The sequence below is a fragment of the Enterobacter cloacae complex sp. P1B genome (assembly GCF_014982345.1).
GTDB classification, from domain to species: Bacteria; Pseudomonadota; Gammaproteobacteria; order Enterobacterales; family Enterobacteriaceae; genus Enterobacter; species Enterobacter bugandensis.
This window is the reverse complement of record NZ_JADCLF010000010.1, coordinates 1-53,263: the sequence shown is the minus strand read 5'-3', so window position 1 is coordinate 53,263 and position 53,263 is coordinate 1. Positions and strand designations below refer to the sequence as shown.

The following is a 53,263-nucleotide window of genomic DNA, read 5'->3' as shown; positions in this document are numbered from 1 at the left end:
CTGTAGGATTCCAGCGCCAGCTTCAGCATGCGGTTAATGACGCGCTGCTCGGTGTGGGTAAATTCACGACCTTCCACTTTGGTCGGAAAACGCCCGTCGCCGCCGAACAGGTTATCCACCGCGATGAACACCAGGCTTGGGGAAAACACCACCAGACCGGTGCCGCGCAGCGGCTTCAGATGAATCAGGTTAAGATTGGTTGGCACCGGCAGGTTGCGGGCAAACTCATGATACGGCTGGATGCGGATCGCACCGACCGTGATATCCGGGCTACGACGCAGCAGGTTAAACAGTCCCATACGGAACTGACGTGCAAAACGTTCGTTAATGATCTCCAGTGCCTGCAGACGTTCACGTACCACGCGACGCTGGGTATTGGGATCGTAAGGACGAATATTATCGTCGCCGGTGAGACCCGGTTGCGGGTCGTCACTCTTATCGCTGTCGCCGTTAAGCAGCGCGTCGATTTCTGCCTGAGAAAGAATACTGTCGCCCATGTCGTTACCGCAGAATAAAGGCTGTGTACAGAACGTCAGTGACTTCCTGCTTAGGTTGACCGTTTACCAGCGGGGTGGCCAGCGTCTGCTTGATGGCGTCGACCAGCTTTTGCTTACCCACGTCGGTAGCCAGCGCGGAGGCGTCCTGACGAGAAAACAGCAGGAGAAGGCGGCTACGCACTTCCGGCAGATAATCGTTCAGGCGCGCGCGGGTTGCTTCGTCCTTCAGGCGCAGCGTAATACCGACATACAGCACGCGATCCGCATCACCGAGGTTAACGGTGAAGGTGTCCAGAGGGAAAAAGACCGGCGCCGGCGGTGGGGCAGGTTCGGCTTTGGCCGCAGCGGTTGAAGGTTCCTGCTGCATACGCCAGTAACTATAGCCCGCGGTAGCGCAGGCGGCGAGCGTGATCAACACCAGCAGCGGGATCCAGATGGAACGCTTGTTTTTTTTGGTGATAGCGGAGTCTGTCATCTGATACGAGCTTCCTGTTTCGGTACAGCTTAATAAGGTGATTATCCCGTGTCCTGCCGTCGTCAAAGCGTGGAAAAGACGGGGATAATCACGCTACCTCTGGCGTTTAGGCGAAGATGTCTACGGCACCGTTACCGCGCGCCGCGGATTGCAGGGCGGCAGGGGTCGGCAGGAGCTCATCGCTCTCTTCATTAAAACCGCCGTGCTGGCCCGGGCGTGAAGCATGGTGCTGCTGGGATGAAGACTGTTGTTGCCCGGCAAAGCTCTCGCTGCTGACGCTGCTTTGAGAAAGCTGAATGCCGTTTTCCGCCAGCGAGGTCCGCAGGACCGGCAGCGCGGCTTCCAGCGCGGCGCGCACGTGGCTGTGCGCAGAGACCATCTGCAGCTGTGCCTGGTTATCGTCCAGCTTGAGCGAGATTTGCACCTGGCCCAGATCTTCCGGGTGCAGGCGCAGCTCCGCCGTCTGCTGGCCCTGCTTAGTGAACAGGGTGATGTGCTGGCTCAGGGACTGCTGCCATTCATGTGTGCCCAGAGGCTGGCTTAGCACCGGTGCGGTGGCAACGGTAGCGGCAGGCTGGCTGGCCGCATGGCTGGAGATAATCGGCGCCAGGGTAGCGGTCGGCGAAGATGACGAAGAGGCGCTGGCGAAGTCCTGCTTCTCAGCGGCTGCGGCCACGACCGGTGTGGCTGGCGCGTTGGCGGCGAGATCCGGACCGTTGTTCTTCGCTTGGCTCTGATAGGACGCAGAAAGCTGCGCTTTATCATGGCTTCCCGCAGGCGCGTTCAGGGACGGCGGCTGTCCCGCACCGTTTTGCGAAAGCGTTGTTGAACTCAGCGCCGAGGTGGCGTGAACGCCGTCGATGCCTGCCGCACGAGAGGCGGTCGTCTGCTGGTGCGGCAGCATCGCCATCAGCGCGCTTAGCCCCGCCAGCTCTTCTTCGCTCAGCTCGGTTTTAGCGTCATCTTTACCGTTGGCCGCAGTGAGCGTCTTAAGCGCGTCGCCCTTTGACAGCGGCACCAGGCCGGAGACCAACGTTTCAAGCGGCGCGGACTCCGACGTTTCAACGCCATTCAACGCAGGCTGACGCGAGAGCAGGTCGGCAATTTTGGCCTGCAGAGCGGTATCGCCTTTGGCATCCTGCGCGACCTTCGACAGCTTGCTGCCGGCGGCTTTGAGGTCCGCCAGGGTGAGCGGCGCATCGTTGCCCTTGCCCGTTGCGTCCGTCAGGGCGCCCGCCAGCAGGGAGAGAAAGTCCTGTGCCCCCTCGGTGCCTTTCCCTGTTTGCATCCCGCCTGACGGGTCGCTGTCGCTCATCAGCAGTTGTTGCAGTGTGATCATTCCGGTTTCCTCATTGATGCGCGCTGGGCAAACTCATCCATTTTCTTCTGATCCAGGCGGTTTTCCGCCAGGGTCGAGGCTGCTATCTGCCGGTCCTGTAAGGTCTGCCAGGCCTGCAGCCGCTGTTTTTTCTCGCGCCAGAAATTCAGCGCGGTATCGACTTTTTGGGTCCACTGGTTTAGCTGCTGGCGGTGCTGCTCTATCGCCTTCTCGAGCGTCTGGATAAACTGCTGATAGTTAATCCAGCGCTGGCTGCCAATGCCCTGCGTCATATCGGTATTGAGGTTGGTGCGATATTCATGCTGATAGTCGATTAACATCTTCAACTGTTCTTCAGCCTGCTGGCACCCGCGTCGCATTGCGCCAAGCTGCAATGCGGCATCATCAACTTCTTTTTCAGCCAGATCTTTCAGCGTTGATAACGCGCTGTTTTGCGCCATGACCTTCGCCCTCCACCTCTGTTACACCTGCGGGAAAATCAGCTCCAGCGCCTGGATTGAATCTTCCCAGTCGGCACGCTCAAAAATGCCCTGTTGTAAAAACGCCTCCAGCTGCGGCCACAGGCTAATCGCCTTGTCGAGCATCGGGTCGCTGCCTTTGGCATACGCCCCCACGCTGACCAGATCGCGGTTGCGCTGGAAGCTGGAAAGCAGTTGTTTGAAGTTACGCACGCGGGCGTAGTGCTTCTCGGTAATCAATGCCGTCATCGCACGGCTGATGGACGCTTCAATATCAATCGCCGGGTAGTGCCCGGCTTCGGCCAGGCGGCGCGACAGCACGATATGGCCGTCCAGGATCGCGCGCGCGGAGTCGGCAATCGGGTCCTGCTGGTCATCGCCCTCGGTCAGCACCGTATAGAACGCGGTGATGGAGCCGCCGCCGCTGATGCCGTTCCCCGCACGCTCTACCAGCGCCGGAAGTTTGGCGAAGACCGAAGGCGGATAGCCTTTGGTGGCCGGCGGCTCGCCGATGGCCAGCGCGATTTCACGCTGAGCCATCGCGTAGCGGGTGAGGGAGTCCATGATCAGCAGCACGTGCTTGCCGCGGTCACGAAAATCTTCGGCGATACGGGTGGCGTAGGCAGCACCCTGCATACGCAGCAGCGGCGACACGTCCGCCGGCGCGGCGATCACCACCGAGCGGGCGCGGCCTTCCGCACCCAGAATGTTTTCAATAAAGTCTTTTACTTCGCGACCACGCTCGCCGATCAGGCCCACGACGATCACGTCGGCCTGGGTATAGCGCGCCATCATGCCAAGCAGGACGGATTTCCCGACGCCGGAACCGGCGAACAGGCCCATGCGCTGTCCGCGCCCTACGGTGAGCAGGGCGTTAATCGGACGCACGCCGGTATCCAGCACGTGCTCAATAGGGGTACGCTGCAGGGGGTTGAACGGCTGGGTAATCAGCGCGCCGGTTTCGGTGGTGTCCGGCGCGGGCAGGCCATCCAGCGGCTTCCCGCTGCCGTCCAGCACGCGGCCGAGCAGGGCAGGGCCAAGCGGCAGCTGTTTCCCGCTTTGCAGCCCGTCGCCGCTGATGTTTTTCGCGTAAACGCGCGCGCCGGGCAGAATGCCTTCCACCTCTTCAAGCGGCATCAGGAACAGGCGCTGGCCGTTAAACCCGACCACTTCGCTTTCCACTTCACGCGTTTCCTGCCCATCCTGACGCTCAATGACGCAGGTCGCACCCAGGGGAAGCTGCAGGCCGGTGGCCTCCAGTACCAGACCGGTGGCGCGCGTCAGTCGCCCATAACGACGAACAGATGGCAGTTGCGCCATCTTCGTCTCAAAGTTGTCGAGCGTGGTGAGCCAGCGGGTAAGGCGTGCGGTCATCAGACGACTCCCGGTGCCGCCAGGCGACACAGTTCCTGCCAGCGGGTGGCGACGCTGGCATCCAGGTCGCCTTCATCGGCAGAGACTTTGCATCCGCCGTGGTGTAAGGATGGGTCGCCGCGCAGACGCCAGCCGTGCAGGCTAAGCGTTGCGCCCAGGCTCTCTTCAACGCGCTGCAGATCGTCCGGGTGGACGCGCAGCTGCGGTTTGCCGCTGAACAGCGGCTCCTGCTGAAGCAGCCCCTGAATTTGTTTAATCAGCGCGGTGTTATCCACCACGGGCGTCTGGCCGATAACCTGACGCGCCGCCTCCAGCGCCATCTGCATCAGACGCGAGGCAATCACGCTGTCCAGCGCGTCCAGCGTATGCTGGAACTCGCTGACCAGCTGCTGCATGCGGGCATGGATCGGCGCCTGCTGCTGGCGCGCCTGATCGATGCCGTGCTCTAACCCTTTCGCCAGGCCTTCCTGGTACCCCAGATCGTGCCCCTTCTGGCGGCCTTCGTTCAGACCGGCGTTATAGCCCTGCTCGTGCGCCTGCATTTGCAGCTGCGCCAGCATCTGCGCTTGCTGCTCCTCTTCGCTCAGCTCGGGCTGTTCAACGTCCGCGTCGGGCTCTGCGGGCGAGACCACCGAAGGCGTGAATTCGGCAAGGGGAGGGGCCAGATCGTCCGGCGTCCAGCGCTTCCACGACAGCTCATTAGACATAGGTGTCGTCTCCGCTGCCAATCACCATCTCGCCGGTTTCCGCCAGACGACGAACGATAAGCAGGATGGCTTTCTGTTCGTTTTCCACCTGAGACAGACGAACCGGGCCACGGTTGGCAAGGTCGTCGCGCAGGATATCGGCCGCACGCTGGGACATGTTGCGCAGGAACTTCTCGCGCAGCGGCTGTTCGGCGCCTTTGAGGGCGATAAGCAGCGACTCGGAATCCACTTCCTGGAGCAGGCGCTGGATGCTGCGGTCGTCCACTTCGACGAGGTTTTCGAACAGGAACATCTCGTCGATGATTTTCTGCGCCAGCTCGCCGTCGAATTCGCGAACCGCCGAAATGACGGCTTCTTCCTGCTGCGTTTTCATCAGGTTGATAATTTCCGCCGCCGTTCTCACGCCGCCCATTTTGCTGCGCTTGAGGTTCTGGCCGTCGAGCAGGTTGTTCAGCACTTCGGTCAGCTCCGCCAGCGCGGCCGGCTGAACGCCGCCGAAGGTCGCGATACGCAGCATCACGTCGTGACGCAGGCGCTCTTCGAACAGGGCCAGAATATCGGCCGCCTGACCACGTTTGAGGTGAACCAGGATGGTGGCGATAATCTGCGGGTGCTCGTCGCGAATCAGGTCGGCGGCACTCTGCGGCTCCATAAAGTTGAGCGTTTCGATACCGCTGGCGGTATCGCGGGTTTCCAGAATGTCTTCCAGCAGGCTGGCGGCACGCTCTTCGCCCAGCGCCTTGACCAGCACGGAGCGCAGGTAGTCGTTGGCATTGACGTTCAGCGCGGCAAACTGTTCGGCTTCCTGTTCAAACTCTGACAGCACTTCGGTCAGCTGTTTGTTGGAGATTTGACGCACGTTGGCCATCGCCGCACTGAGAATTTGCACTTCTCGCTGGGAGAGGTGTTTAAACACCTCTGCCGCGCGATCTTCGCCAATGGTCATCAGCAGGATGACGCTTTTATCGGTGCCCGTAAGCGTATTACTCATGTTCGTTACCCATCCACTGGCGGATGACCAGCGCCACGACGCGCGGATCGTTATCTGACATTTCGCGAATGCGCTGGCTCATCACCTCAGCGCCCATGCGCTGGTTAGCACGACGCTGCTGCATCTGTTCATCTTTGCTGAGGCGAACTTCAACCGCTTCTTCCGTTTCCTGACGCGTATTCATCTGCTCGCGCGCCGCTTTTTCGGCTTCAGCACGGCGCTGGAGCTGAGGACGAACGCCCTTACGCCACAGCAGCCACGCGACAATCAGCACCAGCAGCCAGCGGCCTGCGGACATCAGCTGGTCGATAAACGCCTGCTGTTGCCAGAACGGCAGTTCACCGCCGGTCTCTTCAACCGAGTTAAACGGAGAGTTCACCACGTTGAGGGTATCGCCGCGCTTCTCGGAGTAGCCCATCGCTTCGCGGGTCAGGTTCTCAATCTGCTTCATCTGCTCGGCGGTTAACGGCAACGGTTTGCCGTCCGGCAGGGTTTTGTAGTTCACCACCACCGCAACGGAAAGACGCTGAATATCGCCCACGTTCAGCTTAGTGTGGCGGATCGTTCGGTCCACTTCATAGTTCGTGGTTTCGTTACGGCTGCTGGAGCGCGGACCGGCGTTATTGGTCGTTGAGGTAGTCTGCTGATTATTTTGCTGACCGTTCTGCTGGTTGGCCGGCGGCGTGGAAATCGGCGCCGCGTTTGCCGGTGCAGGCTGGTTAGAGAGCGCGCCCGGCACGCCGCCAGGGTAGGCCCCGCCGATCTGTTCGCTGGAGTTTATCTGGCGTGAACGCATTACCGCCTGAGCCGCATCGCCGTTCGGGCTGTATTGCTCTTCGGTTTGTTCTTTATTAGAGAAGTCAATCTGCGCGGTCACCTGGGCGTGCACGTTGCTGTTGCCCACCACCGGGCCGAGGATCGCTTCGATGCGGCGCTGGAGACGGCTTTCAACGTCGGCGGCGTATTTCAGCTGCGCGTCGTTCAGGTCACGCCCGGCGGTATTGGATTGCGTCAGCAGGTGTCCGCTTTGATCCACCAGCGTCACGTTACCCGGCGGCAGGCCGGCGACGGCGCTGGAGACGAGATGCGTTACCGCGCTGATTTGCCCTTCGTCCAGCGCGCGGCCGGGCTCGAGGTTCACGGTAACGGAAGCTGAAGGGGATTTCTGTTCACGAACAAATAAAGAGGGTTTAGGCATTGCCAGGTGCACGCGGGCACTCTTCACCGGGCCTAATGTTTCAATGGTGCGGGCCAGCTCGCCTTCCAGCGCACGCTGGTAGTTCACCTGCTCGCTGAACTGGCTGATGCCGAATTTTTCCTGGTCCAGTAGCTCAAAGCCGACCGCGCCGCCCTTTGGCAGGCCCTGCTGTGCCAGACGCAGACGAAGCTCGTGTACTTTATCCGCCGGTACCTCAAGCGCACCGCCATTATCGGCAAAGCGATACGGGATGTTCATCTGGGTCAGCTGGGTGACGATGGCGCCGCCATCCTGATCGGAAAGGTTGCTGTAGAGCGTGCGGTAATCAGGGCTTTTCGCCCATAAAACCATCGCTACAAGGATCGCAATTGCGGCAGCGCCTGCCACGATCAACGGGATTTTAGGATTCGCGCGAAGGCGGTTCATCCACTCGAGTGATTTATTTTGTGGCGCTGTCGATGCTGTTGCACTCATTGCGCACCTCTTAAATCCTGGTGGTTTACGTTATTCGTGTAGAGAAACAAAACTGACTCCCGGGTCGGCAAACACGACAAAAGTTCCATATTGATGGCCCTGCCATTATTTGACGATTCCGGATTTTCTATGCGTCAAATAACCTGGTTTTTTCACGCTATTTACCGCCATTATCTTATTGACAAGCTGTTAGTCTTGACCGCGTAAAAAACCATCCAGGGGAGAGTCATGGCTATACAGGGCATTGAAGGGGTAATCAGTCAGTTGCAGGCAACGGCGATGACGGCCCGTAATCAGAATGTGGCAGAACAGCAGCCGACCATCAGCTTTGCGGGGCAACTGCATGCCGCTCTTGACCGTATCAGCGATACCCAGACCGCTGCGCGTACCCAGGCGGAGAAGTTCACCCTCGGCGAGCCGGGCGTGGCGCTGAATGATGTGATGACCGATTTGCAAAAAGCCTCGGTTTCCCTGCAGATGGGGATCCAGGTGCGTAACAAGCTGGTGTCGGCGTATCAGGAAGTGATGGGCATGCAGGTTTAAGCCCCCTCGATCTTCGCTGGCAGCCTCAGCGCTTTAATGCCACAATATTTTTTTCTTCGAATGCAGGAAAGATGATGAAAAAAATAGCAATTGCTGGCGCGCTGCTGGCACTGACCGGGTGCGTTCAGGTCGATAACTATAATGACGTGATCAAGCATCCCGTCCCGGCGAACCTGGCGGGATACTGGCAGTCGAAAGGGCCGCAGAGCAGTCTGGTCAGCCCTGAAGCGATTGCCACACTGGTGGTGACGGAAGAGGGCAATACGCTGGACTGCCGCCAGTGGCAGCGTGTGATTGCCGTACCGGGTAAGATCATGCTGCGTTCAGACAGCTATTACAACGTCACACGCAAGCTGGATATCTATCCGCTGGATCGCGACGGCGCTACGCTTGAATATGACGGGATGGAGCTGCAGAAGGTTGATCGCCCAACGGTGGAATGTGCGGATTACCTGAGCAAGAATCCACTGGAGAGTAAACTGCCCTAAGGGTAAAAGCAAAACGGCAACCTTGTTGCCGTTTTTGGTGTTTGCGCCCTCTCCCACGGGGAAAGGGACGGGCTGAGGGCATCAGGCCGCACGTTTCCCGTTCTACAACGCATCCTCAATCACCCACACGCTGACGCTTCCCCCTTTACAGGTAAAGGTGCCTTCGCCATCCGCCGCCGTGGTGACCGTTTCTTCACGATTGCCGAGAAAATCACGCCACGTTTTGTTGCCGTAGTTTTCCCCCAGGCAAATCACCTTCTCGCCGTCGTCGCCGTTCGACATCACCACCACGCAGCCGGGATCGTCTTCCGTGCCGCTGCGGCTGAAGGCGATGCAGTTAGGATGGTCAAAAAACAGCGTCTGCACGCCGTGGGCAAAGCGCTGGCGGGCGAGGATCAGCTCGTGAAGCTGCTCAATCACCGGCATATCAATATGGTATGTTTCACCGTCCCCTCCCGTATCGTCATAGCTTGCGCCGAACAGATCCGGATAGAAGACGCTCGGCACGCCGTTTTCCCGCAGCAGGATCAGCGCGTACGCCAGCGGTTTAAACCAGGCTTCGACCGGGGCTTCCAGCGCCTGCAAAGGCTGCGTGTCATGGTTCGCGACGAGGGTGACCGCATGGAACGGGTCGGCCTCCACCAGCGTGCCGGTGAAGATCTGGCTCATGTCGTAATCACGTCCCTGGCGCGACGCTTCGTGGAATTTCATCTGCAGGGGGGCATCAAACAGCATGGTTTTACCGTCGACCTGGTCAATATAGGCCTGAAGTTTATCCACCTCATGAGACCAGTATTCCGCCACGATAAACAACGGCTGTTCGGCGACTTCCTGAACGTGCTCAATCCACTCTTTGTAAAACCAGGCGGGAATATGCTTGACGGCGTCCAGACGAAAACCGTCGCAGCGCGTCTGTTCCATGACCCAGCGGGCCCAGTATTTGATCTCCTCGGTGACGGCGTGATTGCGAAAGTCGATGTTTTCGCCCATCAGGTAATCGAAGTTACCCATCTCATCATCGACCTGGTCATTCCAGCCTTCGCCGGTGTAGTCGTTGACGATTTTAAAGATCCCGTCTTCATCCGGGTTTTCAATATGGTCGACGCCGCTGAAGCATTTGTAATCCCAGATAAACTGTGAGTATTGCCCGGCGCGGGCGGGGAAGGTGTAGCGAGTCCAGGCCTCACACTCGATGATTTCATCATCAATTTGTGTACGGTCCTGTTCGTTCACGCGCTGCACGCGGACAGGCTCTTTCTCATCTGCCCCCATTTTGTGGTTGACCACCACGTCCAGCAGGACGGCAATCTCGTTGCTTTTGAGGGCGTCGATGGCTTCCAGCAGCTGCGCTTTGTCACCGTATTTGGTGGCGATACTGCCTTTCTGGTCAAATTCGCCGAGATCGAAAAGATCGTAAGAGTCATAGCCGACAGAATACCCGCCTGACGCCCCTTTATACGCGGGCGGGAGCCAGATCATGTTGATGCCGATTTCGTTAAGATTGGGCGCTAATGCCGTGACTTCTCGCCACAATTCACCGCCAGCGGGGTAATACCAGTGAAAGCATTGTAACAGGGTGGGTTTTTTCATCATCCGTGCTCCAGAAGCCATTTGGCAGACTTCTGGAGTATGGTTGATGAATCGCTAATGTGTCTTATTGATTCATCTCTCCGGGAAATAAAATGTTGCCAGAAAGCCTACCGTAGGTAACGTTAACGTTTTTTTGCTTATTGGTTTGAGCAATAAGGCCGCTTAGCTCACTCATCCTCTCCTGCAGCAACGTCTTCAGAATGATTTCATTCTGAAGCACCTGATTCAGTATTACCATCGCCTGGTCCTGAACCCCCTTACTGTTGGGTGGAAAAGGTGTCGTGCTGATCTCTTCAACCAGCGAAACGTACGCCACTTCCTGGTCAATAAGCTCATCCCATTTCCCGGATTGAGCAAGGCTTAGCATGGTATTGCTAAGGGCATTAAGGGCATGCCACTTTTTAAGGGATAAGCTGGAGTCGTTCATTACAGTTAATCCTGCTTGGGAGAATAACCCGGGCCGATTTGCTTCCAGGCGTCGGAAATATTGAGCAGCAGAGCCTCGACTTCGGTAATGGCCTCGATGTCATTGCGCAGGTTGGCATGTAACAAACGGCGTACCATATAGTCGTAAAGCGCAGAAAGGTTGCGGGGGAGTTCCCCACCCACATCCATATTTAACCCAGCCTTAAGGCCATTTTCGATAATATTAATGGCCTTAGACAGGGCCTCTCCTTTTGCCGGGATATCCCCTTGCTCAAGGAAAAGGCGCGCCCGGACAAGCGCGCTATGGATACCGTCGAACAACATGACAACCAACTGGTGCGGGCTGGCACTCAAGACAGCAGATTCAAGACCTACCTGCTGATAGGCTTGTACACCAGATTTGTTATACATATCGGTTCCTTTCTTTCTTACTTACTGCTGAACTGTTGGGTCAAATAAGTGGCCGTACCATTGAATTTAGTCACCAGCTTATCCAGGTCGTTAAATTGCTTTTTATAACGCGCCATCGTGGCTTCAATGGTCAACTCCATCGCGTCGTAACGTTTGCCGATAGATTTGAGCGTGGCGTTAATACCGTCCTTCGCATTCTGAATAACACCTTCTTTACCGACAGACGTACTCAGCATATCGGTTAGCTTGTTATTCATCTGGGTAGCGAAACCGGTCGTTTTCCCGTCACCCACAAAATAGGCCTGAACGCCAGCGGGATCGTCCGTGAGCATCTTGGTTAACTTTTTATCATCGATTTTCAGGTTGCCAACCGCGCCGTCAGCGCCTTTGACCGGGTCCTGCGTGATGCCAAGTTGAGCCATGATGGCATAGGAGCCACTCTGTACATTGGTCAATAAAGCACGAAGATCGGATTGTACTCCGCGGATAGTACTGTCACCCATTAACACGCCGTTGTTCGAAGACTGGGCGGTTGCACCCACTGCGGGTGGTTCGTATTTGGTCAGCGCAGCGATGGTAGACTGCAGAGAGTTATAGGCATTAACCCATTCCGTAATGGCTTTTTTGTTATCGTCGGATGCGCGGGCTACCGTCAGGGTTTCATTTGCCGCGCTCGGAGCTTTCAGGGTTAATGTGACGCCAGGCATAGCGTCAGTAATGGTATTGCTCTGGCGAACAATTTGAATACCGTTCACGTTAACGACGGCATTTTGTGACGGAACCTGTACCTTCAGCGCGGCGCTGCCGATGACGGCATTCAGCGTATCGTCCCCGGTTACCGCTACCGTCATATCAGAATCGGTACCCGTGGTTTTTGAGGTCAGCATCAGACGGTAGTCGCCGTTATCGGCTTTCACCACGCTTGCTGATACGTTGCCGTTGGCCGCGTTGATGGCTTTCGCGATGCCATTCAGTGAGGTATCTCCATCGGCGAGCGTGACCGTCAGCGGTTTGCTGTCGGCGCCTGCCTGGGTGATGGTAATGGTTCGGCTATTGGAACCTGTAGTTCCCCCCAACTGCTTTGTATTGCTGTCAATGGTGCCGGGAGCCGTCGTCAGTACCTGGCCTTTCGCGATCTTACTGACGTTAATAGTGACATCGCCAACGTTAGCGCTGGAGGTACTGACAGCCGAGAACGCGGTGTTGGTGCTGGAAACGGACGTCGAGTTCCAGGTATCCGCCTTTGCCAGCTTTGCTGCTGCGGTTTGCAGGGTAGTCAGGGCGCTTTGTAATTTTCCGTAACCGGTGATTTGCGCGTCGTAAGCCGTCTTTTGTTTGGCAATCGCCGTTAATTTCGTCTCTTCTGCTGCCTGCAGTTTATCGTACAGATCCGACAGGCCGGGCACGCCCACCCCGAGATTACTGATAGTCGCCATGTAATGTTCCTTCTCAATGGATGTTTCAGTCGTTTATCGGCCCAGCCTGCAAAAAGTTTACGGTGAGTTTTAAAAAATAATCGGGTAATAAGCGCTCTTTATGTGGCTTATAAAATCTGACTGGACGTGGCTAAAGGGATCTTTCAGTGAGGATAAAAATGCGGATCTGATGCTGATATTTTGTATGTTCCTGGTATTGCTGGTGTCTGGGTTTTCTAAATAATTTATTAAAAAACAATGAGTTGATTTTTTTATTAGATATTTTCTAAAGTCTGCTGCAAGGGCGTCGATAACCTTGTTGACGGTGAGAGACGCCGTGAGTGTTAGGCACCGACCCTAGAAACCATTTTTGAAGGAATTAAAAATTATGGCAGTTATCAATACTAACCTGTTGTCCCTGACCACTCAGAACAACCTGAACAAATCTCAGTCTTCTCTGGGCACTGCTATCGAGCGTCTGTCCTCTGGTCTGCGTATCAACAGCGCGAAAGATGACGCTGCTGGCCAGGCGATTGCTAACCGCATGACCTCCCAGATTAAAGGTATGACCCAGGCGGCACGTAACGCTAACGACGGTATCTCCCTGGTTCAGACTGCTGAAGGTAACCTGAACGAAATCAACACCAACTTACAGCGTATTCGTGAGCTGTCTGTTCAGGCTGCTACCGACACCAACGGTTCTTCTGACCTGACTTCCGTTAACACTGAAATCAAACAGCGTCTGGCTGAAATCGACCGTATCGCGGGCTCAGCTAACTTCAACGGTAAGAAACTGCTGGACGGTTCTGTATCTACCGCGCTGAAAATTCAGGTTGGTGCTGGTACTTCTGCTAACGACACCATCTCTGTTGACAGCAACGCGCTGATCAATGCGACCTCTGGTACTCTGAGCGCTGGCCTGAGCACTGCAATCTCCGATAACGCCTCTGCACAGGCTGTTATCTCTGCTGCTGATGCTGCAATCGCGAAAATTGATACCGCGCGTTCTAACATGGGTGCGATTCAGAACCGTTTCGAATCTACCATCAACAACCTGAACAACTCTATCAATAACCTGTCTGCTGCTCAGTCCCGTATCCAGGATGCTGACTACGCTACCGAAGTTTCCAACATGTCTCGCGCGCAGATCCTGCAGCAGGCTGGTACTTCTGTACTGTCTCAGGCAAACCAGGTTCCACAGGCTATGCTGTCTCTGCTGCGTTAATCGCCGCGTCTGTTTCACAAAAGGTTGCTGGAGACAGCAACCTTTTTTTTTGGCTCGCCAGACAATCTCCGAAATAAGCCCTTATTCCCGGGGGTGTTCCTTCCATTATCCCAAATATTCCCTTGTACGATAGGTAAGAATCGCAATCTTACTAAGAGAATCGGGATGAACAAGTTCGAGCGTACACGATCGCTGCATCAGTATTACCGTGATGAATTTTCACGGCTAATTTACTTGCCAGAAACAGATGCATTGCCTGCGCATATCGTGACCGAAATCCTGCACTATAAAAATTCTGATATCGCCACGCTCGAACCCCAGATCATGGATGCAACAACCGATCTGGATGCACAAAAAGAATTCGCCGTTAAGCGCATGCTGTGCGCGATTGCCGTTGCAAACGCCGCGTTTGATTTTAAAAATCAGGGCAAGCCAACACCCTTTTCGAAAGAGATGAGCGAAACCATTACCGGTTGGGTCGTAGAGGCGCTTCAGCACGACGACAGCATAAATCTTCTGGTGGCGGGTATTCAGGTCTTCTTTCGGATTAACGAAATTGAGGCCGCGTTATTCCTGATTTCAAATTACTACACGGTGGTGAACCTATCCCCGATAGTGATGAAAATATTGCTGCTAGTGTGTCTGATGGAAGATGATTTTAATCAGATGCAGGTGCTGATCCAGCAGTTGACCGCTAATCCTGAGTATATTGGTGAAGATGCGTTAACCATGCTGATGGTTGTCATGGGGATTCATAAGCTGGGTGGCTGCCCTGAATCGTTCATCGATTTTTCCGCGTTGAAAATGCCTGACTACGAGCCTGATTTTTCGCACTACGAGTGGCTTAAACCGGCAGAAAATAATGGAAAAACCACGGTTCTGGTCGCGTGCGATAAGCGCTATTACTTCGATCATGCCCTGACGCTGTTAGGTTCGATCTTCCATACCAACGGCGACCAGCTTAACGTTCACCTGCATCTCTATAACCCTGATGATGAGACTACGGCGCACGTTCATTCGCTGCATCAGCGTTTTCCGGGAATGGTGATATCGGCGACAGCCGAAAAGATTGCGCCGGCTTTTGGTATCAACGTCTGGTACGCCTCAAGACGTTTTGTTTTCCTCAGTTATGCACAGAGCGTGTTCACCTCTCCAGTGATTGTTCTTGATGCAGATTGTCTCGTTCGTAAGAACTGGGCCGAAATTAAGCAACATCTCCCGGAGAACGAAATTGTCCTCTCTTACAGCAACGGCGCTCCGCCATGGGAGCAGGTGCCCGCGGGCTTTGTTTATACGGCTCCGGGCTCGCTTTCGCGTAAATACCTGTCGCTTGTGGCGACATTTATTGACTGGAATCTACGCCGCGGTAATGCGGAGTGGTTCCTCGACCAGGTCGCACTTTCTGTCGCACTGGATGCACTGCCTGCGGTTGAGCAGATGGCCATTCATCGCGAGCCGCTGGAGAACCTGATCGATATTCGCTACACCGACGCCACGTTCAGCTGGACGGTGACCACGCAAAAATCAGGCGGCGAAGCGTATCAGCGCTATAAAACAGCGATGCAACAAACCTATTTTTGTTAACCACTGAATTAACGGAACCCTCCCTGAATGTTGTATCCAGATAATCGATTCACGCTATCGGGTTTACAGGCCGCCGCCGCCCTGTATCAGTTCCCTGCCGGGGCGCCTGCCAATGCACGCGTCCTTGATTTAGGCTGTGGCTACGGGGATGCGTTGTTATCCGCCGCGCTGGCCTGGCCTGGCTGTGTCGGGATTGGTATTGATATCAACGAAGATGCTATTGCAGAGGGGCAGAGACAGGCGCAGCGTCTGGGCATCACCCATATCGAACTGGTTGCGGCAGGTGTTAACGATGTGCTGAACGTGTCGCCAGGAGAATTCGATTACATCCTCATTCGCGGGAGCTTCATGCCTGAAAGTATGTTAGAGCGTGATGCGTTGTTGCAGTGGTGCCGTCGGCACCTTTCGGCACAGGGCATCATTGCCTTCCATCAGGTGTTTACCTCCCCGGAATCAGCGGCGCAGTATGTTCAGGATGCGTTGGCCTTCCATGCGCGTCTTGCGGAACGACCGGAAGATAAAGTCGCGTTTGCCCGCGGTATGCTCAGCTATCTGGCATTGACCCAGCCGGAAGGCGAGATCAAACAATATGTGCTCGAGATGGAGCGCGCTGACGACGCTGCCCTTATCGAAGCCCTGGCACGTGCCACGCATACCTTCGCTCAGTTTCATCGCTTCACCGAGAGTCTCTTATCCTGCGGGCTGCGCTACGTGGGGGATGCACTTCCTCAGTATGAAAGCGGGGAGAGCGTTAGCGAGCATATTCATCAACTGCACGCGCTGGTGTCATCGGGGCAGACGTCGACTGCCGCTCAGCAATATCTTGATTTTGCCGTCAACCGTCGCGAACGCGTCGGCCTGCTTTCCCGTGATGATGCCGTTAACGCGGCGGCGCTGGATTTTACCCGGTTAAACAAGCTGCACTGGGCCGGTGATTTCAGACGTTGCCGCAACGATCGCGGCGAGGTCGTCAATGCTCACACTAACGCTGAAGGGAAGTTTTTCTCGACGCAAAATACCACGACGCTGCACATTCTCGATCTGCTTGGCGGCGCATGGCCGCTGAGCCTGTCATTTGATCAACTGGTGAGTAACGCGCGTCTTCCCGAAAAAGAGGAGGATGTCGCCCAGAGCGTGCTTGAATCTCTAAAAGATCTCTTTCTCAACCAAATTCCAGGGCTTCACTGGGCGGGCTCACCGGGGCCTTACAATGTTCAGCCTGAAGGTGAGCTCACGTTAATTGCTCCCCTTCAGGTAGGGCAAGACGCCGACATTACGTTTAATCTCTGGGGTGAACGTGTGGCCCTCAGTGAGGACGAGCGGGAGTTCGCGGTTGCTGGTATGGATGTGAATCAGGCCAGAAGCCGCGAGCGCTTTACTGCACTGAAGGCGAAAGGGCTGTTGAAAGGCTCCCCTGAAGCATGGCGCAAAGCACTGCAGCGTTTTTTGCGCCTGGGGGATGTCGACTACCTCAAAAGCAACATTGATACGCTTTTGCTGCTTAATGTCGGGTCGCAACAGGGCGGGTTACTTGTTGACGGTCAGATAATGGCGGGGGAGAGGGATGAGCAGGATCCTGATATCGATCTCATCTACCAAAAAGTAAACGCTCTGATTGCCGCCGGTCTGGCGAAAGATGCGCGCGATTACATTACGGGACAGATTGAAAACGATCCCCATAATTTGCATATGCTTCGCTGCTTTTCCCGTGCCAGCCTGCTGATGGGCGACTGGGACGAGGCTCTGCTGGCACTCTGCCAGCTCATGAGCCGCTACTCTGCCGGACAGGATATTTGGTTCGACCTGGCCACCGTGCTGCAGAAAAAAGGCGAGCTGCATTATGCTGCCCGGATCCTGCAGACGCTACTGCGGTTGAATAAACAGAATGCGTCATTCTGGAACACGCTGGCGGTGGTGTATCACGCGCGTCGTAATATGGCCATGGCTGAACGCTGTGCAAGGGAGTCTTTGCGTTATAACGCCACGAACCCGCTGCATCTTGCGATGATGGGCATCATTCTCAGTGATAACCAGAAGCTGACGGAAGCACGTTATTTCCTCGAGAAATCGCTCGAGTTTGCGCCGGGTGATTTTGACTGTTTCACCAGCCTGCTGTTTGTTCTTACCCACGATTTTTCTGTCTCGCCGGAAGTGCTCTTCGAGCGCCATCTTGCCTATGGTGAGCTGGTGACCGCATGGGCGAAAAATTTCGACCTGACGCTGCCGTGGCAGGGTAGCAAGGATCCTGAGCGGCCGTTGCGCGTGGGCTTTGTCTCAGGTGACTTCCGTAATCATCCCGTAAGCCGCTTCCTGCGCCCGTTCTGGGACGGCATGGATCGGGAGCGTTTTTCTCTCTACGGATATAGCACGCTGGATAAAGATGATGCCGTCACGGAGCACTTCCGTAACACCTCTACGAAGTGGTTATCCGTTACCCATCTCAATAATGTTGAGCTGGCAAAACAGATCCACAGCGACGGGATTGATATTCTTTTTGACCTCTCGGGGCACACCACCGGGACGCGTTTACCTGCGTTTGCCTTTAAGCCTGCGCCGGTGCAAATCACCTGGCTCGGCTACCCTGGCACGACCGGAATGCGGCAGATTGATTACCGCATAATCAGCACCGGGTTTGTCCGGAGTGCTGAAATAGACGCTCAGTTTACGGAGAAGCTTATCGCGATCCCACTCGATAACTTTTTCGAGCCGGATGCGTCCAGCCCTGACGTTAATACACTGCCAGCGCTGAAGAACGGCTGGTTTACCTACGGTAGCTTCAATCGTCCTAAAAAATTGAACGATCGGGTCTTTGCGCTGTGGGCGCGTATTTTGCTGCATAACACTGCGTCACGCTTGCTGATTGGTTTTATGGATGACGATGCAATGATTGCTCGTTACCGCAAAAAGCTTAATGCGCTGGGCGTGTCGGATGAGCAGCTTATCTTCCGCAAGACGACGGGGCTGGAGGCTTACCTTCATATGCACCATGAGGTAGACATGCTGCTTGATTCCTTCCCGTACAACGGGGGAACCACCACCAGTCATGGCATATGGATGGGCGTCCCGACGCTTACTTTGGCAGGCGCAACGTATCCCGCACGTCAGGGGCTGGAGATCATGCATATCTACGGGCTGGATGAGTTTGTGGCGGAAAGTCAGCAGGACTATTTCGACAAGGCCGTTAGCTGGCAAACCCGGCTGCAAACCCTCAGCGCTTTGCGCCAGAACATGCGGAGCACAATCCCACCCCAGGGCCAGAGCAATGTGGCGATTCCCTTCCAGCAGGCCCTTCGTGAGGCCTGGCGAAAATGGTGTGCTGATGAAGCACCGCGCAGTTTCCAGGTATCAGGTACTGAGGATTAACTTATGAAAAATGTCTATGTTACCAGTCCACTTCTTCCGCCACTTGAGGAGTTTATCCCTTACCTGGAGACACTGTGGGAAAGTAAAATTTTGACTAACAGTGGCCAATTCCATCAGCAGCTGGAGGAGGCGCTGGCGGCGTATCTGGGTGTAAAGCATGTTTGCCTGTTCTCCAACGGCACGCTTGCACTGCTGACGGCGCTTCAGACATTACGTATTACTGGCGAAGTGATTACCACGCCGTACTCCTTTGTCGCCACGTCTCATAGCCTGCTGTGGAATGATTTGACGCCGGTCTTTGCCGATATTGATCCCGTTACCTTTAATATCGACCCGGACCGCATTGAGGAGCTGATTACCCCTAAAACGACCGCTATCATGCCGGTCCACTGCTATGGTATTCCGTGCGATATGGAGCGCATCCAGAAAATTGCCGATACCTATGGCCTGAAGGTCATTTACGATGCAGCCCACTGTTTTGGTGTTAAACAGGATAACGCCAGTATACTTAATTATGGCGATTTGTCCGTGCTCAGCTTCCACGCAACGAAGGTATTTAATACCTTTGAAGGGGGAGCCATTATTTGCCATGACGCCAAAACCAAACAGCGTATCGATTACCTTAAAAACTTTGGTTTTGCCGATGAAACCATCGTGATGGCGCCGGGTATTAACGCAAAAATGAATGAAGTGCAGGCGGCGATGGGGCTGCTGCAGTTGAAGTATATTGACAGCGCGCTGCAGGAACGCGCAATTATCTATCAACGCTACGTTGAGCTGCTCGATTCCACGCTTCCTGCGCTGGAGTACATTAAGCCTGCTGATAATATTGAATGGAATTACTCCTATTTCCCGGTGCTTATTCGGGCAGATTCCGCGGTAAGTCGGGATGCTATCTATGCAGAGCTGCGCAAGCATAATATCTATGCCCGGCGCTATTTCTATCCGCTGATCAGTGCATTCCCGATGTATCGCCACTTCCCGACGGCGAATGCGCAGCATCTCCCTGTGGCGGATGAAATTTCTCATGCGGTGCTTTGCCTGCCAATTTATCCGGGCCTGCCGGTGGCCGATCAGCGTCGCATTATTGAGATTATCCAGGCGCTGTTTATCGATGCCGAACGTGCGGCAGAGCCTGCACTGGTTGTTAATGGATAGGAAAGGAAACCGATGAAGTTGGCGATCATGCAGCCCTATTTTTTTCCGTATTGCGGCTATTTCCAGCTGATGGCGGCAGTGGATGCTTTCGTGGTGTATGACAACATCAAGTACACGAAAAAAGGGTGGATTAACCGTAACCGTATCCAGACACGCGGCGCAGAGTCGTTAATTTCACTACCGCTAAAAAAAGACTCTGACTTTCTGGATATCAGGGAGCGGAAGCTCTCGGCTGCGTTTGACCGCAATAAGCTGTGCAATCAGATTGTTGGCGCGTATCGTCACGCACCCTGTTTTTCCGCGGTAATGCCGATAGTTGAGGTCATTATTCAGAACCCGGATGATAATCTTTTTAATTATCTGTGGAGGGGGTTAGTCGAGCTGCGGGATTACTTCGGCTTCTCCTGCGAACTGATTGTCTCGTCTTCGTTACCCGCGAATCACGCCTTAAAGTCCCAGGATCGCGTCATTGATATTTGTCAGGTGATGAACGTCCGAACGTATATTAATCCTCCGGGAGGCACGGCGCTCTATTCACGACAGGACTTCATCGAACGCGGACTTGAACTGCAATTTATACAGCCGCAGCCGTGGCACTACCGGCATTCTGACGCGGAATTTATACCCTGGCTGTCCATTATTGACGTCATGATGTTTAACCCTCGCGATGAGGTGGTTCGTCGCCTGCAACATGGTTATGAGTTAATTTAATATGTTTACATGGAAAAAATTAGGGAAGGTCTTTACCCCGCAGGAGGTCACCCATCTCCCATGGCTTAGAGAGTTTGCGCAGGCTCCTGCGACGCTGATCTTTGATGATTTCGTGCGCGTCTATTTCTCCTGCCGCCCGCCTGCTGATGAGCAAGGGAAATATGTCAGCTATTCCGCCTGGGTGGATTTGGCGCGTCACGATCTCTTCCAGGTATTACGCTTTGCCCGCGAACCGATTCTCCCGCTGGGTGGATACGGAGAATTTGACGAGTTTGGTACCTATCCCGTCTCCGTGATGCGTGATAACGATGTGGTAAAAGCCTGGTATGCCGGCTGGACGCGCTGCGAATCCGTGCCGTTTAACGTGGCGATTGGCATGGCAGTAAGCCATGACCAGGGTGAAACCTTCGTTAAAGCGGGGCCGGGTCCGGCAATTGGTTACTCTCCGGATGAGCCATTTGTGATGAGTGGGCCGAAAATTCGCAGATTTAATAACCAATGGCAGCTTTTTTATATTGCTGGTCGCAAATGGAAATGGGTGGATGGCCGCGCAGAGCCGGTCTATAAGATTCGCATGGCGACATCTGAAGATGGCATCAACTGGACAAAACTGAATAAAGATCTGATCCCCAGCCGTATCGAAGAGGACGAGGCACAGGCCAGTCCGGATGTTTTTTACGCCAACGGCAAATACCATATGTTTTTTTGCTACCGCTACAGTGCCCATTATCGCGGGAAACAGAACGGTTACCGGATTGGCTACGCGTGGAGCCTGGATATGATCTCGTGGCATCGGGATGATAGCAAAGCCGGCATTGATGTCTCTGCGTCCGGATGGGATGCAGAAATGATCAGCTACCCGCACGTCTTCGAACTGGATGGCAAGTTTTATATGGCTTATCTGGGGGATCAGGTAGGGCGCTACGGCTTTGGACTGGCACAACTTGAGGGAACATTATGCTAACTCTGAACTGGCGTAAGCACGGGCTTATCTATTCGCCGTCACAGTTTCCTCCTCTGGCAAATGGGGTTGGTTTTGCCCAGTCTCCGCAAGCGCTGGTGTTTGATGACTTTGTTCGAATCTACTTTTCCACGCGTGAACGAGAGGAGAACTCAGCAAAGTTTATTAGCCGCGTCTGCTATGTGGATATGGATAAATCTCTGCGGGAGGTGCTTCGCATCAGTCCCGAGCCGGTGATAGCACCTGCCGAGCTGGGTACATTCGATGAGCACGGTATTTTCCCCTGTAACGTTCTGCGTCATGAAGGAAAAATCATGGCATGGACAACGGGCTGGAATCGTCGCGTTTCAGTCTCGGTTGATACGGCTATTGGTCTTGCGTTAAGCGCAGACAATGGCGAACATTTCACCCGTTTTGGTACCGGGCCCGTGATGGGACCCTCATTGCACGAGCCACACTTAGTGGGTGATGCCTTTGTTATCCATACCCGTGAACGTTTCCATATGTGGTACATCTTTGGCACGGGGTGGAAGAAGCGCACACCGGATTCAGCTCCGGATCGCATCTATAAAATTGCTCATGCGGTATCAAACGATGGTATCGACTGGCAGCGTGACGGCAGACAAATTATCCCTTCTGTTCTGGGCGATGATGAATGCCAGGCACTGCCGACGGTGATTGAAATTAATGGCCGGTATCATATGGTCTTTTGCTTCCGGGAGTGTTTTGACTTCCGCACAGGGCAGGGGAGGGGGTACCGTCTGGGCTACGCATGGTCTGATGATTTACATCACTGGCATCGTGACGACAGTCAGATGAGCTCGCTGGCGTCCGTGGATGACTGGGACAGTGAAATGCAGTGCTACCCGCACCTTTTCCGCTGCGACGAAAAAGTCTATTTGCTTTATAACGGTAATGCGTTTGGCAAAGCCGGATTTGGCCTGGCAGAGTGGGTAATATGACTCGCTGGGAGTTCTGCCAGAATCGCGCCACACCGGAGGACATCGTCGTCTTTTTTAACCAGTGTGACCCGCTTTTTATTGCCTCGATCACCGATGTAATCGCGTTACAGGACTATGCCCAAAAAATAGTGGATCGGGCATGGAGAACCGAAGCCTGGCATGACAACGCGCTCATCGGGCTGGTTGCAGCCTATTATAACGCGCAGCGTCAGCAGGGCTTTATTACTCATGTTTCCGTTTTGCCTGGCGCTCAGCATTGCGGTATAGGTAGCCAGCTATTAATTCAGAGCATTGAACATCTACAGTCTCTGGGTGTGACTGAAATTAATCTTGAAGTCGATGAGAATAACGTGTCGGCACAACATTTATATCTAAAGCATGGATTTATCTTTGGTCGATCAAACGCTTCAAAGATAACCATGACTTTGCAGAGTGAGATAACAACATGACCCTTCGTGATTACAATCTGGAAATTAAAGATACTGCCGACCATCAGTATGCCTATAACTTTGATTTTGATGTGATGCACCCTTTTATGATCCGTGCGTTCACACCATTTTTTAAAACCGGTAATTTACTTGAGCTTGGCAGTTTTAAAGGTGATTTTACCGCACGATTGGCAGAAAAATTCAGCGACATCACCTGCGTGGAGGCCTCGGCAGAGGCGATGAGTATCGCCAGTGAACGCCTGGGGAAAAATGTATCGTTTGTGCATTCTCGCTTTGAGGATGTTGAACTGCCGGAGCGTTATGACAATATTGTTCTCACCCATGTGCTGGAGCATATTGACGATCCCGTTAACCTCTTAAAACGCATTAATAATGAATGGTTAACGGATGAAGGACACCTTTTTCTGGTGTGTCCAAATGCGCATGCCGCCTCCCGACAGATTGCCGTTAAAATGGGATTAATCTCGCATAACAGTGCGGTGACGGAAGCTGAGTTTCAGCATGGCCATCGTTGTACATATTCTCTGGATACGCTTGAAAGAGATGCCCGCCTTGCAGGACTTAACGTTGTTTATCGCACGGGTATTTTTTTCAAGGCGCTCGCTAATTTCCAGTGGGACAAACTTTTACAGACGGATATCATCTCGAAGCAATATCTTGAAGGGTGCTACGAGTTAGGCCATCAATACCCGGATTTATGTTCAAGCATATTCTTGCTGTGTAAAAAAGGCTGACGTTATTCTTACTCCAGGATGCATGTTATCCCAACATGCATCGGTAACCCCCAAATAACCCCTTATTTTACCCACTATTCATCCAATTGAACGCCCTGCAGAATCGGATAATCATGCCGATAACTCAACTAACGCAGGGCTGTTTATCGTGAATTCACTCTATACCGCTGAAGGTGTAATGGATAAACACTCGCTGTGGCAGCGTTATGTCCCGCTGGTGCGTCACGAAGCATTGCGCCTCCAGGTGCGTTTGCCGGCGAGCGTGGAACTTGACGATCTGCTACAGGCGGGCGGTATCGGGTTATTGAATGCAGTTGACCGATACGACGCTCTGCAAGGAACGGCATTTACGACTTACGCAGTTCAGCGTATTCGTGGTGCGATGCTGGACGAGCTGCGCAGCCGCGACTGGGTGCCGCGCAGCGTTCGCCGCAACGCGCGCGAAGTGGCGCATGCGATGGGACAGCTGGAACAGGAACTGGGACGCAACGCAACGGAAACCGAAGTGGCGGAACGTCTTGGCATTGCTGTTGAAGAGTATCGTCAGATGTTGCTCGATACCAATAATAGCCAACTCTTCTCCTATGACGAGTGGCGCGAAGAGCATGGCGATAGCATCGAGCTGGTGACGGACGAGCACCAGCAGGAAAACCCGTTACACCATTTAATGGAAGGGAATTTACGCCAGCGCGTAATGGAAGCGATTGAAGCTCTGCCCGAGCGCGAACAGCTGGTGTTGACCCTTTATTACCAGGAAGAGCTTAATCTCAAAGAGATTGGCGCGGTTCTGGAGGTGGGGGAGTCGCGGGTTAGCCAGCTGCACAGCCAGGCCATTAAACGCTTACGAACCAAACTGGGTAAGTTATAGGTGATCCAATCACCCGAAAAATGCCGCACAACGTATTGACAACCAGGAGTTATCATGACGGTGCAGCAATCTAAAAGACGGCCTTTAAGCCGCTACCTGAAAGACTTTAAACACAGCCAGACGCATTGCGCCCACTGTAACAAATTACTCGATCGTATCACGCTGGTTCGCCGCGGCGAGATCGTGAATAAAATCGCTATCTCTCGCCTCGACACGTTAATGGATGAAGCCGCGTGGCTCGAAGAGCAAAAAGAGTGGGTGGCGCTTTGCCGTTTCTGTGGCGATCTCCACTGCAAAGAGCAAAGCGACTTCTTCGATATCATCGGCTTCAAACAATTCCTGTTTGAACAAACGGAGATGAGCCACGGCACCGTGCGCGAATATGTGGTTCGCCTGCGCCGTCTTGGGCAGCATCTGAGCGTTAACAATATCTCTCGCGATCTGCTGAAGACCGGTTATCTGGATGAAAATCTGGAGCCGTGGCTGCCTGCAACCAGCACCAACAACTACCGTATTGCGCTGCGCAAGTATGCGCAATATAAGGTGCAAATGCCGGGTTCCGTGAAGCAGAAAGCGCTCGCCGGAACAACTTCTGATATATATTAAAAAAGAATAAGATGTAGCGCAGTCGCCTTTGACGTTGCAGGCGATTTCTCTACACTACGTAAAAATTCCACTATATCGGGGTATTTATGAAATTTGCACTTCTGGGTCGTCAGGCGCTGATGGGTGTTATGGCCGTCGCGCTGGTTGCGGGCATGAGCGTGAAAACGTTCGCTGCAGAAAACCTGCTGAATAAAGTGAAAGAGCGCGGTACGCTGCTGGTTGGGCTGGAAGGAACCTATCCTCCCTTCAGCTTCCAGGGCGATGACGGCAAGCTGACCGGTTTTGAAGTGGAATTTGCAGAAGAACTGGCGAAGCACCTCGGCGTTAAAGCCTCCCTGAAACCGACCAAATGGGACGGTATGCTGGCGTCACTGGATTCAAAACGCATTGACGTGGTGATTAACCAGGTGACCATTTCTGACGAGCGTAAGAAGAAGTATGACTTCTCCACGCCTTACACCGTGTCCGGTATTCAGGCGCTGGTGAAGAAAGGTAACGAAGGCTCCATTAAATCCGCTGCCGATCTGAAAGGCAAAAAAGTCGGCGTCGGTCTGGGAACTAACTACGAAGAGTGGCTGCGCCAGAACGTTCAGGGCGTGGATATCCGCACCTATGATGATGACCCGACGAAATATCAGGACCTGCGCGTAGGCCGTATCGACGCCATTCTGGTTGACCGTCTGGCCGCTTTGGATCTGGTGAAGAAAACCAACAATACCCTGGCAGTAGCGGGTGATGCGTTCTCTCGTCAGGAATCCGGCGTGGCCGTCCGTAAAGGCAACGAGGATCTGGTGAAAGCCATTGATTCCGCGATTGCGGCCATGCAGAAAGACGGCAGCCTGAAGGCGTTGTCTGAGAAGTGGTTCGGGGCCGACGTCACCAAATAAGTCGGTGACCTGGAAAAAAGGCGCTTTTAAAAGCGCCTTTTTTATTTCTTACGCGTCTGCGTGCATAATGAAAAATATCACATTTTGTCTGAGTTACCGGAGAGTCCATGTCACTACAGAATTTAACGCGCTTTCCCCGTCTGGAGTTTATCGGTGCGCCGACGCCGCTGGAGTACCTGCCGCGATTTTCTGATTACCTGGGACGCGATATTTTTATTAAGCGCGATGACGTGACGCCGATGGCGATGGGGGGCAATAAGCTGCGCAAGCTGGAGTTTCTGGCGGCTGACGCGCTGCGCGAAGGCGCGGATACGCTTATTACTGCCGGGGCCATTCAGTCCAACCATGTTCGTCAGACGGCCGCCGTGGCGGCAAAGCTCGGGCTTCACTGCGTGGCGTTGCTGGAAAACCCGATTGGCACGCGGGCGGAAAACTATCTGTCCAACGGTAACCGTCTGCTTTTAGACCTGTTCAACGTGCAGGTGGAGATGGTGGATGCGTTGACCGACCCGACCGCGCAGCTCGACGATCTGGCCACGCGTCTGGAAGCGCAGGGTTTCCGCCCCTACGTTATTCCCGTCGGCGGTTCGAACGCGCTGGGCGCGCTGGGCTATGTGGAAAGTGCGCTGGAAATCGCCCAGCAGTGCGAGGGCGCCGTTAGCCTCTCGTCGGTCGTTGTCGCTTCCGGAAGCGCGGGCACGCATGCCGGGCTGGCGGTGGGGCTGGAACAGCTGCTGCCGGATGTCGAGCTGATTGGCGTGACGGTTTCCCGCAGCGTCGCGGACCAGAAGCCAAAAGTAGTGGCGCTGCAACAGGCGGTGGCAGAGCAGCTGGAGCTGAAGGCCAGGGCTGAGATCCTGCTCTGGGATGACTATTTTGCGCCGGGCTACGGCACGCCTAATGAAGAGGGGATGGAAGCCGTTAAGCTGCTGGCGCGCCTTGAAGGTATACTGCTCGATCCGGTCTATACGGGTAAAGCGATGGCCGGGCTTATCGATGGCATTGCGCAGAAACGCTTTAAGGATGAAGGGCCGATTTTATTTGTGCACACCGGCGGGGCGCCCGCGCTGTTTGCTTATCATCCTCATGTCTAAAAATCAGGTCGAAAAATAATAATGCAAGAAAGTATTCAACTGGTTATTGATTCCCTGCCATTCCTGCTGAAAGGTGCGGTATTTACGCTACAGCTCAGTATCGGCGGGATGTTCTTCGGTCTTGTGCTGGGCTTTGTACTGGCCTTAATGCGCATGTCGCCCATCCTGCCGGTACGCTGGCTGGCGCGCTTTTATATTTCCGTGTTTCGCGGTACGCCGCTTATCGCTCAGCTCTTTATGATCTACTACGGTTTACCGCAGTTCGGCATCGAGCTGGATCCGATCCCGGCGGCGATGATTGGCCTGTCGCTTAACACGGCGGCCTATACCTCCGAAACCCTGCGCGCGGCGATCTCGTCGATTGATAAAGGCCAGTGGGAAGCGGCGGCCAGTATCGGAATGACGCCGTGGCAGACGCTGCGACGCGCCATTCTGCCGCAGGCGGCGCGGGTAGCGCTTCCGCCGCTGAGCAACAGCTTCATCAGCCTGGTGAAAGATACCTCTTTGGCGGCAACCATCCAGGTGCCGGAGCTGTTCCGTCAGGCGCAGCTCATTACCTCGCGCACCCTTGAAGTTTTCACCATGTATCTGGCCGCCTCGCTGATCTACTGGGTGATGGCGACGGTATTGTCTGCTCTGCAAAACTACTTTGAAAACCAGCTTAACCGCCAGGAGCGTGATCCAAAATGAGTGCAATTGACGTCAAAAACCTGGTGAAAAAATTCCACGGGCAAACGGTGCTCCACGGCATCGACCTGGAAGTTGAGCAGGGCGAAGTCGTGGCGATTATTGGCCCGAGCGGGTCGGGGAAAACCACGCTGCTGCGCAGTATCAACCTGCTTGAGCAGCCGGAAGGGGGCACCATTCGGGTTGGGGAGATAACGATTGATGCCGGTAAATCCATCAGCCAGCAGAAAGGGTTGATTCGCCGCCTGCGTCAGCATGTTGGCTTTGTGTTCCAGAGCTTCAATCTATTCCCGCACCGCACGGTGCTGGAAAATATTATTGAAGGACCGGTCATTGTAAAAGGTGAGCCCAAAGAGGAAGCGACGGCACGCGCCCGCGAGTTGCTCGCCAAAGTCGGGCTGGCAGGGAAAGAGACCAGCTATCCGCGCCGCCTGTCGGGCGGGCAGCAGCAGCGCGTGGCCATCGCGCGCGCGCTGGCGATGCGCCCTGACGTGATCTTGTTTGATGAACCGACCTCCGCGCTCGATCCAGAACTGGTGGGTGAGGTGCTGAACACCATCCGCCAGCTGGCGCAGGAAAAACGCACGATGGTTATCGTGACCCATGAAATGAGCTTTGCGCGCGACGTGGCGGACAGAGCCATCTTTATGGACCAGGGGCGGATTGTGGAGCAGGGACCGGCGAAAAGCTTATTTGCTAACCCTCAGCAACCGCGAACCCGTCAGTTCCTGGAAAAATTCCTTATGCAGTAGCATTTATGTACTCATTTGCTCCAGAAAGTTCTTCTGGAGCAAATTATTCTCGCTCATCGCCTTAAATGGTGTTCTTTTATTCTACCCGAACAGAATAATCCTTATCCATAGCACAGTTAATTGTGCTAGTGCCGATATTTTGTAGTTAGAAATAAGTTTTATGTGTTAGGTTATATTCACCATAATAATGATTATCTTTTCAGAGGCTTCTTTTAGTAAGTATGAAGGATTCAGACTTTTTCACCTGGCGACGGGATTGCTCCCTGCGGTTTCAGGAATTGACCTGTGCCGCCGAGGTATATCATGAACTTCAGCGACAAACTCAGGCGCTGGAATTCGATTATTACTCACTCTGTGTGCGCCATCCGGTGCCGTTTACGCGGCCTAAAATTGCTGTGCATGCCACTTATCCGCAACAGTGGCTGGCGCAATATCAATCAGAGAACTATTTCACCATCGATCCGGTGCTAAAGCCGGAGAATTTCATTCAGGGGCATTTACCCTGGACGGACGAATTATTTGCGGATGCTCAGGAATTATGGCATAGGGCGCAGGACTTCGGTCTACGTTCGGGAATAACGCAGTGTCTGATGCTGCCTAATCATGCGCTCGGCTTCCTCTCTGTTTCCCGTACTCGCGCGCAGGAAGGACCGTTTGCCGGCGAGGAAATAGAGCTGCGGCTGCAGATGCTGGTGCAAATGGCATTAACCGCGCTGCTGCGTTTTGAAGATAAGATGGTTATGCCGCCTGAGATGAAATTCAGCAAACGCGAACGAGAAATTCTGAAATGGACCGCGGAAGGGAAGACGTCGGCGGAAATAGCGATCATTCTCTCTATTTCAGAGAATACGGTTAACTTCCATCAGAAGAATATGCAGAAAAAATTTAATGCGCCAAACAAGACGCAGATTGCCTGTTATGCGGCGGCTACGGGACTGATCTGATTAGAGAGTACGTTCTGCGTGACAGACGAGTGGACGGCTGAATGCACTGCATCCAGCCGTTTTTTGTTACTGGCGGTACGCTTGTTTGATTTGCTTAACGGTGTTAGCAAATACGGCCGATTCCGCCTGGTCTTCCATCTGCGCGATTTGTTTTTCCATTTTAATGATCACACGACCAGCATCAGCCTGGCCCATCGCCTGCAGCATCAGCGTTAGCAGCGCTTTCAGGCAGTTTACTTCCTGTGCCAGTTCCTGGTTATTCTCCGCAGTGGCAAATTCAGGTGTGCTCATTTATTTTCCTCATTATTAAACGGCGCTAAAGCGCGACGACGAAAGTCAAGGCGGCGGAGTATACCACAAGCTGCAGCAAAAAATGCAGCGGTTGTTTTTCGTACTTTTACGCCAGTGTTTATTTGCGTAAACAGAGCCAGCCGGTAAACTGATGCTCTGGTACGGCTATTAATTGTTTGCGCCTGGTTTACTTGCCGTTAATTATTGTTACAAAAATTGAGAAGAGTTTTTCCGCGAGGAAAGCGTGCAAGCTTTTTGTAACTTTTTGAATACAGATGCTTAAAAATAGCCGCAAAAGCTCTGATGGCAAGGGCTCTCTTTCCATGGACTGTACAGGCTAATTTCCAAAAACGAGAGCAAAATCGAATAGCCGATTTTTTAACGTTTTAATCTTGTGATGAAAACCGTTAATATAAGCCAAATTATCACTCAGTAGCGTTATCCCTATTCTGGAGACATTTCCTTTGATCAACGTCCTTCTTGTTGATGACCACGAACTGGTGCGCGCAGGGATACGACGCATTCTTGAAGATATTAAAGGTATTAAAGTTGCCGGTGAGGCGTGCTGTGGGGAAGATGCCGTAAAATGGTGCCGCACAAACTCGGCCGATGTGGTGCTGATGGATATGAATATGCCCGGTATCGGTGGCCTTGAGGCAACACGCAAAATCGCGCGTACCTTTGTTGATACAAAAGTCATCATGCTGACCGTGCATACTGAAAATCCGCTTCCCGCGAAGGTGATGCAGGCGGGGGCAGCCGGTTACCTGAGCAAAGGCGCCGCACCGCAGGAAGTCGTCAATGCTATCCGTTCTGTATTTGCCGGGCAGCGTTACATTGCCTCCGACATTGCGCAGCAGATGGCGCTGAGCCAGATCGAACCCGAGAAAACGGAATCACCGTTTGCCAGTTTGTCTGAGCGTGAATTGCAGATTATGCTGATGATCACCAAGGGTCAGAAAGTGAATGAGATCTCAGAGCAGCTGAATCTCAGCCCGAAAACGGTCAACAGCTATCGTTATCGTATGTTCAGTAAACTGAACATTCATGGTGATGTTGAACTGACTCATCTGGCCATCCGGCACGGTTTATGTAACGCGGAGACGTTGTTAAGTCAGTGAGTGATGTATTCGATTCAAAAGCATTTCTGAAAACCGTAACCAGCCAGCCAGGCGTCTATCGGATGTATGACGCTGGCGGTACGGTTATCTATGTGGGGAAGGCCAAAGATCTTAAAAAGCGTCTTTCCAGCTATTTCCGCAGTAACCTTGCCTCCCGTAAGACCGAAGCGCTGGTCTCACTCATTCAGAATATTGATGTCACCGTGACGCATACCGAGACGGAAGCGCTGCTGCTTGAGCACAACTATATTAAGCTCTACCAGCCGCGCTATAACGTGCTGCTGCGGGACGACAAATCCTATCCGTTTATCTTTCTGAGTGGTGACACCCATCCGCGCCTGGCGATGCACCGCGGCGCAAAACACGCGAAAGGGGAATATTTCGGCCCCTTCCCGAATGGCTATGCCGTGCGGGAGACGCTGGCGCTGCTGCAAAAAATCTTCCCGATCCGCCAGTGTGAAAACAGCGTCTACCGCAACCGCTCGCGCCCATGTTTACAATACCAGATTGGGCGTTGCCTTGGCCCCTGTGTTGCCGGGCTGGTCAGTGAAGACGAGTATGCGCAGCAGGTGGAATACGTACGCCTGTTCTTAGCTGGCAAAGACGATCAGGTTTTAACCCAGTTGATCGCCAGAATGGAAAAAGCCAGCGCCGCGCTTGAGTTCGAAGAGGCTGCGCGGATCCGCGACCAGATCCAGGCGGTGCGCAGAGTCACTGAGAAACAGTTTGTCTCAAATACCGGCGACGATCTCGACGTTATTGGCGTGGCCTTCGACGCCGGCATGGCCTGCGTGCATGTGCTGTTTATTCGCCAGGGCAAAGTGCTCGGCAGCCGCAGCTATTTCCCGAAGGTGCCTGGCGGCACCGAGCTGGGTGAAGTGGTAGAAACCTTTGTTGGCCAGTTTTATCTTCAGGGCAGCCAGATGCGTACGCTGCCCTCGGAGATCCTGCTCGATTTTAGCCTCGATGATAAAACCCTGCTGGCCGATTCGCTCTCTGAACTGGCGGGGCGCCGGGTCAATGTTCAAACCAAACCGCGCGGCGACCGTGCACGCTATCTGAAGCTGGCGCGGACCAACGCGGCGACGGCGCTCACCACTAAACTGTCCCAGCAATCGACGGTGAGCCAGCGTTTAACCGCGCTGGCGACGCTCCTGAAGTTGCCGGAAGTGAAGCGAATGGAATGTTTCGATATCAGCCATACGATGGGTGAGCAGACGGTGGCGTCCTGCGTGGTATTTGACGCCAACGGCCCGCTGCGCGCCGAGTATCGCCGCTATAACATCACCGGCATCACGCCGGGTGATGACTATGCTGCCATGAATCAGGTGCTGCGCCGTCGCTACGGTAAAGCGATTGAAGAGAGCAAGATCCCGGACGTGATTCTTATCGACGGTGGGAAAGGGCAGCTAGGTCAGGCGAAAGCGGTATTCGAGTCGCTCGACGTTGAGTGGGACAAAAACCATCCGCTGCTGTTAGGCGTGGCAAAAGGGGCCGATCGTAAGGCCGGTCTGGAAACACTGTTTTTTGAGCCGGAAGGTGAGGGCTTCAGCCTGCCGCCGGACTCCCCGGCGCTGCACGTCATTCAGCATATTCGTGATGAATCACACGATCACGCCATCAGCGGTCACCGTAAAAAACGGGCGAAGGTCAAAAACACGAGCACGCTTGAGACTATTGAGGGCGTTGGGCCAAAACGCCGCCAGATGCTGCTGAAGTATATGGGCGGATTGCAAGGATTACTCAACGCCAGTATGGAGGAAATTGCAAAAGTGCCGGGTATTTCGCAAGGGCTGGCAGAAAAGATCTACTACTCGTTGAAACATTGAGGGCTCTGTAGCAACATAGAGCTAAATTTTACTGACAACAAATAGTTACCGTCACTATGCAATATAATATCCCTACGTTGCTCACTCTCTTTCGTGTTGTACTCATTCCGTTCTTTGTGCTGGCGTTTTACCTGCCGGTCGTCTGGGCACCGTTCGCCTGCGCATTGATCTTCCTTATTGCAGCGGTAACTGACTGGTTTGATGGCTATCTGGCGCGCCGCTGGAACCAGAGCACCCGTTTCGGCGCCTTTCTCGATCCGGTAGCGGATAAAGTGATGGTCGCGATCGCGATGGTGCTGGTGGCTGAGCACTATCATACCTGGTGGGTGACGCTGCCCGCCGCAACTATGATTGGCCGTGAGATCATCATCTCTGCGCTGCGTGAGTGGATGGCGGAGCTGGGGAAACGCAGCAGCGTGGCGGTATCCTGGATTGGTAAAGTAAAAACCACCGCGCAGATGGCCTCGCTGGTGTGGATGCTCTGGCGTCCAAACGCCTGGGTTGAGTGGGCGGGGATTGGCCTCCTGTGGGTGGCGGCAGTGCTGACGCTGTGGTCAATGCTGCAATATTTGAACGCTGCGCGCGGGGATTTGCTTGATCAGTGATCGTTTCGCCGTAATTTTCAGCAAACAATCCAGACAAGCAAAAAATAACGTTGACTCATCACGTCATATCAGTAGAATGCAACGCATCGAACGGCGGCACAGCAAGCCGGACGATAATGAAATCAAGTGGTTAGCAGTTAACTTGATAACATGCGGGAATAGCTCAGTTGGTAGAGCACGACCTTGCCAAGGTCGGGGTCGCGAGTTCGAGTCTCGTTTCCCGCTCCAGATTAAAGACATGCGCAATTGCGGGTGTCAGTTAGAAAAGTTTTACGGCGCGTTAGCAAAGCGGTTATGTAGCGGATTGCAAATCCGTCTAGTCCGGTTCGACTCCGGAACGCGCCTCCACTTTCTTCCCGAGCCCGGATGGTGGAATCGGTAGACACAAGGGATTTAAAATCCCTCGGCGTTCGCGCTGTGTGGGTTCAAGTCCCACTCCGGGTACCATGGGAAAAAGCAGAATAATCAAAGCAATAAGCAGTGTCGTGAAACCACCGAAAGGTGGTTTTTTTGTGTCTTAAATCCATTTTCCTAACATCATTCCTAACATCATTTCTCATTTTTGACCGCCTACGACCGGGACAATTTTTATTTTGCGATCATAACGGGCCGTCTGGGTAATCGTTTTGTGGCCGGATATTTGTTGTTTTTCCTGGAGGCTTCCTTCCAAATCCGATACGCCTTTGGCCTTCAGATCGTGGAACGTAAAATCAAAAAGCATGTGAGGGTGCTTTTTCTGAGCTTCTTCTTTAGCTTGTTGCCAGCGACTGTTAAAACCATCACGTGTGTAGCGTCGACCGTTAAACTGGTGAATCAGGTAGACGCTGGAAATACCATCTTTCAGGGGGAGTGTTTTGGCAAGCTCAACAGCGGCGGCCAGGCGCTCAGACCAGGCTTTGATCTGTTTTGTTGCGGTTTTACCCTGACGAATAAAAATTCCCTCCGGGAGCAGTTGTGCTTTTTGCACTGCGAGCACATCACCCTGGCGAGCAAGGCAGAGATAAGCCAACTCCATCGCTACCTTGACGACAATCGGCGACGCTTCGTAAAGCGCATAGTATTCTTCATCGGTAACGTATCTTTCCCGTTCTTCCTCTTTGAATTGCCTAACGCCTTTACAAGGGTTCCCCTTCACCATTCCTCTTTCGTAAGCCCACCCATACACCCTGCTAAGAAACGCCTTTTCTCTGTTTGCCTGCACAGGTGCCGCAACGCCTCGCTTATCCATATACTGCCTGATATGCTGGGGTTTCACGCTATCCGGATCCATTTTTCCAAATACTGGGATCAGCTTGCGTGAGTATTTTTTATAATCTTTGCGGGTTTCATTACCTAATTTGTGATAATCAGCGCTTGCGAAAAAATCATCGATCAGACTGGACAGATTCAATTTCTCCTCAATATCTTTCAATGCAGTTTCATATTTGGCCCAAATTAATGAAATTGGAGAATCCAGAGCGCACAGGTTTATGGAGCCACCCGTTGCCGGGTGAAACTCATATTTAGATTTCCCCCGGTATACTCGCGGTGGGAGAATTGCATCAGAAGGGTTTTTGCGTTTTCCAGCCATTACATTGCATCAAAGTTTGGAGTGTTTAACTCAGTTTTTACGTCAGGCACCATGCGCAATGCGATAGGATTGTTTACATGATTCCAGGTGGTTCTCGGATAACCGTTACGGTCTTCTTTAAACCAGATCCCCGCAGACGCAAGCCATGCGCATTGTTTCTTGGGTTGCTTGTACCCGGTCAGCTTACGAATTGCATCGTTAGTCAAAATGTCATCAGTCATAACCATTACTCGCGATGACCAGCTGCAGTATCGCTTCTGCAGCTGGAGAAAGTTGAACTTTAGAAATCACCTAATTCCGCCATATGTCTTAGCTGCCGGGCTCCTGTCATGGCAGTGGCTACATAGCTGCGGGGTCTATTTACTATCTCTACCGTCACTTTCTGTTTGCCAACCATGACGGTGTAAAACGTTTGTGTGTCTCTTCGTCCATGTTCCCCGTATTTCTCATAGTGAGAGTTGAGCGCGGCGGCACATGCTGGCCCGCCGATGCTGTCTCCCTTGCTTCGGTTAATCAGACGCACAGGAGCCTTCCTGATGGTTGATCACGCCGCGGGCAAGCCCGGCGGCCATAGCCGGTAATTCCTCATACTGATTGCAATATGCCGGGTTGGAACATAAGCCCTGCAGTGCTGCAATGGTCAGCTGCTGCAGGTAGGTAAAAGACGAAAGCGGAGCGTTTGTTTCAGGTGCTGGTTCGGGCCGTGCTTTCGGCTTTGCATTAACGGCCGGTGGATCGAGCACTACAGATTTTGGTGGTGCCGGGCGGCGGTATTCAACGATCGCATCAAGGGCGATTTTCTGACGCACGCTGATATCGTCAGACCAGCTATCCAGCATGGTGGTTGCCACGTCGTGGATCTCCTCGTCGGAGAACTCAGGAGACAGGCAAAATTCTGTGGTGGTGATATCGGCCATTAGCAGCGGAATAACATCAGAAACGAGCTGGCCGGTGCATGCCACCACACCTTCTGCTTCTTCTTTCCCCATGATGTTGGTGCGTCCAGAAATAAGATCATTAAGCGCATGCAAAATCGCAAAGTCGCGATCATTTGGTGCAGGTGGTAATTCCTGTTTTTCAACCTCATTTGAGGGGGAATTATTAATCAGTGCATCAACAGAGAAGACTCCGCCGCCCAGGTTCTCCACCCGTGGTTGGTCAATCGCTTGCTCTTCTGGTGCCGGGCTCTGAGCGAATGCCTCGTTGAGTTCTTTGTTGAGTTGCGCAGCTTTGCCTGGGCAAACTGCTGGTGGCAGAGCTTCGCCCGGTACAGTCGATTCGGTTTCATCATTTTCTTTTTTCTCAACATTAGTGCGAGGTTTAGGGCGGCAGGCTATATCAACCGTTTTCTGGTCAGGGTTCGCATGGTCATGTTCAACCAGCTCGCGATTGATGTATTCACGCAAGGCAACAGGATCCATCCAAATGTCCTCCGGGGCGGATTTAATCAGGGCGATAATGGCCGCACGGGAATAATCCAGAATGCCTGGGGTGCTGCGCAGTTTTTTCCACCACGCTGTAAAACGGGTGTCCTGTTCTGCTTCGGCCATGGCTTTCGCTGGAATCATGTATTTATTCGGGATCCAGTAAATGTCGATCTCGTCGTACATGCTCAGAATGGCAACAGCCACTTCGATACGCAGCGTAGAGAGGTTATGAACCAGATCCGGGCTGCGGTCTGTCTTGTTACCACCGCCCAGTGTGGAGCCGGTGTCTGTACGGTTTTCTTCTGAGTTAGTGCTGTCAGCCAGAGGTCGCTTATCAACCGGGGTATCGATCCATTTAGCGATCTGCTTTTTGATGTCCGGCCACTGTGCAGAGTCTTTTGTATTTTCACGTATCCATGCGAGCAGTTGCTCCTGCCGTTCCGGAGCCAGCGCCAGCGCGCGGGTCTCTTTCGCCAGTGCTTCTGCAAGCTCGCGGGCAAAGCTGGGTTCATCATCATTCTTCAGATCGACGATCTGGCCGTACTGCGCTGTAGTGATTCCAGGGACCGGGCCGAACAGTGCCAGGCAAGCTGCACGGGATGCCACGTCGAGCTGCGCGACAGTTTTAATTTCTTCCACTGCCTTGTTGTCGTCCCATTCCGTCTTTTCTTCAGATTCTGGCTGTGGTGCCGCAGCTGGTTCACCTGCATTCACATTCCAGATAGCCACGGTATCGAAAAATTCAGAGGAGAAAATATCAAGTTCAGGGCAGGGTAAACCTTCACGGTGTTCCCAGATTTTCACTTTAAAATAATCATCAATATGTTCAGGGTGTTGGGCCGCCAGCTTGCCAAGAATAACAGCTTCGGCGATGGCTTTCGTAGCCGCATTCACAGCAGTAGCAAGCGGTTTTAAATCTGGGTATCTTTTCAATGCTTTATCTTTTGGGAAATAAGCACCGCCGAAAACTTTCAATTCAACAGACATAAGGACCTCGATTAATATTTTGAAAATGAATTTGAACGAATTGTTTTGCGAGTAACACGCTTAATACTTTTTAACGCGTTACGTCGATCTCTTTTTTCATTGCATTGCTCACATAAATAAATCGTGCGCTTAAAGGGGTATATGTCTGTTTTCCTTTCGTGCATTTCCGATTTTTCATATTTGTGGCAACAAACAGCGCAATGACAAATGATGTCAGTCATATCAGTTCAGATACTGGCGCTTGTGGTCGTAAAAAGACATGCCACAAGCGTTCTGCGCTTCTGCGAAGTTCACAGACAGCAAGCTAATGTGCTTAACAGCACAAACCGGACAATGAAATTCACCGAGCACGTAGCCACCGTCAAGCACAACGGTTACAGGGCCTGAGGATGGCAAATGAACCACACCTGAAATAGCACCATTAATATTAAAAGTTGCAAGGTCTTTGTTGACGATAGCCAGGTTCATTTCTACGGTTGTAATAGTTGATTTCATTTTACAGTCCTTAATTTAAGGTGTGAAAATCCCTGCCAGTTAAGGCATCGGTTTTAGGTTGGTAGAATTAAATAACTTTTAGATTATTACGCCATTCCTGATAAGGCTGGCGATGCACAACAAAATTTCTATATTTCCGTAATACTTTCCAGGCGGCATGGCATCCCGCAACATCGCGAAGAAATACTGAAGTAACGAGTTTTCCTTGTGCCCAGGCAATTTGTTGTTCCGGTGTTAATTGTGTCTTATCCATATATGAACACTCCACTATAAAACCTGATTTAAAAAGGGTGGTGTATACGTGGACCACGGGAAACGCATATACCACCAAGAACTAAACACAGCCTCATGTTGCGATTACCCACAACTGGAAGCGCACTCAATCAATTTTGACTTAACGACAAAGCTCAAATTGGTGAGGCGAGTGCGCTCTCAATTGTGGGCGATTCATCTGCCCTGGTCCGGCGGCGCCACCTCGCCAGAGCAGATGTAAAGGGCAGTTACGCTGCCATGCGGCTTATTGGTCTGTGCAGGTGTTTCAAGTCCTGCATCGCGGGGTTTGCTCTCCGCCCCAGGTTCTCCCCGCTATGCTTTAGCGCGCAACCTGAAAAAACCGCCTTCAAGCCTTTGGCTTACGCCACATTCATGAAACTGCCTGGACGAACTCGGAAAAGCTCAGTGCTTCTTCACCTTCCGCCAGACTGTTGAAATATTCTTCGTATGCTTTTTCCATCTCGACCCCCTGTTGCTGCTTTGCTCGGCTTATCACCCTTATCGCCGGGTAGGCGGAACGTTTACCTGTCGCACCTGTTGTGCTTCGATGTGTAGAGAATACAACATAAAGTAGACGTGTCAACACTAAAAGTAGAAATTTAAGAGGGGTGAACTACTTGCAGTAGTGAGGGAAGGCGTAAAAAAACCCGGCATGTGCCGGGTTATTTGGGATTTTTTTACTTCTGCGGGGTGTTTGCGTACTTCAGAAAGAAATCATAAAGCTGTTTATACCGCATTTCGAAAGCCAGTAGCATGTTCTTTGCTTCAACACTTGGGAACTGCCGATACACTCGAACCAGTCGCTTTTCGTCTTCGCTTAATTCTCTGAATTCCGCATCGTTGCCTGTGTCTGGTTCTGTCGCGGGGAAGCCCGAAAACTCAGTTTCCGGAAGCTTAGCTGGCGCGCTCTCACCTTCGCCGTAATCAAGCCAGGCCGCCTGGACATTTAGCCAGTCAGCTATCTTTTGAAGTTTCTCATCGCGTGGCTTAGCCGTGCCCAACGTATAACGACGAGCCATTTCGTATGTGACATCGCAAGCCTGGCTTAAATCCTTGACGGAACGGCGCTGTCTGCGCATTTCTTCGGTCAGCCGGTTCGCGAAATCCTGATGTTTATTCGCTTTTTCTACCATATGTAGAAGAGTAAGGCACGGCGCGTTTATAGTCATTTCTATTTTTCGTAGTTGTATTTTCTACTTTATGTAGTATATTGCAGTCATCGACTCATTCAGGAGAACACGATGACTACTTCATACAAGAACATAACGGAAAAGGCTGTCAGGTCGATTGGTTCTGTTTCGGCCGTCGCCCGCAAATTCAACTTTAAGTCCTCACAGTCAGTAGCAAACTGGATTATCCGAAACCGAGTTCCAAGCGAGCGAGTGATAAAGCTCTGTGAATTTGGCGGCTGGACTGTCACCCCACATGAGTTACGTCCTGATTTGCATCCAACCCCTACCAGTGGAATTCCTGTTCAGGATATCCCACGCGCGCAGAAGGAGTCTGACTGATGGAAATCAAAAAGCTTGCATGCGAGCTGGAGTCCTGGGCCCAGGAAAAGGGCTGGAAGACAGTCACGCAGCTGATAACCCCTCATCATTTTGGCGATCTGCTTCAGCCACTGGATAACGTGACGGACCCTGACGAGTACGCGCGGCGCTTGCACAACAACAAGCAGATTATTCAGCGTGCGTTCCGCAACGATACGCCTAATTACCTGAAACAGGCGGAAGCGCTGAGCTATGCCATCCGTACCGCCATTGATAACGAGCTGGCGCAGAAGGACTGCATGCACTACAGGGCAGCCAGGGTTAACAAAGAGTGCATCGAAGCCACCAATGCGGTCTTCACCGGCAAACCGCAACCGGTAATCAGGCGAGAGACTCTGGAAGCGATCGATGCGCTGGCTCAGCTGGCTGGCGTGAAAGTCCAGATCATGAACTGTCATCGCGCGGCATAAGGGTCAGTGAAGCCATGAATCCATCTGACATCATTCGCGGGTTCGGTCGTCCGGTTGCGTATTACCCGGCGCTGGCCGAACACCTGGGCGGCGTAAGTGCCACCGTTCTGTTTTGCCAGATGACCTACTGGATGGACAAGCTCACCTCCGATCTGGGTGTGCATAAAACTTCAGAGGAAATCCAGGCGGAAACCGGGCTGAGCTACGAAGAGCAACTGACTGCACGAAAAAAGCTGAAACGCCTTGGGGTCTTGGTAGAAACCCACAAGCGGCTTGAGCATCGGATTTACTTCAAAGTTAATTTTGAGCGCGTGGATCAGGTACTAACGCAAGTCGTTGATAACAAACCAAATGGGCAAAACCCATTTCGGGAACAAGGGAAAGCCCAATCCGGTAACAAGGGAATACCTTGTTCGGGAACTGGGGAAAGCCCAGCCCGCGGAGACGGCAAAGCCCATTTCGATCCTACAGAGATTACTACAGAGACTACTACAGAGAATAAAAACACTTCTTGTCCGGACGCTTCGCTGTCGGACGAACAGCTGACCAAAGAGGCGTTTTTAAATCGTCATCCAGAGGCTGTGGTTGCCCATGCAGGAAAACGGCAGTGGGGAAGCAAGGAAGATCTGACCTGCGCTCAGTGGATGTGGAGCCGCATCATCAAGCTTTATGAAAAAGCCGCTGAGACAGACGGGGAACTGGTGCGCCCTAAAGAGCCTAACTGGGCAGCATGGTCCAACGAAATCCGGTTGATGTGTGCCGTTGACGGCAGGACGCATAAGCAAATTTGCGAAATGTTTTCGCGTGTACAGCGTGATCCGTTCTGGTGCCGGAACGTGATGTCGCCATCAAAACTGCGCGAAAAATGGGATGACCTGGTTCTTCGCCTACCGTCGCCGGGAGCGGCGCAACACCAGGCTGGTGGTCGGGATATTAATCACATTTCCCGCCCGGATAACACTGTACCGCCAGGATTCAGGGGGTAAGCATGCAAAACGCAGGTTCGATTCTCGATCGCCTTCGCCGTGTGATTCCGGCAGGCATTGAACCCAAATTCAAAAGCGCAGCTGAGCTGATGGCCTGGCAGCGCGAAGAAGGGCAAAAGCGCGCAGCGGAGATCGACAAGATCAACCAGCAGGCGCGGGCAGAGAAAATTTTCGGGCGATCCGGAATCCAGAACCTGCACCGCAGCTGCAGCTTCGCGAACTACACGGTGGAGGGCGAAGGCCAGCGGCATGCTCTGAGTATGGCAAAGAGCTATGCGCAAAATTTTGGTACCGGGTTTGCCAGTTTCGTTTTCACCGGAAAGCCTGGTACCGGGAAAAACCACCTCTCAGCGGCGATCGGAAATTATCTGCTGAAACAGGGCCGAACGGTTCTGATTGTGACGGTGCCGGATCTGACCCTGCGCGCCCGGGCCTGCTACGACGAAGGGCAGTCTGAAGCCGCGTTGCTGGACGACCTCTGCAAAGTGGATCTGCTGGTGCTCGACGAAGTCGGCATTCAGCGCGATAGCCGCGGCGAGAAAGTTTTATTGAACCAGATTATCGATCGCCGGCTGGCCGCTATGCGCCCCGTTGGCGTACTGACCAACCTGAATTACGACGCGCTGGTAGAGACCCTGGGGGCAAGGGTTATCGATCGCCTGCGCATGGATAACGGCATTTGGGTGAACTTTGACTGGGAGAGCTATCGCGGAAACGTTAGCCACCTGAGACCTGTTAAGTGAATTTTGAGGAGAAAATTATGGAATCAGTAATTGACGCATTGAAAGCAATGGAAAAAGCGACCTATCACGATGTAGCTGCCCGCCTCGATATCGAACCCGTAGAGGCCCTGAAAATGCTCCGCGAGCTGAAAGAAGAGGGGTTGTGCGATTTCTTCGATGGGTCATGGTCAGTTGTTACCGGGAAGGAGCAAAAGCCGAAGCGTATCAGACCCAAGCAGCAGTCGCCGCTGGTTGAGAGGGTGCTGTCAGCAATGCAGGGCCAGGGGGCTATGAGCGCCAACCAGATCGCAGAAAATCTGGGTAAAGGTTCGCGAGCCCTGAATGCTTCGCTGGGTGCGATGTGCAAGGACGGTCTGGTCCTGCGCCATGTTGACGGTAAAAACATCACCTGGAGCCTGGTGGGTGAACCGGCAATAAAGCCAGAGCAGCAGGAGCCAGCACCAGAGGTTAACGAGAAAGCAGCGGCGCCAGTTTGCAAATCCACCGCCGAAATTATTCAGGATATCCCGGCTTTCGCCAGCCGTCCGGATGACCTGATTATTCCTTCATCGCGCTATATCTCGACCGAAATCCGCCGCACGAAAGCGAAGCTGGCTAACCTGCAGCGTCTGCAGGGGGCCGTTCGCGAGCTGCGCCGCCACAAGAATCTGCTGGAGGGGCTGGGGAATGACTGATTTACCTAACTGCCCGAACTGTGGGTTGAAACCGGCCATGAAATTACGCAGCCGCGGCATAAACTGGGGCTCCGCAGAAATTCGTTGTTCAAATGGCTGCCCTGATATGCGTGCCGGATTTTCGTACCCGCCCGATCATGAGGCTGAGGCACGTAAAGAGCTGCGCGAGAAATGGAAAAAACTGGTGGAGGAGAAAGCCCAATGAGTGCCAGCATCAAACACCCGGCAATCCGCTACCACGGCGGCAAATTCCGCCTTGCACCGTGGATTATCAGCCATTTTCCGGAGCATCGTTGCTTTGTTGAGCCGTTCGGCGGCGCGGCATCGGTGTTGCTGCGCAAGGAACCAAGCGAAGCTGAGGTCTATAACGATCTCGACGGCGACGTGGTGAACCTGTTTCGCGTTCTGCGTGACCCGGTTGCCAGCCGTTCACTCATCGACGCGTGCGCATTAACGCCATATTCCAGAACTGAATTTCAGTGCGCTTACGCACCTACCAGCGACCCGATTGAACAGGCACGCCGTCTAATCGTCCGAGCGACGATGGGATTCGGCAGCGCTGGGGCAACGAAGGGAACTACTGGTTTCCGACTCGATACCAAACGCAACAGCAGCACCGCGCAGCGAGTTTGGGCGCGGCAGCCGGATAACCTGACTGCAGTTGCCAGCCGGTTCGCTGGTGTGCTCGTGGAAAACCGCCCGGCAATACAGTGTATGCAGGATCACGATACGCCGACCACACTCCACTTTGTTGATCCGCCGTACGTCCATGACACCCGGTCAGGTTCAACAAAAAAAAGCGCGTATCGGTTCGAAATGACGAATGCCGAGCATCTTGAGTTACTCGAAGCTCTGAAGGATCTGCAGGGGATGGTCATCGTTTGCGGCTATGACAGCGAACTTTACAACGAAGCACTGGTGGGCTGGCAGCGCGTCACGCGCACCACGGCGGCTAATGGTCACGCAGGATCAGTGCAGCGCACCGAGTGTCTTTGGATTAACCAGGCAGCCCAGAAGAAACAGGAGCGTGCGGCATGAGCAACATCGACAAACAGGCGCTGCGCAAGTTAGCCGTGGATGCAAAAGAATTGGCGATCATCAAGCGGTACACAAAAGGTATCGAGGCGCAGAAGAAATTTATCGCTGAAATGACTCCCTCCACCGTGCTGGCGCTGCTTGATGAGCTGGAAGCCGCAGAGAAGCGGGTTGCTGATCTGGAGGCGAAAAAAGTAGAAATTAAATTGCCTGAGTCATTCTATCCGGACGGCGATATCGAATGCCCTTTAGTTATCAATGAATACCAGATTATTGAGGCTATTGTTGCAGCAGACTGCAAGCCGATCGCAGTCTGCCCACGATGTAAATGTGAGCTTGATTTATCCCACAAGCATGACGGGGCGCATTATTGCCACGCGGCTGGCACCGGTAAAGGAGAGTGAGCATGGCTATTGCAGAACGAATTGGTATCGGCCCGCATGGCGACACCTACGAAATTCATCTGGGGGCAAACTGTTACCACTACCGAACTGACGGCAGGGCTAACTTGATGAAAGAAGGCATGAACCATGCCTATCCGTGCCGAGTAACGAGCGAAACGATTAAGTACGCCCTTGCGGCAATAGTTGAGCTTCAGCAGAAATTATCCGCCGCTGGCGTCAAGGACTAACCCATGAGCACAATTAGCAAAAAGCAGCGTGCAGAGTTACGCATGAAGTTCGGAGGTCGGTGCGCTTACTGTGGGTGCGATTTGCCGGAAAAGGGATGGCACGCTGACCATGTCGAGGCGGCATTGCGTAAGTGGAAATTCGGCGAGCGACAGGCTGACGGAACCAGACGCACCGTCGCAACAGGAGAGTTCTGGCGCCCGGAGAATGACGCTATCGAAAACCTATTCCCTGCCTGCGCTCCATGCAATCTGTTTAAAGCGACATTTACCGTTGAAGCATTCCGTGAACAGGTGGCGGCACAGGCGGATCGTGCGCGAGCATACAGCGTAAATTTCCGAACGGCGGAGCGTTTCGGGCTGGTTGAGATAGTCGAAAAGCCAGTTATTTTCTGGTTTGAGCGGTATCAGGAAGGAGCGACAGTATGAGCATTATTACCACAGAACGCCTGACAAAAATCCTCTCTGAAACCCAGGCGGTAATTAGCGAATGTAACGCGCGTGGTGTTCATGGTTCCGTAGAGGTGAATGCTCGGCTGTTTGAAAATGTGTTGATGGAGTTATTGCGACACCGAGCCGCCGTGCTTCAGGGAGCCGAACCTTCCAAAATGAGTGGCATCATGCCTGACTACGAAGGTGGTACTCTGACTCAGCGTGAATTATTCCGGGCAGGGTGGGAAGCTCATCATAGAGCAATGCTGCAGTCAGGCGCTCCGGTGCAGTTTGGATGGTCAAAAGGGCATTTCGGCTACAGCGCTCTTTTCAACGCAATATCTAAGGCGGTTAGCATTCAAGGTGCCGCATTGTCAATTTCGGTGAGTGCGTTCGAAGATGCAATGCTAGCAGCAGCACCGTAGCGGGAGGTGAAAACATGTACCTGATGGAACTGATATCAGGAGCCGTCTGGCTGGTGGTTTTAATCGTGCTGGTGGGGCTGGCTTTGAGAAGAATTGATTATTGATTAAGCACTTACCCGCTTCGGCGGGTTTTTTGTGCCCAAAATCTTGACCCTCGTTTTTTTGGTGTTACTGTATAAATATACAGTTAATTATCAGGGGTGGTTATCATGGGTTTTCCATCACCAGCAGCAGACTACGCAGAACAGACGCTCACTATCACCAGCCTTTGCGGCTATGACGGTAACTGCCGAACCATCGAAACATCGGCCGGGTACGCGATCATAAACGTCGCCAGAAAGCCGGAAGTGGGTGATACCGTCCTGGTTTCGTTCTGCGGCAGTCTGGATTTCGCAAAAGTGCAGGGGAAAGCTCTGATAACTCAGGATGGAGAGGCTATTGAGGGTGATGCGCTGGATGATGCAACCGTCATGGGGGTAGTAACGCACCTTCTGAACCGTGTGACAGATACCGACAATCGGCCAGTGATTTAGCAGACCGTACAAGATTCCTGTGCTTAAAGAGCAGATCGGTTACACAGACCAATTACGGCTAATTGGTCTTTCTAACCTATTAGGCGTTCGCGAGAAGGGCTGCTTCAGAAACGTTCAGTGCGCAGGGAGAAAAGGGCCGACCCCGGCGTTTCGGGGATGACTGAATTGAATAGGATTTTGCGTTATGAATGAGCAAGAATTAATAGCTGCCGTTCGCCCCGCTGGACGTTATGAGGTAGTGACCAATGACGATGGTTCTTTTATCGTGATACCTATCCCGCTAGAAGCAATACTGATTACCCGCGAATCTCTCCTGCAACATGCTGAGCGCTTCCGCAACCCTGACAACTGATTTATAATAATCAAGCTGGTCTGAACAACCAGCGCCTGTCGCACCATCACCGGAGAAAAGTGATGGCGCAAAGAACCACCTCGAATTACTCACACCGCCCGTCTATGCGCGGTGTTTCTGCTTATGCTGGTGGTCCAGCATGAAGAAAGCAGATAGCCTCCATCTTTCGCGTGTGGCCGCACTGGGCTGCATCGTGTGCAGAAACCAGAACCTGGGCGAAACGCCTGCGGAAATCCACCACATCCGAACCGGACAGGGCACAAGCCAGCGCGCTGACCATCGAAAATCAATTCCCCTGTGCCATATGCATCATCGCAACGGCGGTTATGGTGTTGCGATTCATGCTGGCCGCCGTGCGTGGGAAATGAAGCACGGCACTGAAACAGAACTGCTGGTGCAGGTGCTCTATCTGCTGGGTGAGGGCACCGATGCCTAAATACATCATTACCCCAGCCGGAAAACCCCGCATGACCCGCCGTGATAAATGGAAGCAGCGCCCGCCGGTGATGCGCTATCGCATGTTTTGCGATGAAGCCCGCCTGCATGGAATCAGGGTGCCGGAGAACGGCGCCCATATCACCTTCGTTTTGCCGATGCCCCAGAGCTGGAGCAAGAAAAAGCGCGCGTCTATGGACGGCCAGCCACACCAGCAAAAGCCCGATCTGGACAACTTAACAAAATCTCTGTTGGACGCCTTGTTTGAGGATGACTCCCACATTTGGGACGCCCGGACATCAAAAATATGGGGCGAAACCGGAATGATAATTATCGAGGAAATAAAATGAAGCTGGAAAGTTTACCGAAGTATTTCTCACCAAAATCGATGTTACCCGGTGCCGTTCCCTGCGGTAAAACTGCTGACACTCTGACAATTACAGATGTAATGGCTTCGCTTGGCCTGCTTACATCAAAAGCTGCGGTTGGTATTGAGCTTTATCTGGCGAAAGCCGGGGTTATGACGTCGGATAATATCATCGCCTACATCCATCAGTTGGCTCTGCAACGAGCAGAACGACACGCACCATTGCGTAAAATGTCAGAAGAGGATAGGGGGGCATTCCTCAAGACGCTGGCAAATTACGTTTTCCGCGATTATTCGCTGAGTGCGGCCAGCCTAATCACGTGCAGCAGCTGCGCCGGAGAGAAGTTCATAACGGCAGAGGTATTCACGAATAAAGTTACTTATCCGGACGGCAAGCCACCAAAATGGGTTAGAGACACGAAAGGCATATCACCTTCAGACTGGGAGGTGTGGAAAGAGGTACGTGAACAAGTTCGTATTGTGTGTAAGACCTGCACCGGAAAAGGGCATGTTAAAAACGAGTGCCGTTGTCGAGGTCGCGGTGAGGTATTGGATAAGAAGAAAACAGAGCTGCAGGGTGTACCGGTCTATAAAAAATGCCCGCGCTGCTCCGGTAGAGGATATCCACGCCTGAAAGATACCGAGGTATTTAAAGCCTTGGGAGTCACTGAATCCACGTGGCGCCGCAACTATAAACTCTTCTTTGATCGTCTGGTTGAGTACTGCTACATAGAGGAATCATTTGCTGAAAGAGTGCTCGGCCAGGTAACACATTAACAGGTAGGGCCAAACCCGCCTGAGGGTACGTTGAATTTCGGGGGGTTGCAAAACTGGCGGAAAATGGTTAATCTCTTTCCAACGCTGGGTTATTACGCCCATGACGTTACAAAATTCTAAACCTCGCTTCGGCGAGGTTTTTTGCTATGATGCCTACGCAACCAAGGAGGCTTCATGGATTGGCAAGGTGTACCTTTCACATATGAAAAATCAACTGGTGTGTTCACGCTGGCTATAGAAAAGCTCCCGCCAATTGAAATTAATTCTGCTTTCCCTATCGAAACCCTGATCACTGCCATCGCAGGTGTATTGGCAGCTGCAATTACAGGCTGGGTCGCATATCGAGCGATTGAACAGAACTTTGCACTGGCAAGATTGCAAACTCAGTTAAATGCCAATAAAGAATTGGCACAGCTAATCAGAACCGCAGGCGCGGAAGTAGTGACGGATGTAATAATGTTAGCTACAACGTTTGAGCAATGGCATTTGATAGGTAAAAAGGATGTTTCATTGTTGTCTAAAGGAATTTTTCCCGATGAGATACAGACACCAATGAAATCAGCTGAGATTAGTAAAAATAAATTCCTCCTATTGATTAGTCCCGATGAACAAGGTTGTAAGCTTGTTGGTCTAACAGCAAACTTACAGCAGGCTTTGACGAAGTGTTTTTTAAAGGGATACTTTACGCCTGAAGAAAAAAAGGAATTCGTAGATGCTCAAAACGCTTTTATATTTGGATGCCACGAATATATCAATCTAAGGTTATCGTAAAAAATTATCATACCAATCAAGGCTGCCAACTGGCGGCCTTTTTTATTTCCCCTCAATTTTTTCTGAGAGGATCCACAGCAATAAGAGGGGGCTAAATGTCCGCAGAACCAATAACTGCAACGGTAACGGCGGGCGTGGCTGCTGGTACAACCGGAATTACCTTCGCCACGCTTTTTCCAGAGGCTACGCCAGCAGTGATGGTCTGCTCCCTCGCAGGGGCAGCGCTGTATATCCTCAGCTCTGAAGACCACAAAATCTGGAAGCAGATTCTTTTTGCGCTCATTTCGTTTATCGGTGGCATTTACTGTGCCGGTACTGCTTCAGAAATTATCGCCGCCCTTATCAACGCCGGACTGAATCAGCTTAGCCCGCCAGTCACTATCAAGGTATCGCCCGCGATTGGCGCGCTGGCGGCTTCAACGGTTTCCGTGACAATTCTGCTGCGCATTCTTGCCCGCTCAAAAACAGGCAATCTGCCCGGCGTGAAGGGGGAAGAATGACGTGGCTAATGCAGAACTTTCCATGGCTGCTGCTTCACCTTAACGCACTGGCCTGCATCATGATTTCTTTTCGCCTGATGTTCTTCCGAAAGCGCAGTATGCGCCGCCGCAGAATAATGGAGCTTCTGGCCTATGGGCTGATTCTGGCTCCTGCGTACACGGCTTTCCGCATCTGGCACGGCGATTATGTGCAGGTCGATTACGGTGAAATCCTCATTAACGTTGTTGTCTGCGTGGCTGTCTGGCGTGCGGGCGGCAATATCGCTCGTATTACGGGAGAGAGCACAACGTGACCAAAGACGAAATATTTAATGCCATCCTCGGCAAAGAGGGCGGGTATGTTAATCACCCCGACGACAAAGGCGGCCCAACAAACTGGGGGATCACGCAAGCGGTAGCTCGCGCCCACGGTTATAACGGTGATATGCGTAACCTTACCCGCCAGCAGGCGCTGGATATCCTGACGGCTGACTACTGGACAGGGCCACGTTTCGACCTTGTTTCTGAGGTATCACCAGCCATTGCCGCCGAACTGTGCGATACCGGCGTAAACATGGGCCCCTCGGTTCAAACCAAATGGTTCCAGCGCTGGCTGAACGTGTTCAACATTCAGGGCACGCTCTATCCCGATCTGATTGCAGATGGTTTTATCGGTCCGCGAACTATCAGCGCGTTAAAAAGCTATCTTGCCCGGCGAGGGAAAGAGGGTGAGCTGGTTATGCTTCGGGCCCTGAATTGTAGCCAGGGTCAGCGTTATCTCGAACTGGCGGAACAGCGCAGCGCGAATGAGACGTTTGTTTATGGCTGGGTAAAGGAGCGGGTGGTTATATGACACTTGAGATGATCGCCGGACTCGTTGTAGCTGTGTTTGCTGCTATCGCCGCCGCGTTTGGCCTGGGCCATTCACGCGGCACCAGCAAAGCGGAAGCGAAAGCCGACCAGCAGCGCACCGAAGATAACGCAGCGGCAACGGTCGCAGCAGCAGAACGCCGGGTAGAGACAACGAAAGAGGCCAGCAATGTCCAGCAGACTGTTAATCACATGCCTGATGACGATGTTGATCGCGAGCTGCGCGAAAACTTCACCCGCCCCGGTAGTAGTTGATACGGGCTGCCTGTGGACCCGGATTATCTATCTGACAAACCACGATATTGACGTCCTGGACAAGCAGACCAAGCGCGATATCTTGGCGCATAACAAAGCGTGGCAGGCGAACTGCCAGAAGGCAAACCCATGAGTTACACGCGATGCACCTTTTGCGGCTCGGGCTTACACACCCGCGAGAACTGCCCGCATACATGGAGCGGCAACGCTCGCCGGGTAAATCTGCGCTGTAGTTACTGCGGCGCGACTGGTCATAATTCTTCCGCCTGCCCGCATAACGCCAGCAGTGCGAACCGTCGTCGTCTGAATGACGATTTCTATCTGGACTGAGGATAAAAAATGCCATCTCCAATCATGAAGTATTTCGCGTATCAGCATCTCCCGTCTCACCTGCAAGAAGTGAGTAAGCCAATCGGTGATCTCGCGGCACTGATGGATGAAACCCTGCCAGATAGCGCGGAAAAGTCAGCAGGCTTACGCAAGCTGCTTGAAGCCAAAGATGCACTGGTTCGAGCTAAGCTCGGCTAGCCATTACAAAGCTCACCGGCTGGTGGGCTTGATAATGGTTATCCCTATTGACAGATAAGCTCATGAAGAAACCAAACTTGATCGCTAACTTATTGCTTCGGTCAAAAGAGTGATAAAAGACAAGTGCCGTAAGATCTAATACGCTTTAGAATAGGAATGCTGTCACTACTTATGGGGATATAACATGGAACAACAGATGAGTCAGGAAGTCATTAGTAGATCAATTTATGACCAAGATTTAGGGTATTTAGCAAATCTGGTCGAGAAGCTAAATATTGATATTGGCGTCACCTTGGTTGTTAAAGGGCTTTTGATCTCAGGTATGCTCGTGTCAGGTAAAAAGTATTACACAGAGGTAAGTGAGCATCTGCAATCCTCTGGAGTGGCTGCCAAAGCCATTTCCCAATACTTTACTGAAAAGGCAGATAATTTTGGTGTTGTAAAACAAGAAGATGCAGAGCTTAACTTCCTGAACCTCATCAACATTTCATTCCTTAAAGGCGATGGTTTGATGGGAGACATGAAAGGTGCTCGTCTTCGTCTTAAGATCGAAGAGGTTGACGGTTACATTTTAGGAAATCCTAAAAACGACCGCTGATATATAAACCGCCTCGACAGGCGGTTTTTTCTTGTTTCATGTTTCCCCCTATATCCATGAATAAAACTTTCATTTGTGTCGCCAGCGGCCCGTCGCTGACTTCAGATGACTGCGCTTATGCCAGCAATTCCAGCCTGCCAGTTATCACTGTGAACAGTTCGTGGTTCGCCATTCCGGCATGCCAGCATATTTACGCAGCAGACTGCTGCTGGTGGGAAGAAAACGGGGCAGGGATAAGATCCCAGGCGACCCGTTGGTGCGGTGATGAGTTCACGGCCAGGCGTTTCGGTATTAACTGGCTACCGTCTGCAATCCCCGGTTCGTTTAATTCAGGTCAGCGTGCAATTGAGCTGGCAATCCACCTTGGTGCCAGCCGCGTTCTGTTGCTGGGCTATGACTGCTCAATACGTAACGGCACCCACTGGCACGGCAACCACGCTCTGCTGTCCAACCCTGACAAATTCAGCGTAGCGCGCTGGCAGGATGAATTTTCTCGCCTCCGTGCTGTTGCTGGGGGTATCGAGATAATTAACTGCTCCCGCTTTACGCGGCTTACCTGCTTTCCCCGACAGTCCCTCGAGACTGCACTTTCTCTGTAGGAAATTTATGAAAAGACGAAAGGTCTGCATCCGCGGGATGTACGGGCTTGGTGACTCTATTTACCAGCGGGCGTTTGTACGCCAGTTCCCCGGCGCGTATCTGCGAACACCATGGCCGGAGCTTTATTGCGATCTCGATGTAAATTTTGTTCGGTCAAATACTTCACTCAGGACGCAGCGGAAAAACGAAGAGCAAACGGGAGTGGAGTTTGTGCAGGAGCCGTCGCGGCCGTCGGAGATTCTGACAATTTTTTATGGTCCCGACGAGCTGAGCAAGGGCTCCATCATCGATGCGATGACCTGGCAGTTCGGCAAGATAGCCAGCGTGTTTGATCTGCCCTCATTCGGTGAATCGCCGGTGCAGGTTGATAAGCCTGTTGCAGTCATCCGTCCGGCGACCGTTCGCAAAGAGTGGGCGAATCCGGCGCGAAATCCTGACCCCAAATACCTGGCAGATGCCGCACGTGAGCTACGTAAACATTTTTACGTTGTGAGCCTGGCTGACCTAGAAGAGGGGGAAGAGTGGCTGGTGGGAGAGCATCCGGAGGCCGATCTCTATCTGCATAAAGGCGAGCTGTCACTGACGGAAATGCTGGCGCTGGTGGAACATGCCGCCGTCGTGGTTTCTGGTGTTGGCTGGGCGCTGCCCGCGGCCATTTGCTACAAAACGCCGGTATTCATCGTTCAGGGTGGATGCGGTGCGCACAATGCCCCCCACATCGTTACCGATCCAGAAATGGATCTTTCCCGCGTTGGTTGGGCGCAGCCCGATGATTACTGCATGTGCGGGAGCATGCAACACGACTGCAGTAAGCTAATTTCTGGTTTCCTCGATAACTTCAAAGGCTGGCTACATGACATTGTTCTCAAATGAAATGCAAAACGGCCTTGTCTGGCTGCCCGAGCTGGGCATAGGACGGTTCCCGGTACCACCCGAACGACCATACGATGCCAGTTATTTTGCGAAGTATCGACAGATGGCCCAGACCAACATGGGAATTCAGCTGAATGCAGCGCGCATCCAGCTGGTGGCCCGCCACCATCAGGGGAAAGTGCTTGATGTGGGGATAGGTTCCGGGCAGTTCGTGGAGACGCGGCCGGAGACATGGGGCTATGACGTGAACCCGGAAGGGATAGCCTGGCTTAAGGCTGGTGGCCGTTGGGCGAACCTTTACGACCCGTATTTTCCTGATGGTGATTTCCCCGCCCTGACGTTCTGGGATTCGCTGGAACATATCGACGATCCAGAAGCAGCTGTTGCCCGCGCCGGTCAGTGGGTGTTTGTGTCGCTGCCGGTCTTTAAAAATTCAGAACACATCCTGACATCCCGCCATTACCGCAAGGATGAGCACATCTGGTATTTCACCGACGAAGGCATCCGCCGCTGGTTTGCCGCGCAGGGTTTTGTCTGCGCTGAGCACAACACCATTGAGAGCATGCTGGGGCGTGACGGCATCAGCAGCTATGCATTCCGGAGAGTTTGCCATGCCACCGAGAACGCCTAAAGCGTGTCGCAAACGTGGCTGCAGGCAGACCACAACGGACCGCAGCGGCTACTGCGACGAGCACAGGGGCGAAGGCTGGCGGCGATACAAGCCGGGACAGACACGGCAACAGCGCGGCTATGGACCATCTTGGGACAGGACACGTCTCCGTGTGCTGAAAAGAGACAAGGGATTATGCCAGGCTTGCTTGCGCCGTGGCGCAATAACCGAAGCAACCTGTGTTGACCATGTGCGCCCTCTGGCGCACGGAGGCGACGACAGCGACGCCAACCTTGAAAGCCTGTGCACCCCATGTCACAGCGCGAAGACGGCGCGAGAGCGGCTCTCAGGCGGGCGGGGGGG

At 53.0% G+C, this 53,263-nt stretch carries 70 protein-coding genes and 3 tRNA genes (1 of these 73 cut by a window edge); 53 read left to right on the top strand and 20 right to left on the bottom strand.

Annotated elements, in window-relative coordinates; genetic code table 11:
• The 8 genes from fliM to fliF all read right to left on the bottom strand — a co-directional run.
• Positions 1-497, bottom strand: partial view of a flagellar motor switch protein FliM gene (gene fliM / locus INF77_RS11435; protein ID WP_028013703.1) — the beginning only. Its footprint begins 508 nt before the window's first position; only the first 497 of its 1,005 coding nucleotides appear in the window; it begins with the start codon at positions 495-497; its stop codon lies beyond the left edge, outside the window.
• 4 nt (positions 498-501) lie between these two features.
• Positions 502-972, bottom strand: coding sequence for a flagellar basal body-associated protein FliL (gene fliL, locus INF77_RS11430; RefSeq protein ID WP_193532686.1), 471 nt, complete (start codon positions 970-972; stop codon positions 502-504).
• A 106-nt stretch (positions 973-1,078) separates the two neighbouring features.
• Positions 1,079-2,311, bottom strand: a complete 1,233-nt coding sequence (gene fliK / locus INF77_RS11425; protein ID WP_193532685.1) for a flagellar hook length control protein FliK — start codon at positions 2,309-2,311, stop codon at positions 1,079-1,081.
• Positions 2,308-2,751, bottom strand: coding sequence for a flagellar export protein FliJ (fliJ, locus tag INF77_RS11420; RefSeq protein ID WP_006811155.1), 444 nt, complete (start codon positions 2,749-2,751; stop codon positions 2,308-2,310). Before fliJ ends, fliK begins: the two co-directional genes overlap by 4 nt.
• Before the next feature lie 21 nt (positions 2,752-2,772).
• Positions 2,773-4,143, bottom strand: coding sequence for a flagellar protein export ATPase FliI (fliI, locus tag INF77_RS11415; RefSeq protein WP_023330814.1), 1,371 nt, complete (start codon positions 4,141-4,143; stop codon positions 2,773-2,775).
• A complete protein-coding gene (gene fliH, locus INF77_RS11410; protein WP_136485481.1) occupies positions 4,143-4,850 on the bottom strand; it encodes a flagellar assembly protein FliH in 708 nt (235 codons plus the stop codon). Before fliH ends, fliI begins: the two co-directional genes overlap by 1 nt.
• Positions 4,843-5,841 carry a flagellar motor switch protein FliG gene (gene fliG, locus INF77_RS11405; protein ID WP_014832476.1) on the bottom strand — a complete coding sequence of 333 codons (999 nt, stop codon included), beginning with the start codon at positions 5,839-5,841 and terminating at the stop codon, positions 4,843-4,845. Before fliG ends, fliH begins: the two co-directional genes overlap by 8 nt.
• Positions 5,834-7,513 (bottom strand): flagellar basal-body MS-ring/collar protein FliF, encoded by a 1,680-nt coding sequence (fliF, locus tag INF77_RS11400; protein WP_028013700.1) that lies wholly within the window; start codon positions 7,511-7,513, stop codon positions 5,834-5,836. The genes fliG and fliF overlap by 8 nt, the downstream gene beginning before the upstream one ends.
• Positions 7,514-7,741: 228 nt before the next feature.
• Here fliF and fliE point away from each other — a divergent pair, with 228 nt between their 5' ends.
• Both fliE and yedD read left to right on the top strand, forming a co-directional pair.
• Positions 7,742-8,056 (top strand): flagellar hook-basal body complex protein FliE, encoded by a 315-nt coding sequence (fliE, locus tag INF77_RS11395; RefSeq protein ID WP_013097729.1) that lies wholly within the window; start codon positions 7,742-7,744, stop codon positions 8,054-8,056.
• Positions 8,057-8,130: 74 nt separating this feature from the next.
• The gene (gene yedD, locus INF77_RS11390) at positions 8,131-8,544 is read left to right on the top strand and encodes a lipoprotein YedD (protein ID WP_193532694.1); all 414 of its coding nucleotides are present in this window, start codon (positions 8,131-8,133) and stop codon (positions 8,542-8,544) included.
• Positions 8,545-8,646: 102 nt separating this feature from the next.
• Here the strand turns inward: yedD and amyA are convergent, their stop codons facing one another.
• The 4 genes from amyA to fliD all read right to left on the bottom strand — a co-directional run bounded on the left by amyA (position 8,647) and on the right by fliD (position 12,407).
• Positions 8,647-10,134, bottom strand: coding sequence for an alpha-amylase (amyA, locus tag INF77_RS11385; protein ID WP_193532693.1), 1,488 nt, complete (start codon positions 10,132-10,134; stop codon positions 8,647-8,649).
• Positions 10,135-10,198: 64 nt separating this feature from the next.
• Positions 10,199-10,561 (bottom strand): flagella biosynthesis regulatory protein FliT, encoded by a 363-nt coding sequence (fliT, locus tag INF77_RS11380; RefSeq protein WP_028013692.1) that lies wholly within the window; start codon positions 10,559-10,561, stop codon positions 10,199-10,201.
• Positions 10,562-10,566: 5 nt separating this feature from the next.
• Positions 10,567-10,971 carry a flagellar export chaperone FliS gene (gene fliS / locus INF77_RS11375; RefSeq protein WP_028013691.1) on the bottom strand — a complete coding sequence of 135 codons (405 nt, stop codon included), beginning with the start codon at positions 10,969-10,971 and terminating at the stop codon, positions 10,567-10,569.
• A gap of 17 nt (positions 10,972-10,988) precedes the next feature.
• Positions 10,989-12,407: a flagellar filament capping protein FliD gene (gene fliD / locus INF77_RS11370; RefSeq protein WP_193532684.1), complete on the bottom strand. Its 1,419-nt coding sequence runs from the start codon at positions 12,405-12,407 to the stop codon at positions 10,989-10,991.
• 367 nt (positions 12,408-12,774) lie between these two features.
• Between fliD and INF77_RS11365 the strand changes: the two genes are divergently transcribed.
• From INF77_RS11365 to sdiA, 16 genes are all read left to right on the top strand, one after another.
• Positions 12,775-13,611 carry a flagellin gene (locus INF77_RS11365; protein WP_028013689.1) on the top strand — a complete coding sequence of 279 codons (837 nt, stop codon included), beginning with the start codon at positions 12,775-12,777 and terminating at the stop codon, positions 13,609-13,611.
• 165 nt (positions 13,612-13,776) lie between these two features.
• Complete coding sequence (locus INF77_RS11360; protein WP_150144591.1) at positions 13,777-15,195, top strand: hypothetical protein; 1,419 nt, start codon at positions 13,777-13,779, stop codon at positions 15,193-15,195.
• Between the two features lie 27 nt (positions 15,196-15,222).
• On the top strand, positions 15,223-18,558 hold the full coding sequence (locus INF77_RS11355; RefSeq protein ID WP_193532683.1) for a methyltransferase domain-containing protein: 3,336 nt from the start codon (positions 15,223-15,225) through the stop codon (positions 18,556-18,558).
• A gap of 3 nt (positions 18,559-18,561) precedes the next feature.
• Complete coding sequence (locus INF77_RS11350; RefSeq protein WP_059358238.1) at positions 18,562-19,716, top strand: DegT/DnrJ/EryC1/StrS aminotransferase family protein; 1,155 nt, start codon at positions 18,562-18,564, stop codon at positions 19,714-19,716.
• A 12-nt stretch (positions 19,717-19,728) separates the two neighbouring features.
• The gene (locus INF77_RS11345) at positions 19,729-20,427 is read left to right on the top strand and encodes a WbqC family protein (RefSeq protein WP_193532682.1); all 699 of its coding nucleotides are present in this window, start codon (positions 19,729-19,731) and stop codon (positions 20,425-20,427) included.
• A 1-nt stretch (position 20,428) separates the two neighbouring features.
• Positions 20,429-21,391, top strand: a complete 963-nt coding sequence (locus INF77_RS11340) for a glycosylase (protein ID WP_193532681.1) — start codon at positions 20,429-20,431, stop codon at positions 21,389-21,391.
• A complete protein-coding gene (locus INF77_RS11335) occupies positions 21,385-22,350 on the top strand; it encodes a hypothetical protein (RefSeq protein WP_028013683.1) in 966 nt (321 codons plus the stop codon). Before INF77_RS11340 ends, INF77_RS11335 begins: the two co-directional genes overlap by 7 nt.
• Positions 22,347-22,799 carry an N-acetyltransferase gene (locus INF77_RS11330; protein ID WP_193532680.1) on the top strand — a complete coding sequence of 151 codons (453 nt, stop codon included), beginning with the start codon at positions 22,347-22,349 and terminating at the stop codon, positions 22,797-22,799. Before INF77_RS11335 ends, INF77_RS11330 begins: the two co-directional genes overlap by 4 nt.
• Positions 22,796-23,533, top strand: coding sequence for a bifunctional 2-polyprenyl-6-hydroxyphenol methylase/3-demethylubiquinol 3-O-methyltransferase UbiG (locus INF77_RS11325; protein WP_193532679.1), 738 nt, complete (start codon positions 22,796-22,798; stop codon positions 23,531-23,533). The genes INF77_RS11330 and INF77_RS11325 overlap by 4 nt, the downstream gene beginning before the upstream one ends.
• A 148-nt stretch (positions 23,534-23,681) precedes the next feature.
• Positions 23,682-24,401, top strand: coding sequence for an RNA polymerase sigma factor FliA (locus INF77_RS11320; protein WP_014170714.1), 720 nt, complete (start codon positions 23,682-23,684; stop codon positions 24,399-24,401).
• Between the two features lie 54 nt (positions 24,402-24,455).
• Positions 24,456-25,007: a flagella biosynthesis regulatory protein FliZ gene (gene fliZ, locus INF77_RS11315; RefSeq protein ID WP_028013680.1), complete on the top strand. Its 552-nt coding sequence runs from the start codon at positions 24,456-24,458 to the stop codon at positions 25,005-25,007.
• An 86-nt stretch (positions 25,008-25,093) separates the two neighbouring features.
• Positions 25,094-25,894, top strand: coding sequence for a cystine ABC transporter substrate-binding protein (gene tcyJ / locus INF77_RS11310; protein WP_193532678.1), 801 nt, complete (start codon positions 25,094-25,096; stop codon positions 25,892-25,894).
• A 107-nt stretch (positions 25,895-26,001) separates the two neighbouring features.
• Entirely contained in the window at positions 26,002-26,988 is a 987-nt protein-coding gene (dcyD, locus tag INF77_RS11305; RefSeq protein WP_045260342.1) for a D-cysteine desulfhydrase, read from the top strand.
• 21 nt (positions 26,989-27,009) lie between these two features.
• Complete coding sequence (gene tcyL, locus INF77_RS11300; protein WP_028013677.1) at positions 27,010-27,678, top strand: cystine ABC transporter permease; 669 nt, start codon at positions 27,010-27,012, stop codon at positions 27,676-27,678.
• Positions 27,675-28,427: an L-cystine ABC transporter ATP-binding protein TcyN gene (tcyN, locus tag INF77_RS11295; protein WP_028013676.1), complete on the top strand. Its 753-nt coding sequence runs from the start codon at positions 27,675-27,677 to the stop codon at positions 28,425-28,427. Before tcyL ends, tcyN begins: the two co-directional genes overlap by 4 nt.
• A gap of 221 nt (positions 28,428-28,648) precedes the next feature.
• Positions 28,649-29,371, top strand: coding sequence for a transcriptional regulator SdiA (sdiA, locus tag INF77_RS11290; protein ID WP_028013675.1), 723 nt, complete (start codon positions 28,649-28,651; stop codon positions 29,369-29,371).
• A gap of 66 nt (positions 29,372-29,437) precedes the next feature.
• Here sdiA and INF77_RS11285 read toward each other — a convergent pair whose 3' ends face one another.
• Entirely contained in the window at positions 29,438-29,662 is a 225-nt protein-coding gene (locus tag INF77_RS11285) for a DUF2594 family protein (protein ID WP_014832453.1), read from the bottom strand.
• A 464-nt stretch (positions 29,663-30,126) separates the two neighbouring features.
• On the opposite strand from INF77_RS11285, the gene uvrY reads away from it, so the two are divergent.
• The 6 genes from uvrY to INF77_RS11255 all read left to right on the top strand — a co-directional run bounded on the left by uvrY (position 30,127) and on the right by INF77_RS11255 (position 33,664).
• Positions 30,127-30,783 carry a UvrY/SirA/GacA family response regulator transcription factor gene (gene uvrY / locus INF77_RS11280; protein WP_013096026.1) on the top strand — a complete coding sequence of 219 codons (657 nt, stop codon included), beginning with the start codon at positions 30,127-30,129 and terminating at the stop codon, positions 30,781-30,783.
• Complete coding sequence (gene uvrC / locus INF77_RS11275) at positions 30,780-32,612, top strand: excinuclease ABC subunit UvrC (RefSeq protein WP_041909391.1); 1,833 nt, start codon at positions 30,780-30,782, stop codon at positions 32,610-32,612. Before uvrY ends, uvrC begins: the two co-directional genes overlap by 4 nt.
• Before the next feature lie 56 nt (positions 32,613-32,668).
• Positions 32,669-33,217 (top strand): CDP-diacylglycerol--glycerol-3-phosphate 3-phosphatidyltransferase, encoded by a 549-nt coding sequence (pgsA, locus tag INF77_RS11270; protein WP_041909393.1) that lies wholly within the window; start codon positions 32,669-32,671, stop codon positions 33,215-33,217.
• Between the two features lie 152 nt (positions 33,218-33,369).
• Positions 33,370-33,445: transfer RNA gene (locus tag INF77_RS11265), tRNA-Gly, on the top strand.
• A gap of 46 nt (positions 33,446-33,491) precedes the next feature.
• Positions 33,492-33,565, top strand: a tRNA-Cys gene (locus INF77_RS11260).
• A gap of 12 nt (positions 33,566-33,577) precedes the next feature.
• Positions 33,578-33,664, top strand: a tRNA-Leu gene (locus INF77_RS11255).
• A 109-nt stretch (positions 33,665-33,773) separates the two neighbouring features.
• Here the strand turns inward: INF77_RS11255 and INF77_RS11250 are convergent.
• The 7 genes from INF77_RS11250 to INF77_RS11220 all read right to left on the bottom strand — a co-directional run bounded on the left by INF77_RS11250 (position 33,774) and on the right by INF77_RS11220 (position 39,138).
• On the bottom strand, positions 33,774-34,787 hold the full coding sequence (locus tag INF77_RS11250) for a tyrosine-type recombinase/integrase (RefSeq protein ID WP_193532677.1): 1,014 nt from the start codon (positions 34,785-34,787) through the stop codon (positions 33,774-33,776).
• Positions 34,787-35,008: a DUF4224 domain-containing protein gene (locus INF77_RS11245; RefSeq protein WP_032619466.1), complete on the bottom strand. Its 222-nt coding sequence runs from the start codon at positions 35,006-35,008 to the stop codon at positions 34,787-34,789. The genes INF77_RS11250 and INF77_RS11245 overlap by 1 nt, the downstream gene beginning before the upstream one ends.
• A 59-nt stretch (positions 35,009-35,067) precedes the next feature.
• Positions 35,068-35,310, bottom strand: a complete 243-nt coding sequence (locus INF77_RS11240) for a DUF4060 family protein (RefSeq protein WP_193532676.1) — start codon at positions 35,308-35,310, stop codon at positions 35,068-35,070.
• A complete protein-coding gene (locus tag INF77_RS11235) occupies positions 35,297-37,201 on the bottom strand; it encodes an exodeoxyribonuclease VIII (RefSeq protein WP_193532675.1) in 1,905 nt (634 codons plus the stop codon). Before INF77_RS11235 ends, INF77_RS11240 begins: the two co-directional genes overlap by 14 nt.
• A gap of 222 nt (positions 37,202-37,423) precedes the next feature.
• A complete protein-coding gene (locus INF77_RS11230; RefSeq protein WP_193532674.1) occupies positions 37,424-37,696 on the bottom strand; it encodes a hypothetical protein in 273 nt (90 codons plus the stop codon).
• A gap of 67 nt (positions 37,697-37,763) precedes the next feature.
• On the bottom strand, positions 37,764-37,949 hold the full coding sequence (locus INF77_RS11225; RefSeq protein ID WP_023311187.1) for a hypothetical protein: 186 nt from the start codon (positions 37,947-37,949) through the stop codon (positions 37,764-37,766).
• Positions 37,950-38,646: 697 nt separating this feature from the next.
• Positions 38,647-39,138 carry a helix-turn-helix domain-containing protein gene (locus tag INF77_RS11220; RefSeq protein WP_054829616.1) on the bottom strand — a complete coding sequence of 164 codons (492 nt, stop codon included), beginning with the start codon at positions 39,136-39,138 and terminating at the stop codon, positions 38,647-38,649.
• Between the two features lie 72 nt (positions 39,139-39,210).
• On the opposite strand from INF77_RS11220, the gene INF77_RS11215 reads away from it, so the two are divergent.
• The 29 genes from INF77_RS11215 to INF77_RS11080 all read left to right on the top strand — a co-directional run.
• A complete protein-coding gene (locus INF77_RS11215; RefSeq protein WP_032663354.1) occupies positions 39,211-39,480 on the top strand; it encodes a YdaS family helix-turn-helix protein in 270 nt (89 codons plus the stop codon).
• Positions 39,480-39,929: a toxin YdaT family protein gene (locus tag INF77_RS11210; RefSeq protein ID WP_163328797.1), complete on the top strand. Its 450-nt coding sequence runs from the start codon at positions 39,480-39,482 to the stop codon at positions 39,927-39,929. The genes INF77_RS11215 and INF77_RS11210 overlap by 1 nt, the downstream gene beginning before the upstream one ends.
• A gap of 14 nt (positions 39,930-39,943) precedes the next feature.
• Entirely contained in the window at positions 39,944-40,915 is a 972-nt protein-coding gene (locus INF77_RS23465; protein WP_193532673.1) for a hypothetical protein, read from the top strand.
• A 2-nt stretch (positions 40,916-40,917) separates the two neighbouring features.
• Complete coding sequence (locus INF77_RS11200; protein ID WP_193532672.1) at positions 40,918-41,658, top strand: ATP-binding protein; 741 nt, start codon at positions 40,918-40,920, stop codon at positions 41,656-41,658.
• A gap of 17 nt (positions 41,659-41,675) precedes the next feature.
• Entirely contained in the window at positions 41,676-42,332 is a 657-nt protein-coding gene (locus INF77_RS11195; protein WP_193532671.1) for a DUF1627 domain-containing protein, read from the top strand.
• A complete protein-coding gene (locus INF77_RS11190; RefSeq protein ID WP_193532670.1) occupies positions 42,325-42,537 on the top strand; it encodes a hypothetical protein in 213 nt (70 codons plus the stop codon). Before INF77_RS11195 ends, INF77_RS11190 begins: the two co-directional genes overlap by 8 nt.
• Positions 42,534-43,370, top strand: a complete 837-nt coding sequence (locus INF77_RS11185) for a DNA adenine methylase (protein ID WP_193532669.1) — start codon at positions 42,534-42,536, stop codon at positions 43,368-43,370. Before INF77_RS11190 ends, INF77_RS11185 begins: the two co-directional genes overlap by 4 nt.
• The gene (locus INF77_RS11180) at positions 43,367-43,771 is read left to right on the top strand and encodes an ead/Ea22-like family protein (RefSeq protein ID WP_193532668.1); all 405 of its coding nucleotides are present in this window, start codon (positions 43,367-43,369) and stop codon (positions 43,769-43,771) included. The genes INF77_RS11185 and INF77_RS11180 overlap by 4 nt, the downstream gene beginning before the upstream one ends.
• Before the next feature lie 2 nt (positions 43,772-43,773).
• Positions 43,774-43,998: a hypothetical protein gene (locus INF77_RS11175; RefSeq protein ID WP_227413988.1), complete on the top strand. Its 225-nt coding sequence runs from the start codon at positions 43,774-43,776 to the stop codon at positions 43,996-43,998.
• A gap of 3 nt (positions 43,999-44,001) precedes the next feature.
• Positions 44,002-44,424, top strand: a complete 423-nt coding sequence (locus INF77_RS11170) for an HNH endonuclease (RefSeq protein WP_193532667.1) — start codon at positions 44,002-44,004, stop codon at positions 44,422-44,424.
• A complete protein-coding gene (locus INF77_RS11165) occupies positions 44,421-44,852 on the top strand; it encodes a hypothetical protein (RefSeq protein ID WP_193532666.1) in 432 nt (143 codons plus the stop codon). Before INF77_RS11170 ends, INF77_RS11165 begins: the two co-directional genes overlap by 4 nt.
• A gap of 209 nt (positions 44,853-45,061) precedes the next feature.
• Positions 45,062-45,385 carry a hypothetical protein gene (locus INF77_RS11160; protein ID WP_023343792.1) on the top strand — a complete coding sequence of 108 codons (324 nt, stop codon included), beginning with the start codon at positions 45,062-45,064 and terminating at the stop codon, positions 45,383-45,385.
• 184 nt (positions 45,386-45,569) lie between these two features.
• Positions 45,570-45,737 carry a hypothetical protein gene (locus INF77_RS11155; protein WP_164879454.1) on the top strand — a complete coding sequence of 56 codons (168 nt, stop codon included), beginning with the start codon at positions 45,570-45,572 and terminating at the stop codon, positions 45,735-45,737.
• Positions 45,738-45,876: 139 nt separating this feature from the next.
• Positions 45,877-46,173: a Ref family recombination enhancement nuclease gene (locus tag INF77_RS11150; RefSeq protein WP_193532665.1), complete on the top strand. Its 297-nt coding sequence runs from the start codon at positions 45,877-45,879 to the stop codon at positions 46,171-46,173.
• Positions 46,166-46,522, top strand: coding sequence for a RusA family crossover junction endodeoxyribonuclease (locus INF77_RS11145; RefSeq protein ID WP_193532664.1), 357 nt, complete (start codon positions 46,166-46,168; stop codon positions 46,520-46,522). Before INF77_RS11150 ends, INF77_RS11145 begins: the two co-directional genes overlap by 8 nt.
• Positions 46,519-47,316: an antitermination protein gene (locus INF77_RS11140; RefSeq protein ID WP_193532663.1), complete on the top strand. Its 798-nt coding sequence runs from the start codon at positions 46,519-46,521 to the stop codon at positions 47,314-47,316. The genes INF77_RS11145 and INF77_RS11140 overlap by 4 nt, the downstream gene beginning before the upstream one ends.
• A gap of 174 nt (positions 47,317-47,490) precedes the next feature.
• Entirely contained in the window at positions 47,491-48,087 is a 597-nt protein-coding gene (locus INF77_RS11135) for a hypothetical protein (protein WP_193532662.1), read from the top strand.
• A gap of 95 nt (positions 48,088-48,182) precedes the next feature.
• Complete coding sequence (locus INF77_RS11130; RefSeq protein ID WP_047056281.1) at positions 48,183-48,587, top strand: putative holin; 405 nt, start codon at positions 48,183-48,185, stop codon at positions 48,585-48,587.
• Positions 48,584-48,880 (top strand): phage holin family protein, encoded by a 297-nt coding sequence (locus INF77_RS11125; RefSeq protein ID WP_081051427.1) that lies wholly within the window; start codon positions 48,584-48,586, stop codon positions 48,878-48,880. The genes INF77_RS11130 and INF77_RS11125 overlap by 4 nt, the downstream gene beginning before the upstream one ends.
• A complete protein-coding gene (locus INF77_RS11120) occupies positions 48,877-49,419 on the top strand; it encodes a glycoside hydrolase family 108 protein (protein ID WP_193532661.1) in 543 nt (180 codons plus the stop codon). The genes INF77_RS11125 and INF77_RS11120 overlap by 4 nt, the downstream gene beginning before the upstream one ends.
• On the top strand, positions 49,416-49,691 hold the full coding sequence (locus tag INF77_RS11115; protein WP_193532660.1) for a hypothetical protein: 276 nt from the start codon (positions 49,416-49,418) through the stop codon (positions 49,689-49,691). The genes INF77_RS11120 and INF77_RS11115 overlap by 4 nt, the downstream gene beginning before the upstream one ends.
• Complete coding sequence (locus tag INF77_RS23215) at positions 49,642-49,824, top strand: hypothetical protein (RefSeq protein WP_227413989.1); 183 nt, start codon at positions 49,642-49,644, stop codon at positions 49,822-49,824. Before INF77_RS11115 ends, INF77_RS23215 begins: the two co-directional genes overlap by 50 nt.
• Positions 49,821-50,021 (top strand): hypothetical protein, encoded by a 201-nt coding sequence (locus tag INF77_RS11110; protein WP_163293668.1) that lies wholly within the window; start codon positions 49,821-49,823, stop codon positions 50,019-50,021. The genes INF77_RS23215 and INF77_RS11110 overlap by 4 nt, the downstream gene beginning before the upstream one ends.
• Before the next feature lie 9 nt (positions 50,022-50,030).
• Positions 50,031-50,219, top strand: a complete 189-nt coding sequence (locus INF77_RS11105; protein ID WP_193532659.1) for a hypothetical protein — start codon at positions 50,031-50,033, stop codon at positions 50,217-50,219.
• Positions 50,220-50,403: 184 nt separating this feature from the next.
• A complete protein-coding gene (locus tag INF77_RS11100; protein ID WP_193532658.1) occupies positions 50,404-50,817 on the top strand; it encodes a gas vesicle protein in 414 nt (137 codons plus the stop codon).
• 56 nt (positions 50,818-50,873) lie between these two features.
• Positions 50,874-51,416, top strand: coding sequence for a hypothetical protein (locus INF77_RS11095; RefSeq protein ID WP_193532657.1), 543 nt, complete (start codon positions 50,874-50,876; stop codon positions 51,414-51,416).
• 7 nt (positions 51,417-51,423) lie between these two features.
• Positions 51,424-52,290: a hypothetical protein gene (locus INF77_RS11090; protein ID WP_227413987.1), complete on the top strand. Its 867-nt coding sequence runs from the start codon at positions 51,424-51,426 to the stop codon at positions 52,288-52,290.
• Entirely contained in the window at positions 52,271-52,921 is a 651-nt protein-coding gene (locus INF77_RS11085; protein WP_193532656.1) for a methyltransferase domain-containing protein, read from the top strand. The genes INF77_RS11090 and INF77_RS11085 overlap by 20 nt, the downstream gene beginning before the upstream one ends.
• On the top strand, positions 52,902-53,263 hold a 362-nt coding region (locus INF77_RS11080; protein ID WP_193543070.1), incomplete at its 3' end, for an HNH endonuclease. The genes INF77_RS11085 and INF77_RS11080, both read left to right, overlap by 20 nt.

What these genes read in the sequence shown, in the direction of transcription:
- fliL (WP_193532686.1), bottom strand. Translation starts at nt 972, where the DNA reads ATGACAGACTCCGCTATCACCAAAAAAAACAAGCGTTCCATCTGGATC.
- fliK (WP_193532685.1), bottom strand. Translation starts at nt 2,311, where the DNA reads ATGATCACACTGCAACAACTGCTGATGAGCGACAGCGACCCGTCAGGC.
- fliJ (WP_006811155.1), bottom strand. Translation starts at nt 2,751, where the DNA reads ATGGCGCAAAACAGCGCGTTATCAACGCTGAAAGATCTGGCTGAAAAA.
- fliI (WP_023330814.1), bottom strand. Translation starts at nt 4,143, where the DNA reads ATGACCGCACGCCTTACCCGCTGGCTCACCACGCTCGACAACTTTGAG.
- fliH (WP_136485481.1), bottom strand. Translation starts at nt 4,850, where the DNA reads ATGTCTAATGAGCTGTCGTGGAAGCGCTGGACGCCGGACGATCTGGCC.
- fliG (WP_014832476.1), bottom strand. Translation starts at nt 5,841, where the DNA reads ATGAGTAATACGCTTACGGGCACCGATAAAAGCGTCATCCTGCTGATG.
- fliF (WP_028013700.1), bottom strand. Translation starts at nt 7,513, where the DNA reads ATGAGTGCAACAGCATCGACAGCGCCACAAAATAAATCACTCGAGTGG.
- fliE (WP_013097729.1), top strand. Translation starts at nt 7,742, where the DNA reads ATGGCTATACAGGGCATTGAAGGGGTAATCAGTCAGTTGCAGGCAACG.
- yedD (WP_193532694.1), top strand. Translation starts at nt 8,131, where the DNA reads ATGAAAAAAATAGCAATTGCTGGCGCGCTGCTGGCACTGACCGGGTGC.
- amyA (WP_193532693.1), bottom strand. Translation starts at nt 10,134, where the DNA reads ATGAAAAAACCCACCCTGTTACAATGCTTTCACTGGTATTACCCCGCT.
- fliT (WP_028013692.1), bottom strand. Translation starts at nt 10,561, where the DNA reads ATGAACGACTCCAGCTTATCCCTTAAAAAGTGGCATGCCCTTAATGCC.
- fliS (WP_028013691.1), bottom strand. Translation starts at nt 10,971, where the DNA reads ATGTATAACAAATCTGGTGTACAAGCCTATCAGCAGGTAGGTCTTGAA.
- fliD (WP_193532684.1), bottom strand. Translation starts at nt 12,407, where the DNA reads ATGGCGACTATCAGTAATCTCGGGGTGGGCGTGCCCGGCCTGTCGGAT.
- INF77_RS11365 (WP_028013689.1), top strand. Translation starts at nt 12,775, where the DNA reads ATGGCAGTTATCAATACTAACCTGTTGTCCCTGACCACTCAGAACAAC.
- INF77_RS11360 (WP_150144591.1), top strand. Translation starts at nt 13,777, where the DNA reads ATGAACAAGTTCGAGCGTACACGATCGCTGCATCAGTATTACCGTGAT.
- INF77_RS11355 (WP_193532683.1), top strand. Translation starts at nt 15,223, where the DNA reads ATGTTGTATCCAGATAATCGATTCACGCTATCGGGTTTACAGGCCGCC.
- INF77_RS11350 (WP_059358238.1), top strand. Translation starts at nt 18,562, where the DNA reads ATGAAAAATGTCTATGTTACCAGTCCACTTCTTCCGCCACTTGAGGAG.
- INF77_RS11345 (WP_193532682.1), top strand. Translation starts at nt 19,729, where the DNA reads ATGAAGTTGGCGATCATGCAGCCCTATTTTTTTCCGTATTGCGGCTAT.
- INF77_RS11340 (WP_193532681.1), top strand. Translation starts at nt 20,429, where the DNA reads ATGTTTACATGGAAAAAATTAGGGAAGGTCTTTACCCCGCAGGAGGTC.
- INF77_RS11335 (WP_028013683.1), top strand. Translation starts at nt 21,385, where the DNA reads ATGCTAACTCTGAACTGGCGTAAGCACGGGCTTATCTATTCGCCGTCA.
- INF77_RS11330 (WP_193532680.1), top strand. Translation starts at nt 22,347, where the DNA reads ATGACTCGCTGGGAGTTCTGCCAGAATCGCGCCACACCGGAGGACATC.
- INF77_RS11325 (WP_193532679.1), top strand. Translation starts at nt 22,796, where the DNA reads ATGACCCTTCGTGATTACAATCTGGAAATTAAAGATACTGCCGACCAT.
- fliZ (WP_028013680.1), top strand. Translation starts at nt 24,456, where the DNA reads ATGACGGTGCAGCAATCTAAAAGACGGCCTTTAAGCCGCTACCTGAAA.
- tcyJ (WP_193532678.1), top strand. Translation starts at nt 25,094, where the DNA reads ATGAAATTTGCACTTCTGGGTCGTCAGGCGCTGATGGGTGTTATGGCC.
- dcyD (WP_045260342.1), top strand. Translation starts at nt 26,002, where the DNA reads ATGTCACTACAGAATTTAACGCGCTTTCCCCGTCTGGAGTTTATCGGT.
- tcyL (WP_028013677.1), top strand. Translation starts at nt 27,010, where the DNA reads ATGCAAGAAAGTATTCAACTGGTTATTGATTCCCTGCCATTCCTGCTG.
- tcyN (WP_028013676.1), top strand. Translation starts at nt 27,675, where the DNA reads ATGAGTGCAATTGACGTCAAAAACCTGGTGAAAAAATTCCACGGGCAA.
- sdiA (WP_028013675.1), top strand. Translation starts at nt 28,649, where the DNA reads ATGAAGGATTCAGACTTTTTCACCTGGCGACGGGATTGCTCCCTGCGG.
- INF77_RS11285 (WP_014832453.1), bottom strand. Translation starts at nt 29,662, where the DNA reads ATGAGCACACCTGAATTTGCCACTGCGGAGAATAACCAGGAACTGGCA.
- pgsA (WP_041909393.1), top strand. Translation starts at nt 32,669, where the DNA reads ATGCAATATAATATCCCTACGTTGCTCACTCTCTTTCGTGTTGTACTC.
- INF77_RS11250 (WP_193532677.1), bottom strand. Translation starts at nt 34,787, where the DNA reads ATGGCTGGAAAACGCAAAAACCCTTCTGATGCAATTCTCCCACCGCGA.
- INF77_RS11245 (WP_032619466.1), bottom strand. Translation starts at nt 35,008, where the DNA reads ATGACTGATGACATTTTGACTAACGATGCAATTCGTAAGCTGACCGGG.
- INF77_RS11235 (WP_193532675.1), bottom strand. Translation starts at nt 37,201, where the DNA reads ATGTCTGTTGAATTGAAAGTTTTCGGCGGTGCTTATTTCCCAAAAGAT.
- INF77_RS11230 (WP_193532674.1), bottom strand. Translation starts at nt 37,696, where the DNA reads ATGAAATCAACTATTACAACCGTAGAAATGAACCTGGCTATCGTCAAC.
- INF77_RS11225 (WP_023311187.1), bottom strand. Translation starts at nt 37,949, where the DNA reads ATGGATAAGACACAATTAACACCGGAACAACAAATTGCCTGGGCACAA.
- INF77_RS11220 (WP_054829616.1), bottom strand. Translation starts at nt 39,138, where the DNA reads ATGACTATAAACGCGCCGTGCCTTACTCTTCTACATATGGTAGAAAAA.
- INF77_RS11215 (WP_032663354.1), top strand. Translation starts at nt 39,211, where the DNA reads ATGACTACTTCATACAAGAACATAACGGAAAAGGCTGTCAGGTCGATT.
- INF77_RS11210 (WP_163328797.1), top strand. Translation starts at nt 39,480, where the DNA reads ATGGAAATCAAAAAGCTTGCATGCGAGCTGGAGTCCTGGGCCCAGGAA.
- INF77_RS23465 (WP_193532673.1), top strand. Translation starts at nt 39,944, where the DNA reads ATGAATCCATCTGACATCATTCGCGGGTTCGGTCGTCCGGTTGCGTAT.
- INF77_RS11200 (WP_193532672.1), top strand. Translation starts at nt 40,918, where the DNA reads ATGCAAAACGCAGGTTCGATTCTCGATCGCCTTCGCCGTGTGATTCCG.
- INF77_RS11195 (WP_193532671.1), top strand. Translation starts at nt 41,676, where the DNA reads ATGGAATCAGTAATTGACGCATTGAAAGCAATGGAAAAAGCGACCTAT.
- INF77_RS11190 (WP_193532670.1), top strand. Translation starts at nt 42,325, where the DNA reads ATGACTGATTTACCTAACTGCCCGAACTGTGGGTTGAAACCGGCCATG.
- INF77_RS11185 (WP_193532669.1), top strand. Translation starts at nt 42,534, where the DNA reads ATGAGTGCCAGCATCAAACACCCGGCAATCCGCTACCACGGCGGCAAA.
- INF77_RS11180 (WP_193532668.1), top strand. Translation starts at nt 43,367, where the DNA reads ATGAGCAACATCGACAAACAGGCGCTGCGCAAGTTAGCCGTGGATGCA.
- INF77_RS11175 (WP_227413988.1), top strand. Translation starts at nt 43,774, where the DNA reads ATGGCTATTGCAGAACGAATTGGTATCGGCCCGCATGGCGACACCTAC.
- INF77_RS11170 (WP_193532667.1), top strand. Translation starts at nt 44,002, where the DNA reads ATGAGCACAATTAGCAAAAAGCAGCGTGCAGAGTTACGCATGAAGTTC.
- INF77_RS11165 (WP_193532666.1), top strand. Translation starts at nt 44,421, where the DNA reads ATGAGCATTATTACCACAGAACGCCTGACAAAAATCCTCTCTGAAACC.
- INF77_RS11160 (WP_023343792.1), top strand. Translation starts at nt 45,062, where the DNA reads ATGGGTTTTCCATCACCAGCAGCAGACTACGCAGAACAGACGCTCACT.
- INF77_RS11155 (WP_164879454.1), top strand. Translation starts at nt 45,570, where the DNA reads ATGAATGAGCAAGAATTAATAGCTGCCGTTCGCCCCGCTGGACGTTAT.
- INF77_RS11150 (WP_193532665.1), top strand. Translation starts at nt 45,877, where the DNA reads ATGAAGAAAGCAGATAGCCTCCATCTTTCGCGTGTGGCCGCACTGGGC.
- INF77_RS11145 (WP_193532664.1), top strand. Translation starts at nt 46,166, where the DNA reads ATGCCTAAATACATCATTACCCCAGCCGGAAAACCCCGCATGACCCGC.
- INF77_RS11140 (WP_193532663.1), top strand. Translation starts at nt 46,519, where the DNA reads ATGAAGCTGGAAAGTTTACCGAAGTATTTCTCACCAAAATCGATGTTA.
- INF77_RS11135 (WP_193532662.1), top strand. Translation starts at nt 47,491, where the DNA reads ATGGATTGGCAAGGTGTACCTTTCACATATGAAAAATCAACTGGTGTG.
- INF77_RS11130 (WP_047056281.1), top strand. Translation starts at nt 48,183, where the DNA reads ATGTCCGCAGAACCAATAACTGCAACGGTAACGGCGGGCGTGGCTGCT.
- INF77_RS11125 (WP_081051427.1), top strand. Translation starts at nt 48,584, where the DNA reads ATGACGTGGCTAATGCAGAACTTTCCATGGCTGCTGCTTCACCTTAAC.
- INF77_RS11115 (WP_193532660.1), top strand. Translation starts at nt 49,416, where the DNA reads ATGACACTTGAGATGATCGCCGGACTCGTTGTAGCTGTGTTTGCTGCT.
- INF77_RS23215 (WP_227413989.1), top strand. Translation starts at nt 49,642, where the DNA reads ATGTTGATCGCGAGCTGCGCGAAAACTTCACCCGCCCCGGTAGTAGTT.
- INF77_RS11110 (WP_163293668.1), top strand. Translation starts at nt 49,821, where the DNA reads ATGAGTTACACGCGATGCACCTTTTGCGGCTCGGGCTTACACACCCGC.
- INF77_RS11105 (WP_193532659.1), top strand. Translation starts at nt 50,031, where the DNA reads ATGCCATCTCCAATCATGAAGTATTTCGCGTATCAGCATCTCCCGTCT.
- INF77_RS11100 (WP_193532658.1), top strand. Translation starts at nt 50,404, where the DNA reads ATGGAACAACAGATGAGTCAGGAAGTCATTAGTAGATCAATTTATGAC.
- INF77_RS11095 (WP_193532657.1), top strand. Translation starts at nt 50,874, where the DNA reads ATGAATAAAACTTTCATTTGTGTCGCCAGCGGCCCGTCGCTGACTTCA.
- INF77_RS11090 (WP_227413987.1), top strand. Translation starts at nt 51,424, where the DNA reads ATGAAAAGACGAAAGGTCTGCATCCGCGGGATGTACGGGCTTGGTGAC.
- INF77_RS11085 (WP_193532656.1), top strand. Translation starts at nt 52,271, where the DNA reads ATGACATTGTTCTCAAATGAAATGCAAAACGGCCTTGTCTGGCTGCCC.